50 protein-coding genes, 1 pseudogene and 1 riboswitch (1 of these 52 running past the window's edge) are annotated in these 56,482 nt (G+C 65.8%); of the genes and pseudogenes, 28 read left to right on the top strand and 23 right to left on the bottom strand.

Annotated elements, in window-relative coordinates; all coding sequences use genetic code 11:
- Positions 1–241 precede the first annotated feature (241 nt).
- The 4 genes from ABIE56_RS18085 (at position 242) to ABIE56_RS18070 (ending at position 3,124) form a co-directional block, all read left to right on the top strand.
- The gene (locus ABIE56_RS18085; protein ID WP_429245188.1) at positions 242–721 is read left to right on the top strand and encodes a hypothetical protein; all 480 of its coding nucleotides are present in this window, start codon (positions 242–244) and stop codon (positions 719–721) included.
- Positions 722–875: 154 nt separating this feature from the next.
- Positions 876–1,343, top strand: a complete 468-nt coding sequence (locus tag ABIE56_RS18080) for a nuclear transport factor 2 family protein (protein WP_429245187.1) — start codon at positions 876–878, stop codon at positions 1,341–1,343.
- Between the two features lie 18 nt (positions 1,344–1,361).
- The gene (locus ABIE56_RS18075) at positions 1,362–2,417 is read left to right on the top strand and encodes a sensor histidine kinase (protein ID WP_429245186.1); all 1,056 of its coding nucleotides are present in this window, start codon (positions 1,362–1,364) and stop codon (positions 2,415–2,417) included.
- The gene (locus ABIE56_RS18070) at positions 2,414–3,124 is read left to right on the top strand and encodes a LytR/AlgR family response regulator transcription factor (RefSeq protein WP_429245185.1); all 711 of its coding nucleotides are present in this window, start codon (positions 2,414–2,416) and stop codon (positions 3,122–3,124) included. Before ABIE56_RS18075 ends, ABIE56_RS18070 begins: the two co-directional genes overlap by 4 nt.
- Here the strand turns inward: ABIE56_RS18070 and ABIE56_RS18065 are convergent.
- The 4 genes from ABIE56_RS18065 to ABIE56_RS18050 are packed head-to-tail and all read right to left on the bottom strand — an operon-like array spanning position 3,096 to position 12,125.
- A complete protein-coding gene (locus tag ABIE56_RS18065; protein WP_429245184.1) occupies positions 3,096–4,535 on the bottom strand; it encodes an efflux transporter outer membrane subunit in 1,440 nt (479 codons plus the stop codon). The two genes, ABIE56_RS18070 and ABIE56_RS18065, sit on opposite strands and share 29 nt — an antisense overlap.
- The gene (locus ABIE56_RS18060) at positions 4,532–7,795 is read right to left on the bottom strand and encodes an efflux RND transporter permease subunit (RefSeq protein WP_429245183.1); all 3,264 of its coding nucleotides are present in this window, start codon (positions 7,793–7,795) and stop codon (positions 4,532–4,534) included. The genes ABIE56_RS18065 and ABIE56_RS18060 overlap by 4 nt, the downstream gene beginning before the upstream one ends.
- The gene (locus ABIE56_RS18055) at positions 7,792–10,902 is read right to left on the bottom strand and encodes an MdtB/MuxB family multidrug efflux RND transporter permease subunit (RefSeq protein WP_429245182.1); all 3,111 of its coding nucleotides are present in this window, start codon (positions 10,900–10,902) and stop codon (positions 7,792–7,794) included. The genes ABIE56_RS18060 and ABIE56_RS18055 overlap by 4 nt, the downstream gene beginning before the upstream one ends.
- Positions 10,899–12,125 (bottom strand): MdtA/MuxA family multidrug efflux RND transporter periplasmic adaptor subunit, encoded by a 1,227-nt coding sequence (locus ABIE56_RS18050; protein WP_429245181.1) that lies wholly within the window; start codon positions 12,123–12,125, stop codon positions 10,899–10,901. Before ABIE56_RS18050 ends, ABIE56_RS18055 begins: the two co-directional genes overlap by 4 nt.
- Positions 12,126–12,305: 180 nt before the next feature.
- Here ABIE56_RS18050 and ABIE56_RS18045 point away from each other — a divergent pair, with 180 nt between their 5' ends.
- A complete protein-coding gene (locus ABIE56_RS18045) occupies positions 12,306–13,034 on the top strand; it encodes a response regulator transcription factor (RefSeq protein WP_429245180.1) in 729 nt (242 codons plus the stop codon).
- On the top strand, positions 13,031–14,350 hold the full coding sequence (locus tag ABIE56_RS18040) for an ATP-binding protein (protein ID WP_429245179.1): 1,320 nt from the start codon (positions 13,031–13,033) through the stop codon (positions 14,348–14,350). Before ABIE56_RS18045 ends, ABIE56_RS18040 begins: the two co-directional genes overlap by 4 nt.
- 26 nt (positions 14,351–14,376) lie before the next feature.
- On the opposite strand, the gene ABIE56_RS18035 is transcribed toward ABIE56_RS18040, so the two are convergent.
- Positions 14,377–16,119 (bottom strand): diguanylate cyclase, encoded by a 1,743-nt coding sequence (locus ABIE56_RS18035; RefSeq protein WP_429245178.1) that lies wholly within the window; start codon positions 16,117–16,119, stop codon positions 14,377–14,379.
- Between the two features lie 258 nt (positions 16,120–16,377).
- On the opposite strand from ABIE56_RS18035, the pseudogene ABIE56_RS18030 reads away from it, so the two are divergent.
- From ABIE56_RS18030 to ABIE56_RS17975, 12 genes and pseudogenes are all read left to right on the top strand, one after another.
- Positions 16,378–17,472, top strand: a pseudogene (locus tag ABIE56_RS18030) (acyltransferase family protein); the annotation flags it as partial.
- Positions 17,469–17,701: riboswitch (cobalamin riboswitch) on the top strand. Its footprint overlaps the pseudogene before it by 4 nt.
- Positions 17,702–17,821: 120 nt before the next feature.
- Complete coding sequence (gene btuB, locus ABIE56_RS18025; protein ID WP_429245177.1) at positions 17,822–19,702, top strand: TonB-dependent vitamin B12 receptor; 1,881 nt, start codon at positions 17,822–17,824, stop codon at positions 19,700–19,702.
- Positions 19,703–19,723: 21 nt separating this feature from the next.
- Entirely contained in the window at positions 19,724–20,305 is a 582-nt protein-coding gene (locus tag ABIE56_RS18020; protein ID WP_429245176.1) for a hypothetical protein, read from the top strand.
- Complete coding sequence (cobO, locus tag ABIE56_RS18015; protein ID WP_429245175.1) at positions 20,302–20,931, top strand: cob(I)yrinic acid a,c-diamide adenosyltransferase; 630 nt, start codon at positions 20,302–20,304, stop codon at positions 20,929–20,931. The genes ABIE56_RS18020 and cobO overlap by 4 nt, the downstream gene beginning before the upstream one ends.
- Positions 20,928–22,262, top strand: coding sequence for a cobyrinate a,c-diamide synthase (locus ABIE56_RS18010; RefSeq protein WP_429245174.1), 1,335 nt, complete (start codon positions 20,928–20,930; stop codon positions 22,260–22,262). Before cobO ends, ABIE56_RS18010 begins: the two co-directional genes overlap by 4 nt.
- On the top strand, positions 22,259–23,167 hold the full coding sequence (gene cbiB, locus ABIE56_RS18005) for an adenosylcobinamide-phosphate synthase CbiB (RefSeq protein WP_429245173.1): 909 nt from the start codon (positions 22,259–22,261) through the stop codon (positions 23,165–23,167). The genes ABIE56_RS18010 and cbiB overlap by 4 nt, the downstream gene beginning before the upstream one ends.
- Positions 23,160–24,140, top strand: a complete 981-nt coding sequence (gene cobD, locus ABIE56_RS18000; RefSeq protein WP_429245172.1) for a threonine-phosphate decarboxylase CobD — start codon at positions 23,160–23,162, stop codon at positions 24,138–24,140. The genes cbiB and cobD overlap by 8 nt, the downstream gene beginning before the upstream one ends.
- On the top strand, positions 24,137–25,594 hold the full coding sequence (locus ABIE56_RS17995) for a cobyric acid synthase (RefSeq protein WP_429245171.1): 1,458 nt from the start codon (positions 24,137–24,139) through the stop codon (positions 25,592–25,594). Before cobD ends, ABIE56_RS17995 begins: the two co-directional genes overlap by 4 nt.
- Complete coding sequence (gene cobU, locus ABIE56_RS17990; RefSeq protein ID WP_429245170.1) at positions 25,591–26,112, top strand: bifunctional adenosylcobinamide kinase/adenosylcobinamide-phosphate guanylyltransferase; 522 nt, start codon at positions 25,591–25,593, stop codon at positions 26,110–26,112. Before ABIE56_RS17995 ends, cobU begins: the two co-directional genes overlap by 4 nt.
- The gene (gene cobT, locus ABIE56_RS17985) at positions 26,109–27,152 is read left to right on the top strand and encodes a nicotinate-nucleotide--dimethylbenzimidazole phosphoribosyltransferase (RefSeq protein ID WP_429245169.1); all 1,044 of its coding nucleotides are present in this window, start codon (positions 26,109–26,111) and stop codon (positions 27,150–27,152) included. Before cobU ends, cobT begins: the two co-directional genes overlap by 4 nt.
- A complete protein-coding gene (locus tag ABIE56_RS17980; RefSeq protein ID WP_429245168.1) occupies positions 27,149–27,688 on the top strand; it encodes a histidine phosphatase family protein in 540 nt (179 codons plus the stop codon). Before cobT ends, ABIE56_RS17980 begins: the two co-directional genes overlap by 4 nt.
- Positions 27,685–28,434: an adenosylcobinamide-GDP ribazoletransferase gene (locus ABIE56_RS17975; RefSeq protein ID WP_429245167.1), complete on the top strand. Its 750-nt coding sequence runs from the start codon at positions 27,685–27,687 to the stop codon at positions 28,432–28,434. The genes ABIE56_RS17980 and ABIE56_RS17975 overlap by 4 nt, the downstream gene beginning before the upstream one ends.
- 55 nt (positions 28,435–28,489) lie before the next feature.
- Here ABIE56_RS17975 and grxD read toward each other — a convergent pair whose 3' ends face one another.
- The 4 genes from grxD to ABIE56_RS17955 form a co-directional block, all read right to left on the bottom strand.
- Entirely contained in the window at positions 28,490–29,413 is a 924-nt protein-coding gene (gene grxD / locus ABIE56_RS17970) for a Grx4 family monothiol glutaredoxin (RefSeq protein WP_429245166.1), read from the bottom strand.
- Positions 29,414–29,487: 74 nt separating this feature from the next.
- A complete protein-coding gene (locus tag ABIE56_RS17965; protein WP_429245165.1) occupies positions 29,488–30,357 on the bottom strand; it encodes a UDP-2,3-diacylglucosamine diphosphatase in 870 nt (289 codons plus the stop codon).
- Positions 30,358–30,530: 173 nt separating this feature from the next.
- Entirely contained in the window at positions 30,531–31,142 is a 612-nt protein-coding gene (locus ABIE56_RS17960; protein WP_429245164.1) for an SGNH/GDSL hydrolase family protein, read from the bottom strand.
- On the bottom strand, positions 31,142–32,386 hold the full coding sequence (locus ABIE56_RS17955; RefSeq protein ID WP_429245163.1) for an aminotransferase class I/II-fold pyridoxal phosphate-dependent enzyme: 1,245 nt from the start codon (positions 32,384–32,386) through the stop codon (positions 31,142–31,144). Before ABIE56_RS17955 ends, ABIE56_RS17960 begins: the two co-directional genes overlap by 1 nt.
- A 119-nt stretch (positions 32,387–32,505) precedes the next feature.
- On the opposite strand from ABIE56_RS17955, the gene rsgA reads away from it, so the two are divergent.
- The gene (gene rsgA / locus ABIE56_RS17950; RefSeq protein ID WP_429245162.1) at positions 32,506–33,561 is read left to right on the top strand and encodes a ribosome small subunit-dependent GTPase A; all 1,056 of its coding nucleotides are present in this window, start codon (positions 32,506–32,508) and stop codon (positions 33,559–33,561) included.
- An 11-nt stretch (positions 33,562–33,572) separates the two neighbouring features.
- Here the strand turns inward: rsgA and ABIE56_RS17945 are convergent, their stop codons facing one another.
- The 4 genes from ABIE56_RS17945 to ABIE56_RS17930 are packed head-to-tail and all read right to left on the bottom strand — an operon-like array spanning position 33,573 to position 38,138.
- A complete protein-coding gene (locus tag ABIE56_RS17945; protein ID WP_429245161.1) occupies positions 33,573–34,610 on the bottom strand; it encodes a Csu type fimbrial protein in 1,038 nt (345 codons plus the stop codon).
- Positions 34,592–36,859 (bottom strand): fimbria/pilus outer membrane usher protein, encoded by a 2,268-nt coding sequence (locus ABIE56_RS17940; RefSeq protein ID WP_429245190.1) that lies wholly within the window; start codon positions 36,857–36,859, stop codon positions 34,592–34,594. The genes ABIE56_RS17945 and ABIE56_RS17940 overlap by 19 nt, the downstream gene beginning before the upstream one ends.
- A 34-nt stretch (positions 36,860–36,893) precedes the next feature.
- Entirely contained in the window at positions 36,894–37,625 is a 732-nt protein-coding gene (locus ABIE56_RS17935) for a fimbrial biogenesis chaperone (RefSeq protein WP_429245160.1), read from the bottom strand.
- 6 nt (positions 37,626–37,631) lie between these two features.
- Complete coding sequence (locus ABIE56_RS17930) at positions 37,632–38,138, bottom strand: Csu type fimbrial protein (protein ID WP_429245159.1); 507 nt, start codon at positions 38,136–38,138, stop codon at positions 37,632–37,634.
- Between the two features lie 400 nt (positions 38,139–38,538).
- On the opposite strand from ABIE56_RS17930, the gene ABIE56_RS17925 reads away from it, so the two are divergent.
- From ABIE56_RS17925 to ABIE56_RS17900, 6 genes are read left to right on the top strand one after another with little or no spacing between them, the layout of a single operon-like run.
- On the top strand, positions 38,539–39,477 hold the full coding sequence (locus tag ABIE56_RS17925) for an alpha/beta fold hydrolase (protein ID WP_429245158.1): 939 nt from the start codon (positions 38,539–38,541) through the stop codon (positions 39,475–39,477).
- Positions 39,478–39,484: 7 nt separating this feature from the next.
- Entirely contained in the window at positions 39,485–39,889 is a 405-nt protein-coding gene (locus tag ABIE56_RS17920; RefSeq protein ID WP_429245157.1) for a hypothetical protein, read from the top strand.
- On the top strand, positions 39,882–40,076 hold the full coding sequence (locus ABIE56_RS17915) for a helix-turn-helix transcriptional regulator (RefSeq protein WP_429245156.1): 195 nt from the start codon (positions 39,882–39,884) through the stop codon (positions 40,074–40,076). Before ABIE56_RS17920 ends, ABIE56_RS17915 begins: the two co-directional genes overlap by 8 nt.
- A 4-nt stretch (positions 40,077–40,080) precedes the next feature.
- Positions 40,081–41,649 carry an alpha/beta hydrolase gene (locus tag ABIE56_RS17910; protein WP_429245155.1) on the top strand — a complete coding sequence of 523 codons (1,569 nt, stop codon included), beginning with the start codon at positions 40,081–40,083 and terminating at the stop codon, positions 41,647–41,649.
- Positions 41,646–42,380: an ATP-binding cassette domain-containing protein gene (locus ABIE56_RS17905; protein WP_429245154.1), complete on the top strand. Its 735-nt coding sequence runs from the start codon at positions 41,646–41,648 to the stop codon at positions 42,378–42,380. Before ABIE56_RS17910 ends, ABIE56_RS17905 begins: the two co-directional genes overlap by 4 nt.
- On the top strand, positions 42,377–43,552 hold the full coding sequence (locus ABIE56_RS17900; RefSeq protein ID WP_429245153.1) for an ABC transporter permease: 1,176 nt from the start codon (positions 42,377–42,379) through the stop codon (positions 43,550–43,552). Before ABIE56_RS17905 ends, ABIE56_RS17900 begins: the two co-directional genes overlap by 4 nt.
- Positions 43,553–43,624: 72 nt before the next feature.
- Here the strand turns inward: ABIE56_RS17900 and ABIE56_RS17895 are convergent, their stop codons facing one another.
- A complete protein-coding gene (locus ABIE56_RS17895) occupies positions 43,625–45,739 on the bottom strand; it encodes a TonB-dependent receptor family protein (protein WP_429245152.1) in 2,115 nt (704 codons plus the stop codon).
- Between the two features lie 126 nt (positions 45,740–45,865).
- On the opposite strand from ABIE56_RS17895, the gene ABIE56_RS17890 reads away from it, so the two are divergent.
- Together ABIE56_RS17890 and ABIE56_RS17885 are read left to right on the top strand one after the other, a co-directional pair.
- Entirely contained in the window at positions 45,866–46,702 is an 837-nt protein-coding gene (locus tag ABIE56_RS17890; RefSeq protein ID WP_429245151.1) for a class I SAM-dependent methyltransferase, read from the top strand.
- Between the two features lies 1 nt (position 46,703).
- The gene (locus ABIE56_RS17885; protein WP_429245150.1) at positions 46,704–47,279 is read left to right on the top strand and encodes a pseudouridine synthase; all 576 of its coding nucleotides are present in this window, start codon (positions 46,704–46,706) and stop codon (positions 47,277–47,279) included.
- 112 nt (positions 47,280–47,391) lie between these two features.
- On the opposite strand, the gene dgoD is transcribed toward ABIE56_RS17885, so the two are convergent.
- From dgoD to ABIE56_RS17845, 8 genes are read right to left on the bottom strand one after another with little or no spacing between them, the layout of a single operon-like run.
- Positions 47,392–48,543 carry a galactonate dehydratase gene (dgoD, locus tag ABIE56_RS17880; RefSeq protein ID WP_429245149.1) on the bottom strand — a complete coding sequence of 384 codons (1,152 nt, stop codon included), beginning with the start codon at positions 48,541–48,543 and terminating at the stop codon, positions 47,392–47,394.
- Positions 48,544–48,545: 2 nt separating this feature from the next.
- Positions 48,546–49,157, bottom strand: coding sequence for a 2-dehydro-3-deoxy-6-phosphogalactonate aldolase (locus ABIE56_RS17875; protein WP_429245148.1), 612 nt, complete (start codon positions 49,155–49,157; stop codon positions 48,546–48,548).
- 4 nt (positions 49,158–49,161) lie between these two features.
- The gene (locus ABIE56_RS17870) at positions 49,162–49,968 is read right to left on the bottom strand and encodes an SDR family oxidoreductase (protein ID WP_429245147.1); all 807 of its coding nucleotides are present in this window, start codon (positions 49,966–49,968) and stop codon (positions 49,162–49,164) included.
- Entirely contained in the window at positions 49,965–50,858 is an 894-nt protein-coding gene (locus tag ABIE56_RS17865; RefSeq protein ID WP_429245146.1) for an SMP-30/gluconolactonase/LRE family protein, read from the bottom strand. The genes ABIE56_RS17870 and ABIE56_RS17865 overlap by 4 nt, the downstream gene beginning before the upstream one ends.
- Entirely contained in the window at positions 50,858–51,859 is a 1,002-nt protein-coding gene (araH, locus tag ABIE56_RS17860) for an L-arabinose ABC transporter permease AraH (RefSeq protein ID WP_283248294.1), read from the bottom strand. Before araH ends, ABIE56_RS17865 begins: the two co-directional genes overlap by 1 nt.
- A gap of 4 nt (positions 51,860–51,863) precedes the next feature.
- Positions 51,864–53,399: an L-arabinose ABC transporter ATP-binding protein AraG gene (araG, locus tag ABIE56_RS17855; protein ID WP_429245145.1), complete on the bottom strand. Its 1,536-nt coding sequence runs from the start codon at positions 53,397–53,399 to the stop codon at positions 51,864–51,866.
- Complete coding sequence (locus ABIE56_RS17850; protein ID WP_429245144.1) at positions 53,399–54,394, bottom strand: arabinose ABC transporter substrate-binding protein; 996 nt, start codon at positions 54,392–54,394, stop codon at positions 53,399–53,401. Before ABIE56_RS17850 ends, araG begins: the two co-directional genes overlap by 1 nt.
- 24 nt (positions 54,395–54,418) lie before the next feature.
- A complete protein-coding gene (locus ABIE56_RS17845; protein ID WP_429245143.1) occupies positions 54,419–55,417 on the bottom strand; it encodes a 2-dehydro-3-deoxygalactonokinase in 999 nt (332 codons plus the stop codon).
- A gap of 104 nt (positions 55,418–55,521) precedes the next feature.
- Between ABIE56_RS17845 and ABIE56_RS17840 the strand changes: the two genes are divergently transcribed.
- Positions 55,522–56,388 (top strand): LysR substrate-binding domain-containing protein, encoded by an 867-nt coding sequence (locus tag ABIE56_RS17840; protein ID WP_429245142.1) that lies wholly within the window; start codon positions 55,522–55,524, stop codon positions 56,386–56,388.
- A gap of 44 nt (positions 56,389–56,432) precedes the next feature.
- Here ABIE56_RS17840 and ABIE56_RS17835 read toward each other — a convergent pair whose 3' ends face one another.
- On the bottom strand, positions 56,433–56,482 hold the end of the coding sequence (locus tag ABIE56_RS17835) for a hypothetical protein (RefSeq protein WP_429245141.1). 430 nt of this gene lie beyond the right edge of the window; 50 of the gene's 480 nt are visible here — the last part of the coding sequence; its start codon lies off the right edge, out of view; the stop codon is at positions 56,433–56,435.

The raw sequence follows: 56,482 nt of genomic DNA, 5'->3' as shown, positions 1-56,482 counted from the left end.
CCGTGTCAACCCCCGTGACCCCGCCCGCAACCAGGGGGGTCTGAACCCCCCCCACCTGGGGGGCCGCCCCCGCCGGGGGGGCGGGGGCGCGGGGGGGGGGGGGGGGGGGGGCGCGCGCGCGCCCACCCCCGCTCCTACAAGGACATGCGCCACAACGCTACGCGACGGGCGGCGCCACACCGGCATACCCGCCCCGGCCAAATGGCTGAAATGAAGGCTCCTCAATCACGGAGCCATCACGATGCTTCGCACTACCCTCGCTGTACTGTTCCTCAGCGCGTCCGTCTCGGCCTTCGCCGCCGATGTCCCCGCCAACCGCTACGTCGATGCGACTGACTGGCCCGCTTCCGAGGCCGGCATGGATCGCTTCTTCGAAGCCGAGGCGCGCCTTAACGCCGGTTTCGCCAAGGTCTGCGGCGATACCTTCTGCGAAGGCGACTACGCCAACCTCCGCCCGCTACAACTGCGCTGCTCGGTCGACTCGACCAAGGGCACGCTGAAGCAGTGCCTGTGGTCTTTCGCCGGCAGCCACGCCAGCGTGAACCCGAAATCCGGCGCGGTGCAGGTCACCGCCAAGACCTTCAAGTGCAAGCTGCTGCTCGCGAAGGACACCCCGGTGGAATCGTTCTACGAACTGACCAAGGGCGAGGACCCGCTCCACGCCAAGCTGCCGATGACCCACGTTTCGGTCTACGACGGCCTGCCGGGCTGCCTCAACTAAACGGCGTTCTGCCCCGGTGCTCCCGGGGATGCTCCGATGGGTCCGGCCCGTTGTGAAACGCCCCGGCGCTCAGATCCAACGGCTCGCCGCCAGACCTCTGGCGGCGATGTCTTGCGGGTGGTCTTCTCGCTCCACCCCACAGGAGCCCCACCGCATGAAGACCCTGCCACTCATTGTCGCCCTCACCCTGGCTGCCAGCCCGGCCTTTGCCGCGGATACCCCGAAGGCTGATATCGAAAAGGTGGTGAGCCAGTTCCAGGGCGCGCTCAAGGCGCACGACGGCAAGACGCTCGGCTCGCTATTCATCCCCGAATCATCCTGGGTCGAGGCGCTCGGTCCCGAGGGCTTGAAGACCGTGCACGCCAAAAAGCCGGATGCCCCGCGCTACCACACGAGTACACCCGGCAAGTTCGCCGACTTCGTGAGCAACAGCAAGAACGCCCTGGAGGAGCGCTTCCACGATGTCCGGATCGAAACCGATGGCGCCGTGGGCATCGTGTACTTCGATTTCGAGTTCCTGCTCGATGGAAAGGTGCAGAACCGCGGCGCCGAGACCTGGCAGATGGTCCGCACCGATGATGGCTGGAAGATCGCGGCCATGCTTTACTCGTCGAACTTCTGAAGGGCGAGCGAGGTAGCCATGCGCGTAGATCGCAGCGTCACGCTGTCGCCGGCCATGGCGTGGGTCGCGGGCTTGCCTATCCTGGGCTGCATGATGGTGATGAGCCTCCCTGCGCTGGCCGACGAACGCGTGCTCGCGTTTCGAATGTTCTACGCGGTGGCTTACTTGTTCTGGATCGTGCCGCTGGGCTGGTTGCAACGCTGGCTGTGGCGGCGCGGTGCCGGCTGGTGGGCGATGGCGGGCGTACTCCTGCCGGTGACGTACGCCATGTCCGTCGGTAACGCGCTGCTGGCCCTGACCTTCATTGCCAGCGAGAAAATGCGGGCGCAGGCCGGTGCCGCCTGGATCTTCGGTGGCCTTGATGGGTGCTGGCTGGCGCTTATTGCCTTTTGCGGCTTCCAGGCGATCGTGCTGCACCGGGCCGCGCTGGCCCTTGAAGGCGAACGGCTTCAACGGGCCGCCCAGGCAGCGCGCGATGCGGAATTACGCGCCCTGCGTTATCAACTTCAGCCGCACTTCCTGTTCAACACACTCAATGCCATCTCGGCCCTGGTGCGCGACGACCGGCCACGCGACGCGACGCGGATGATCGCCCGGCTGGGTGACTTCCTGCGTACGACGCTGGAGGAGACGCCAGGCCACGAGCACACCGTGGCGGACGAGATTGCCCTGACAGCCGCGTATCTGGATATCGAGAAGGCGCGCCTTGGTGAACGCCTGCACATCGAGACCTATACGGCGCCAGGTACGCTCGAGGCGCGCGTGCCCTATCTGTTGCTGCAGCCGCTGGTCGAAAATGCGGTGCGCCATGGCATTGCGCCGCGCACGGTACCCGGTACGATCGCCATCCGCTTCGAAGGCGATGGCCATGAACTGCGAGTGAGCGTGGCCAACGATGCGGTCGACGTCACGGAGGGCGCGATGGGAGTTGGACTGGCGAACGTGCGTGCCCGGCTCGAAGCGCTTTATCCGGACAACCACCACATCGTCGTTGGCCCTGAGAGTGGCCGCTGGCGGGTGCGGATCACCCTCCCATGGGTGGTCGCCACAACGCTAACGGAGGCGGCGGCGTGATCCGCGTCGCCGTGGTCGATGACGAGCCGCTGGCTCGCAGCGGCGTGCTTGCGCGCCTGCGTGTCGAGCCCGATGTCACCGTGGTCGATGAATGCTCGGACGGGCACGGGCTGGCCGCATTGCGCCGCGACCGGGTCGATGTCGCCATCGTTGATGTGCAGATGCCCGGGCTCAATGGCCTCGACGGGCTTGCCGCCATTCCTCGTGACGAACGCCCGTTGGCGGTCTTGTTGACGGCGCACGACACGTTCGCCATCCGGGCGTTCGAACTCGAGGCAGTCGATTACCTGTTGAAACCCATCGATGACGAGCGCTTTGCCGAAGCGCTGGAACGCGTTCGCCGAAAGCTGGGTAGCGAAGCGCGGCCTGCGCCGGCCGAGCGCTTCGCCATCCGCATTGGCGCGCGCCTTTCCTTCGTGGAGGTGAGCGCGGTGACCTGGATCGAGGCCGATGGCGACTACGCGGCGCTGCACGCGGATGGCCAGCGCCACCTGCTGCGCGAATCGCTGCAAGAGCTGTCACGCAAGCTGGACCCCGCGCGCTTCCTGCGCGTGCATCGCTCGGCGATCGTCCGCGTGGACCAGATCGCCGAGATGTTACCTCGCCCCAACCGCGATGCCGTGCTTCGCCTGCGCGACGGCACGACGCTCAGGGCGAGCCGTACCTACATCGATGCGCTCATGGCTGCGCTGCATCGCGTGGCTTAGCGTCGGCCAGCGGCAGGTCCGAATCAGTCCAGCCGCCACCCAGTGCACGGATCAGGCTGGCGCTGGCCAGCAGGCGGTCGCGACGGACCTGCAGCGACGCCTGTGCGTTCGATAGCGCGGTGGCCTGCGCCGTCACCACCGTCGTGTAATCCACCGTACCGGCCTGGTATTCGTTGCGGGCGACGGTCTCGGCCTGCCGGGCCAGGCGTAACGCGTCATCCTGGGCAACGGCCTGGTTGCCCAGGACGCGGATCGACGAAAGCTCATCCTCTACGTCCTGGAACGCGGCGAGCACCGTCTGCCGGTAGTTGGCCACACTCTGGTCATACGAGGCGCGTGCCTCGGCCACCTGTGCCGAACGCGCGCCACCATCGATCAGCGTCTCGCTTGCCGATGCCGCCAGCGACCAGATCGCATTGCCTGCGCTGAACAGCTTGCCAAGGCCCGAGTAGCCGGCCTCGCCGGTCAGGCTTAGCGTCGGATACCACGCCGCCTGGGCGACGCCGATCAACGCGTTCTGTTGCTGCATGGTGCGTTCGGCTTCGGCGATATCGGGACGGCGCTGGAGCAGGGTGGATGGCACGATGCCGGGCACCTCCGGCAGGGTGATCTCCAGTGGCCGCACGGCGATGGAGACATCCGACGGCGGCTTGCCGACCAGCAACGCGATGGCGTGCTCGTACTGCGCGCGCAACTGCCCGGTGGCGATGGCCGAAGCACGCGCCGTGGCCAGTTGCGTCTGTGCCGTGATCACGTCAGCACGCGATACAGTGCCCGCCGTGTACTGGTTCTGGGTAATCTTGAGGCTGCGCTCGTAGGCCTTCGTGGTTTCATCGAGCAACTGCGCCAGGGAGTCCTGGTAGCGCAGTTCCATGTAATCGGTGACCAGCTCGGCCTGGGCGGAAAGCGTGAGATCAGCGAGCTCCGCGGCGCTCGCCTGCGCCGCCGCCTTATCGCTCTCCACCTGCCGGCGCACCTTGCCCCACAGGTCGGGTTCCCATGAGCCGCTCAGCTCGACCGAGCGCGATGAGCGCGTGCTCGTGGAACCGGTCGTGCTGCTGGATCGCTGCCGGGTCGCCGTCGGGGCCAGCGCCACGGTCGGTGAATAGCCGGATCGCGCTTCGGCGACCACCGCCGTCGCCTGGCGATACGCGGCCTCATAGGCCTTGAGGTTCTGGTTGTTCACGGCCACCTGGGCCACAAGGTCGTCCAGGTCCTTGTCGCCGTATGCGGACCACCAGGCGCCGCGGGATACCCCGTCGCCTGGTTGCGCTGCCTGCCAGCCCTGCGGGGCCTCCTTGAAGGCAACCGGCGTGGGCGCCGAAGGGCGCACGTAGTCGGGCCCCACGGCGCAGGCCGCCAGGGCCGCAGTGGCTGCGGCAAGGGAGAAGGTGCGGATAAAAGTGTTCATGCGGTAGTTTCCGGCAGGGCCGTGCCCGGGAAAACCCGGTGCCAGAAGCCCTTGGAGCGGTGGCGGGCGCGGTCGATATACAGGTAGATGACGGGCGTGGTGTACAGGGTGAGCAATTGGCTCACCACCAGGCCGCCGATGATCGAGATGCCCAGCGGCCGGCGCAGTTCCGCGCCCATGCCATGGTCGAGCACCAGCGGCAGGGCGCCGAGCAACGCGGCGCAGGTGGTCATCAGGATGGGGCGAAAGCGCAGCAGGCAGGCCTTCTCGATCGCTTCCAGGGGAGCGAGGCCTTCGTTGCGTTCGGCATCCAGGGCGAAGTCCACCATCATGATGGCGTTCTTCTTCACGATACCGATCAGCAGGAACACACCAATGAGTGCGATCACGCTGAACTCCGTGTTGGTCAGCAGCAGCGCAAGCACGGCGCCGACGCCGGCCGATGGCAGTGTGGAGAGGATCGTGAGCGGGTGGACGTAGCTTTCGTACAGCACGCCGAGCACCGCATAGACCGCAAGCAACGCCGCGCCGATGAGCAACGGCATGGTGGCGATAATCGATTGCGAACGTCCCGCGGTGCCACTGAACGAGCCGTGGATGGAGACGGGCATGCGGATATCCTGCGTCGCCTTCTCGATCGCCGCGGTCGCATCTTCCAGGTTCGCGCCGGGCGCCAGGTTGAACGATAGCGTCGCGGCGACCGCCTGTCCCTGGTGGTTCACCTGCACTGGGGTCTTCGCGTCGGTGAGCCGGGCAAACGCAGTCAGCGGCACCATGGTGCTGGCACCGGTGCTCACGGCCGCCCCGCTGGATGTGCCGCCGCTGGTTGAGATGCTATTCGTGGCAGCGTTGGTCACCGATGCGCTCGTGGTGGTCGTGCGCGTCGCGGAGCTCACCGTATTGGACGTGGCGTTGGTGGACGACGTACCGCTGGCAGCCTCGCCCGAACTGCTGATGTACACGCCGCGCACCGATGACGGATCCTGCAGGTACTTTGGGGCCAGCTCCATCACCACGTGGTACTGGTTCTGCGCCTTGTAGATGGTGGATACCGTGCGCTCACCGAACGCGTCGTAGAGGGTGGCATCGATGATGTCGGGGGTAAGGCCAAGGCGTGCGATGGTCGGGCGGTCCAGCTCCAGCCTGGTTTCCAGGCCGCCGGTCTGCTGGTCGGAGCTGACATCCACCAGGAGTTTGTTCTTCTTGAGCTCATCAAGCAGCTTCTGCGACCAGGTGCGCAGTAGCGTGCTGTCATCGGACTGCAGGGTGTACTGGAACTGCGCGAAGCTCTGCCGGCCACCGATGGAAAGGTCCTGCATCGGGAACATCATCAGCGTGGCGCCCGGAATCTTCGCCAGCTTGGGCCGCAGGCGCGCCATCACCTCGAACGCCGAGGCATTGCGCTCGTCCAGCGGCTTGAGCGTCACGTTGACGTTGGCCGTGCTGGTGCCACGGCCGCCGGTGAAGCCCAGCACGTTCTGCACCGCAGGATCGGCCTGGACAATCGCCTGGGCCTGCATGAGCTTCTTGCGCATGGCCTGGAACGACGTGCTCTCGTCCGCGCGGATGCCACCCATCATCACGCCGGTATCCTGCTGCGGGAACAGGGTCTTCGGCACCACGATGAACATGGCCACCGAGGCGGCGATGGTGAGGAAGAAGGTCATCAGCACCGGGAACGGGTGCGCGAGTGCGCGGTGCAGGGTACGCCGGTAGAGCTCGAATACCTTGTCGATGGCACCGCCTACCCAGCGCGAAACGCGGCCGGGCTCGCGATGCGGGCGATCGCGCAGCATCAGCGAGCAGAGCATGGGCGTTGTGGTCAGCGCCAGCACCAGCGAAAGGCCGATCGCCACCGTCAGCACCATGGCAAACTCGCGGAAAAGACGGCCCACGATATCGCCCAGAAGCACGATCGGCAGGAACACCGCGACCAGCGACAGGCTCATCGACAACACCGTGAAGCCGACCTCGCTGGCACCCTTCAGCGCCGCCTGGACGCGGGGCATGCCGGCCTCGCGGTGCCGGGTGATGTTCTCCAGCACGACGATCGCATCATCCACCACGAAGCCCGTGGCGATGGTGAGTGCCATGAGCGAGAGGTTATCCAGTGTGTAACCGCACAGGCGCATGATGCCGAACGTGCCGAGGATGGAGACCGGCACGGCCACGGCGGGAATGATGGTGGAGCGCCAGTCGCGCAGGAACGCGAGCACCACCAGCACGACGAGCACCACGGCGACGATCAGGGTCAGCTCGGTGTGCGACAGCGAAGCACGAATGGTGCTGCTGCGGTCGCTGGATATGGCGAGCTTGGTCCCCTGCGGAAGCGCCGCTTCAAGCTGCGGAAGCACTGCGCGGATATGGTCCACGGTATCGACGATGTTGCCGCCGGGCTGCTTGAAGATAAACAGCAGGATGCCGTGCTCGCCGTTGACGAGGCCTTCGTTGCGCAGGCTCTCCACGGAGTCATCCACATCGGCGACATCGGACAGGTGCACCGGCCGGCCATCGCGCCACGCAATCACCAGGTCGCGGTAATCCTTCGCTTCCGTTGCCTGGTCGTTGGCGTAGAGCTGGTAGCGCAGCGTGCCATCATTCACCACGCCTTTGGCGCTGTTGGCGTTGGCTGCGGAGAGGGCCGCACGCACGTCCTCGAGCCCAAGCCCGTACTTGAACACCTTGCCGGGGTTGAGTTCCACGCGCACGGCTGGCAGCGAGCCGCCGTTGAGGTCCACGTTGCCAACGCCCTGCACCTGCAGCAGCCGTTGCTGCAGGATGTTCGAGGCCTGGTCGTACAACTGCCCCGCCGTCAGGTTCTTCGACGTCATGGACAGGATCATGATCGGCGCATCGGCCGGATTGAATTTGCGGTAGGTTGGGTTGGAGCGCAGCGAGGCCGGCAGGTCGGCGCGCGCACCGTTGATCGCGGCTTCCACATCCCGTGCGGCGCCTTCAATATCGCGATCCAGCCCGAACTGCATGATGATGCTCGACGTACCCGTGCTGCTGGTTGAGGTCATCTCGGTCACGTCAGCGATCTGGCCCAGCCGGCGCTCCAGCGGCGCGGCCACGGTCGCTGCCATGGTTTCCGCGCTTGCACCGGCCATCTGGGCCTGCACGCGGATGGTCGGGTAATCGACGTTCGGCAGCGGCGCGACCGGCAGGAAACGGAACGCGATGGCGCCGGCGACCGCGATGGCCGCAGTCAGTAGCAGCGTGCCAACCGGGCGGCGGATGAAGGGGACGCTGAGGTTCATGCGCCACCCTCGGCTGGATCGAGCACGTAGCCGCGCTCACGCAGCTTGCGCGCACCCAGGTCCAGGGCCAGGTACACCGCCGGCGTGGTGAACAGCGTAAGCAGCTGGCTCACCAGCAGGCCGCCGATCATGGCCACGCCCAGCGGGTGGCGCAGCTCGGAGCCGCTGCCGGTGCCCAGGGCGAGCGGCACGGCGGAAATCAGCGCCGCCATGGTGGTCATCAGGATGGGGCGCAGGCGCAGCAGGCAGGCTTTATGGATCGCCTCGCGCGGCGGCAAGCCTTCTTCACGCTCGGCGCTGAGCGCGAAGTCGATCATCATGATCGCGTTCTTCTTCACGATGCCGATCAACAGCACCAGGCCGATGATGCCGATGATATCCAGGCCCGAGCCGGTCACTTCCATGGCCAGCAGGGCGCCGATGCCCGCGGAGGGCAGGGTGGAGAGGATGGTGAGCGGGTGAATGAAGCTCTCGTAGAGCACGCCCAGTACCACGTACATCACCAGCACGGCCGCCAGCACCAGCCATAGCTCGTTGGCCAGCGACGACTGGAACGCGTCGAGCGCACCCTGGAAGTTCAGGCCGAAGCTATCTGGCAACGCGATCGCCTTCTGCGCATCGCGCACGGCATCCGCCGCGCTGCCCAGCGAGGCACCGGGGGCCAGGTTGAACGAGATGGTGGTGGCCGGGAACTGGGCGAGGTGGCCGACCTGGATCGGCTTGTGATCGACCACGACCTTGGCGATGGCCGAGAGCGGCACCTGGCCGGTGTCCGACGTCGACGAGGGCAGGTAGATTGAATCCAGCGTCTTCAGCCCGCGGTTGCCGGCCGGGTCCATCTGCAGGATCACACGCATCTGGCTCGACTGGGTGAACACGGTGCTGACGATGCGCTGGCCGAAGTTGTCGTAAAGCGCGTTATCGATGGTCGCCAGCGTGATACCGAAACGTGCGGCGCTGGCACGGTCCACCTGCACGGTGGCCGCGAGGCCGTTGTCCTTCAGGTCGGCGGTCACATCGGTGAGCACGTCGGATTTGCGCAGTTCGGCCAGCAGTTTTGGGGTCCAGGTGGAGAGTTCGGACTGGGTCGGGTTGGACAGGATGAACTGGTACTGCGTGGCGCTCACCTGGGTATCCACGGTGAGGTCCTGCACCGGCTGCATGTACAGGGTGATGCCGGTGACATCACGGGTCTCGTCCTGCAGGCGGCGGATCACGTCGTCGATCGGTGCACTGCGCTCGTCCTTCGGCTTCAGGTTGATCTGGAAGCGGCCGGAGTTCAGCGTGGCGTTGGTGCCATCCACGCCAATGAACGACGAGAGGCTGACGACGTCGGGATCCTTCAGCACGGCCTCGGCCAGCGCGACCTGACGCTTGCGCATGTCGGCATACGAAATGGACTGGTCAGCCTGGGTGATGCCCTGGATGACACCCGTATCCTGGCTGGGGAAGAAGCCCTTGGGTACCACCAGGTAGAGCATGGCCGTGATCAGCACCGAGCCAATCGCCACGCCAAGGGTGACCCACATGTGGTCCAGCGCGATGGTAAGCAGGCGGTCGTAGCCATGGACGATGCGATCGAACCAGCTTGTCTTCTCTGGCGCCGCTTCGACAGCCTGCGGCGCCGGGTGGTGGCGGAGCAGGCGCGCGCAAAGCATCGGCACCAGGGTGAGCGAGACCACGGCGGAGATCACGATGGTGACCGCCAGGGTCACGGCGAACTCGAAGAACAACCGGCCGATCACATCGCTCATGAAGAACAGCGGGATCAGCACGGCCAGCAACGAGATGGTCAGCGAGATGATCGTGAAGCCGATCTCGCCGGCGCCCTTCAGCGCCGCTTCCATGGGGCGCATGCCCTGTTCGATATAGCGGCTGATGTTCTCGATCACCACGATGGCATCGTCGACGACGAAGCCCGTGGCAATGGTGAGTGCCATCAGGGAGAGGTTATCCAGGCTGAAACCCCACAGGTACATCGCGGCGAACGTACCCACGAGCGAGAGCGGGACGGAAAGGCTGGGAATGATCGTGGCGCGTACGTTGCGCAGGAACAGGAAGATCACCATGACGACCAGGCCTACGGCCAGCGCCAGCTCGAACTCCACATCCTCGACCGAGGCGCGAATGGTGTTGGTGCGGTCGGTGAGCACGGCCACGTGCACGGACGATGGCAAGCTGGCTTCCCACTGCGGCAGGGAGGCCTTGATCGCATCGACCACCTTGATCACATTGGCGCCGGACTGGCGCTGCACATTGAGGATGATGGCCGGCGTGGTGTTCATCCACGCGCCCAACTCCTCGTTCTCGGCACCCTGCACCACGGTGGCGACATCGCGCAGGTGCACCGGGCGGCCATTCTTGTATGCGATCACGGTGTCCAGGTAGTCGTTCGGGTCCTGGATCTGGTCGTTCGCATCGATGGTGTAGGCGCGCGAGGGACCGTCCACCGATCCCTTCGGCGTATTGACGTTGATGTTGTCCAGCGTGGTGCGCAGGTCATCGATATTCAGCCCATAGGCGGACATGGCACGAATGTTGGCCTGCACGCGGATCGCGGGCTTGTTGCCGCCGCTCAGCGTGACCAGGCCCACGCCGGCCATCTGCGAGATCTTCTGGGCGATACGCTGGTCTGTGAGCGTCTGTACCTGCGTGAGCGGCATGGTGGGCGACGTGATCGCCAGGGTCATGATCGGCGCATCGGCCGGGTTTACCTTGGCGTACACCGGCGGGGCGGGCAGGTCGGAGGGCAGCAGGTTGCTCGCGGCATTGATCGCCGCCTGTACCTCCTGTTCGGCCAGGTCCAGCGATACATCCATGTCGAACTGCAGCGTGACCACCGAGGCGCCCGACGATGAGTTCGATGACATCTGCTTCAGGCCAGCCATCGTGCCGAGCTGGGTTTCCAGCGGCGCGGTGACGGCCGAGGTCATCACATCCGGGCTGGCGCCGGGGTAGAAGGTCTGTACCTGGATGGTGGCGTATTCCACCGAGGGCAGCGCCGACAGGGGCAGGAAGCGGTACGCGACGATGCCGACGACCAGCAGTGCCGCCATCAGCAGCGTGGTCGCTACCGGGCGGAGGATAAAGAGGCGGGACGGATTCATGGGGCGGCCGTGGCGTTGGCCTTTTCGTGGGCCTTGCCTGCACCCTTGCCACTGCCTGCCGCTTGTCCGCTGCCCGGCACGGTCACCTTGGCGCCGTCGCTCAGGTGGTCCGCGCCGTCGACGACCACGGTATCGCCCGCGGCCAGGCCAGCGGTCACCGCGACCTGCCCGTTGGCCGATGGGCCCAGCGTAACCTTGCGCAGCGCCACCGTGTGGTCATCCTTCAACTGGTAGACGAACGTGCCGGGGGAACCGGTCTGTACCGCCGTGCTGGGGATCGTCACCACGTTATGCAGCGTGCGGACGAGCAGGGTGGCGTTGACGAACTGGTTGGGGAACAGCGCGCCCTTGGGGTTGGCGAACATGGCGCGCAGCTTCACGGTGCCCGTGGAGGTATCGACCTGGTTATCGATGGTGTCGAGCGTGCCGCTGGAAAGCTGGCTCGTGAACGTACGATCCCACGCGGTCACCGTGCGCGCGTTGCCGTCATCGCTCGGTGTCAGGACCTGGGAGAGATCATCTTCGGGCAGCGTGAACACAACCGAGATGGGATCGGTCTGGGTCACCACGGCTACGCCATCCGTATCGGACGAGGTGACGTAGTTGCCCACGTCCACCTGGCGCAGGCCCACCCGGCCGTCGATCGGCGAGACAATGCGCGCATAGGTGAGGTTGAGCTTCTCACTATCCACCTGGGCCTGGTCGGTGCGGACCGTGCCTTCGTACTGGTGCACCGTGGCCAGCGCGGTATCCACGGTCTGTTTCGAGGTCGAATCCTGCGCGGCGAGCTGCTGGTAGCGCTTGTAGTCGAGCCGGGCGTTCTCCAGCAGGGCCTGGTCGCGTTGCAGCTGGCCCTGGTACTGCGCCAGTGCCACCTCGTAGGGCCGCGGATCGACCTGGGCAAGCACGTCACCCTTCTTCACCACCTGGCCCTCCTTGAACGGGATATCCGTGAGGTAGCCGTTGATCTGCGACTTCACCGTCGCGGTAGCGAGCGAGGTGACCGTGCCCAGCGAATTCAGGGTGACCGGGATATCGCCTACGCGTGCCTTCGCCACGCCCACGGACGTGCTGGCCTGGCGCATGCCCTTGGGCCCAGCGGCGGCGCCCAGCACGCGCCACACAATGATCACGGCGACGATGGCGACGACCAGCAGCAGCCAGGGCCATAGGCGGCGAGGGCGGCGGGCGGGGGCGGCGGGCGGTACGGCAGGCGTGGGCATGGCGGGGCATCAGGACGGGGACGATGCCGGCAAGGTGCGCCCCATGCGCTCGTGCGTCAATGTAACTTGTTGATATTGATGCTAAAAGACACACTGTGTCAGTTTCGACATGTGGCCGGGTAACGGTAGTCTCGCGAGTGCTCTTATCGCAGAATGGCCCGAACCTTCGCTGGACATGACGTGCAAGCAGCTCACCTACTCCTCGTGGAAGACGACGCCGAGATCCGTGGCACGCTGGCGGAATTCCTGCGCGGCAAGGGCTACGTGGTCGATGAGGCCGAAAGCGGCGAGCAGGCCATGGCCCACCTGGAGAGCCCGGGTATCGATCTGGTGCTGCTCGATGTGATGCTGCCAGGCATCGATGGCCTGGAGGTCTGCCGGCGCATCCGTGCGAAGGGTGGCCCGCGCATCATCATGTTGACCGCGTTGGGCGAAGCCACCGACAAGGTAGTCGGCCTTGAGATCGGCGCGGATGATTACGTCACCAAACCCTTCGACCTGCGCGAGCTGCTCGCTCGTGTGCGCGCGATGCTGCGGCGTTCCCCTGGCGATGTTCCCGGTGGCAGCGCACCCACGGCCGACCATGGCGATGTCGTCCTTCGCTTCGCCGGCTTTTCCTTCTTCCCGTACCGCCGGTTTGTCCGCTCGGCCGCCGGTGTGCGTATCCTGCTCACCGGGACGGAAACCGACTTGCTGCTGGCGCTGTGCAAGCATCCGCGCCAGGTGTTGTCACGCGATGAACTGATCGCACTGACCCGCGGCGAGGCGTTTCCGATTTCGGCCCGCTCGGTGGACCTATTGGTGAGCCGGCTGCGCCGTAAGCTCGCCACCAACGACCCGCTGGATAACCCCATTCGCACGGTGCGCGCCGACGGCTACGTGCTGCACGCCGATGTGGCGCAGGCATGATGCGCCGCTTCTTCTCCACCACGATCGGCCAGATCCTTGCGATCGTGGCGAGCGCATCGGCGGCGACGTTCTGCCTGTTCCTTTTGCTGCTCATGCTGCTGTACCCGCATGTGCCACCAGCACCGCCATGGCCGTGGCAAGCCGCGTACCGCGTGGAAGCACTGGTGGATACGTTGCGCGATGTACCCGCGCGCGATTACCCCGCGATCCTTGCCGCGCCGCATGCACCGCTCACCGAGGCGCGCCTGCTGGTGGCGCCGCCGGTGTGCGATGAACTGAGCAACGAAACGCGGGAACTGGAGGCGGTGCTCAACGAAGGCCTTTCGCCGGGCATGGGGCCTGCGACCGTGCGCGTATGCAGCGGTGCACCAGAGCAGACCGCCACGCAGGTACTCGTGCGCATGGGCGAACAGACCCTGGCCATGCGTACGCATAGCGCATCGCCACGGCAGCCGCACCTGACGTTCCCGTTCGTCGGGGCCATGTTGTTCCTGTGCGTGGGTGTCGCGGCGCTGTCCACATGGGCGGTATGGCGGGTCATCCGCCCCTTGCGCCGGCTTTCCGATAGCGCGGATGCGTTCGGTCGCGACATGGCCGTGGAGCCGCTGGCCGAAGAAGGCCCGCTCGAAATCCAGCGTGCGGCAACGGCCTTCAACCGCATGCAGGAGCGCGTGACCCGGGCATTGAACGACCGGACGCGCATGCTCGCCGCCGTGAGCCATGACTTGCGGACGCCGCTGACCCGCATGCAGCTGGTATTGCAGACCGCTGAGCCGGGCCCGCTGCACGGGCGGCTGCTCCGCGATGTCGGGCACATGCGCGTGATGGTCGACTCGGCGTTGGCGTACCTTCGCGATGCCTCCGAGGCGGAGCCGCGGGAGCCGGTCGATGTCGCCGCGCTGCTACAGGCGCTTTGCGATGACTACGCGGATGGCGGCGCGGACGTAGCGTATGAAGGCATGGACGAGGCGGTTGCCTCGTGCCGCCCGAACGCGGTACAGCGCGCCATGGCCAACCTGCTCGACAATGCCGTGCAGTACGGCACGGCGGTGCGCGCGACTGCCGAAGCGGAGGGCGGGTTTATCCGTATCGCCATCAGCAACGATGGCGCCGTGATTCCGGTCGATCGGCTCGACGACATCACCGAACCCTTTGTGCGGCTCGATACCGCACGCAACGATCGCCCGGGCAGCGTGGGCCTGGGTCTTTCCATCGTGCGCGATATCGTCGCCGATCACGGCGGCACGCTGGACATCGCCAACCGGCCGGGAGGCGACGGTGTTGTCGTTACCGTAAGGCTACCCCGGCTCGTGTAGGAACGCGCCCCCGCACGGGTGGGTGATTAGCTCGCTACCACCACACAGTCGCGCCCCGCGGCCTTCGCCGCATACATCGCTTCATCCGCTTTCATCAGCAGGCGGTCCAGGTCGTAGCCGAAGCTTGCCGTACTGGCGACGCCAAAGCTTGCCGTGGCACGCACGATGGTGCGGTGTTCGCCGGAGGGCTCGCCGATCGCCACGCGCATGCGTTCCGCACGTTCGCGTGCCTGTTCCACGGTGGCGTTGCGCAGCAGCACGGCGAATTCCTCGCCGCCAAGGCGACCGAATACGTCGCTCTCGTCCAGGCAATCCCGGCACTCGGCCGCCACGCGAAGCAGCACCCAGTCGCCCTCCGCATGGCCGTAGGTATCGTTGATCTGCTTGAAATGATCCAGGTCGAACAGTACGAGTGCGATCGGTTCTGCGCTGCGCGATCCGTCGACGAGCGCCGTGGTGCACTGGTCGACGAAATGCTGGCGATTGCTGATGCCCGTAAGGCTGTCGTGACGGGCCATGCGCATGAACCGGCGCTGCGACCGGCGGGTGCGGATTAGCCAGAGGATGATCCCGCCGGTGACCGTGAGTGACAACAGGAAATAAAGACGGCTGGTCTCCGCATCGCGCTTGTCCGCCTCGCGTTGCAGATGCAGGATCTGGTTCTGCTTATCGAGTGTGTCCGCCTCGGTGCGGCTGGCGGCGACCTCCTGCTTGACCATCTGGTAGGCCAGCGCACGGGCGCCGACATCGTCGAGGTGCGCTTTGTCCGCTTCCGCGTGCCGTTCAAGCCACAGGGTGGCTGACCGCCAGTCGCCGCGCTTCTTCGCGACAAGGTAGGCCGTCTCCGTCGCCGATACGTACGGATCCGAGAACTCGCCCGCAATGGAGGAGCGAATGGCGGCCAGGGCGTAGCGATCGGCCAGGGCGACATTGCCGGCCTGCCACTGCGCACGCGCCAGTAGCGATTCGTACTGCGACACCTGCATCGGCTGTGCATCGTGGCGCACCGAGTCGTAGTAATGATCGAGCAGGGCGACGGCGGTGAGGGGGTGGCCGCGCTGGATGGCGCTATCGGCGATATCGGCGCGCAGCTCATTCGCCGCGATCATCTCGCCGGCGTGCTGGCATTCGGCTACCCATTGAGTGAACCGCGCATCGTCGCCATCGATACGGCCGCCGCGGTAGAGCGCATGGACGTAGATGGCGTTGCTCTTGCAGATGCTCGATGGCGTGTCGGCAATATCAATGGCGCGTGATGCGTAATCGCGCGCCAGGTCGTACTGGCCGGCCATGATGAGCAGTTGCGCCGCCTCGGCCAGCGCCTGGTAACGGGCGTGCGTGTCCTCTACACCTGGTAGTGCGGCCACCATGGCATCCAGGCGGACGAAGGCATCCTGGTAGTGGCGGCCGACGCCGAGGATATTGACCAGTGTCGCCGTGGCGCGCAGGCGCAGGACCCCGTCGGGCGCCCCATCCGCAATGCGCTCGAGCGCGGGCGTGGCGTGCGCGTGGTCACCTGCGTACGCGAGTTGCCATGCCTCCAGGTAGGCCAGGTGCATTTGGGCAGCCGCTGGCATCTGCTGCCGCGAGGGCGCAAGGCGTAGCAGCGTGGCCACGAATGCCGGGTGGTCGGAGGTCTTGGTGGCGTCGGCCACCGTGAGTGTCGCTTCGGGGTTTTCGCCAGCGCGCAGCTGAGCGCGTCCGTCACCGGCGTACAACGCCAGCGTGGCAAGGGCGACCGCCGGTAGCCACCGGCGGAAATAACGCAACGACACGTCCGTGCGAGGGCGCGCGCTTAACAGCGCGCGCCGCAAGGCACGGAAGACATGATCCCGATTGGCATGGCATCCCCACATTAGCGCCGGCAAGCCCCCCGGTCTGCCTGGCGCAAACGATCATAGCGTGCTGCCCACGGCCCGGCGTGATGACCCACCGGCCTGGCGCACCGCCCCCAAAACGCCACGGATCGGCCCGAAGGCCGCCGCATGCGCTCCCCACTCTCGCAGCACGCCCCACGGACTGACCCCATGACACGCCTGCCCGGACTGGACACCCTGCGCGCCATCGCCATCGTGTGGGTGATGCTGTTCCACAGCTACCTTATCGGCGGCCTGGGCGAAAACTTTGGCGTCCTCGAGCGTTCCGGCTGGATGGGGGTAGACCTGTTCTTCGTGCTCAGCGGTTACCTGATCGGTTCGCAGGCGTTTATCGCCCTGCGTGATACGGGACGGCTGGACATGCAGGCGTTCTATGCACGGCGCGCTTTTCGCATCCTGCCTGCGTATGCCGTGGTGCTGGGCCTGTACCTCGCGTGGCCGCTGTGGCGTGAAACCCCGCTGATGCAACCTGCATGGCAGTTCGCCACCTTCACGTTCAACCTTTTCTTCGACGCGCCGCAGCGATATGCCTTCTCCCATGTGTGGTCGCTGTGCGTGGAGGAGCACTTCTACCTGGTGTTTCCGCTGCTGGCGATCGTCCTGGCCGGCCGGCTGACGGCGACGCGCTTCATCCTCCTCTGCGCAGCGGTGGTGGTGGGTGGCATCGCGCTGCGTGCGTGGCTCTGGCAGGTGCACCTGGGGCCGCTCGACCTCGCCGGCGACCCCATCGGGCCGATGTACCTGCGTTACCTGTACTACCCCACGTATTCACGCCTCGATGGCCTGCTTGCGGGCGTGGCCGTGGCGGCATGCGCGGTGTTTCGCCCGACATGGCTTGCCTGGGGGCAGCGCCGGGGTGCGGCGCTGCTGGGCGCATCGGCCCTGCTGCTCACCGGCTGCATCGCGTTCTTCGACGGCAGCCGGCTCGGCTTCTGGCAGAACGCAGTCGGCTACCCGCTCGTGGCCCTTGCGATGGCCGGCTTCGTCGGGATGGCAACGGGCAGTACGTGGCTGGCCCGGTGGCGCATCCCTGGCGCGGGTTGGCTGGCGCGTGCCTCGTACAGCCTGTACCTCAGCCATAAGGGCGCCTTCATGCTCACCGTGGCCCTGCTGGACGGGCGGCTGGACGGCCATCCGGCGTGGCGCTTCATCGCCTTCGCCCTGGTGGTGCTCGCCGTGGGCGCAACCCTGCACTACGGCGTGGAACGGCCATGTTTGCGTTGGCGCGAGCGCCGTTCCGCTACACTACGCGGACCCAGGGTGATCCAAGGCGCCAGCGCCGCGGATTGAAACGGGAATCCGGTGACCCGCAGGCCGCGTGCCTGCGCCATTCCGGAGCTGCCCCCGCAACGGTAGGCGAGTTGAAGGGGCTGGCAGAAGCCACTGTGCCGTTCGCGGCATGGGAAGGCGCCAGCCCTTGCAGGTAACCCCTGCGCTCGCGAGCCCGGAGACCGGCCCACGTGGTATCACCGGACAGGCGGAGGGCCCTGGTCGCGGGTGGCCCGACTCCGTTCGCCGTCGCTTGCACCTTGCCCACGTCCGTCCCTCGCATCCAATACCGCGCGGGTAGGCGCGGTCTGCAGGGAACTACAACGTGTCGCTCCATTCGTCCCGCCTCGCCCTGGCCATCGCTCTTGCGATGACCGCTCCCGTCGTCGCCCACGCCGACGACGCACCCTCCACCGACCTGGACAAGGTCGTCGTCACCGCCAGCCGCACCGAGCAGACCCTGAACCAGGTGCTCTCGGCATCCACGGTGATCGATCGCGCCGATATCGAACGCCTGCAGCCGCGCTCGCTTGCCGATCTGCTGCGCACCACGCCGGGCGTATCCATCGCCAACAACGGCGGCCCGGGCAAGGCCACGTCGGTATTCATGCGTGGCACCGAATCCGACCACGTGCTGGTGCTCGTCGATGGCGTGAAGATCGGTTCGGCGACCTCCGGTACCGCCGCATTCCAGGACATCCCGGTCGACCAGATCGAGCGGATCGAGATCGTGCGCGGCCCGTACTCGAGCCTGTATGGCTCCGATGCGCTGGGCGGCGTGATCCAGATCTTTACCCGCCACCCGCAGGGCGCGTTCGTGCCGAACCTTTCCGTGGGCGTGGGCAGTTGGTCGACATTGCGCGGATCGGCCGGCTTCGCGGGCCGCGGCGCGAATGGCTGGTATTCGGTGGAAGCCAGCCACGACCAGACCCATGGCATCAACGCGTGCCGCGGCAAGCCCAGCCCGGGCGGTGGCGGTTGCTACACCTACGAGCCGGATGATGATGGTTACCGCAACAATGCGCTCTCGTTGAAGGGCGGCTGGCGCTTTGACGAGCAGTGGGATGCCGATGCCAGCGCCACCCGCAGCGAAGGCCACAACTATTACGACGGCACCAGCAGCAACTACGCCGAATCGGCGACGCAGACCGTGGGCGGCCGTCTTCGCTACCGTCCGGCGCAGGACGCACTGGTGACGCTGAACGTCGGTCGCAGCCTCGATCTGTCGACGGACTACGAGAACGGCGTCTACGCCGATACGTTCAATACGCACCGTGACCTGGCCTCGCTGCAGGCGGACCTGGGCAAGGTCGGTGGCGCCTGGGGCCTCACGACACTGGGTTTCGACTGGCAGCGCGATCGCGTGGTCGGCAGCACGGATTACTTCGTGGATGCACGCCGTAACCACGCGCTGTTCGCCCAGTGGCAGCAGGAATTCGGCGACAACTCCATCCAGGGTAGCGTGCGCCGCGACGAGAACAGCCAGTTCGGTGGCAAGACCACGGGCAGCCTGCAGTACGGCTACGCGTTGACGAAGGATCTTCGCGTGACCGCGAGCTACGGCACCGCATTCAAGGCGCCGACCTTCAACGACCTGTACTACCCCGACTACGGCAACCCGGACCTGAAGCCGGAAACCTCGCGTAACTGGGAACTGGGCCTGCGCGGCACGCCGGGTTGGGGCAACTGGTCGGTGAATGCGTTCCAGAACCGCATCGATCACCTGATCGTGTTCGATTCGAGCCTGACCGGCCCACTGTTCCCGTACGGCGGCGCCAACAACATCGATCGTTCGCGCATTCGTGGCGTGGAACTGGCGGCCGATACCAGGCTCGGAGACTGGCGCCTGGGCGGCAATGCTACGTGGCTCTCGCCGGAAGACGACAGCGACGATGCCACCCATGGGAACCTGTTGCCACGCCGCGCGCGCCGCACCGCCAATGTCGACCTGGATCGCAGCTTCGGCGCCTTCAGCGTCGGTGCCAGCGTTTTCGCTTCGGGCTACCGCTATGACGATACGGCCAACCTGCATCGCCTGGGTGGCTACGCACTGACCGACCTGCGCATGGCCTATGCGATCGATACCGCATGGAACGTGGAGCTGTCGGCGAAGAACATTTTCGACCGCCATTACGAGACCGCGCGTTATTTCAACCAGCCCGGCCGCAACTGGATGCTGACGTTCCGTTACCAGCCGCGTTCCTGATCCGTCCCGGAGGAAACCACGATGAAGCCGCTTTCCCGTCCTGCGTTCGCCGCCCTCGCCGCGCTCTTCGCGCTGGTGATGATCGGCACCCGTTTCCATCATTTTGGTGACATGCTGCATCTGCCTGATGCATCCATGGCGTTGTTTTTCCTGGGTGGCATCTACCTGCGCAAGCACCTGGCCTTCATCGGCTTCGTGGTGCTGGCCGTACTGGTGGACTGGTATTCGGTGAGCTACGCGGGCGTGAGCGACTTCTGCATTACCGTGGCGTACTCCTTCCTGCCGCTCGCGTACGCCGTGCTCTGGTACGGCGGCCGCCTGATCGCGCCGCGCTTTGATGGTTCACTGCGTTCGCATGGCCTGGTGTTCCTCGGGATCGTGGTATGCGCCACGCTGAGCTACGCCGTGTCCAATGGTGCGTTTTACTGGCTGGGCGGTCGTTACACGAAACCGCACATGACGGAATACGTCGCGCGCTTCATGCAGTGGGGCCCCTTGTTCGTTCGCGCCGCCGCGCTGTACGTGCTGGCCGCCCAGGTCCTCCACGCCGTGATCGCACATTTCCTGCCGAAGGAGGGCGGCCGCGGCGCGGCCCACGCATGACGGATAAACCCGAATGGCGCGACATGGATGAAGCGTCGCGCTACCGGGACCGGGCCCAGCGGAAAAAGGAACTGGTGGACCGGCGCATCGCACGGGCCACCATCGATCGTGGTGTGCTCGTCGTGAACACGGGCAATGGCAAAGGCAAGAGCTCGTCAGGCTTCGGCATGCTGGCGCGCTCGCTAGGCCACGGCTTCCGCTGCGGTGTCGTACAGTTCATCAAGGGCAGCTTCTCCACTGGCGAGGAGGCCTTCTTCCGCAGGTTCGAAGGCGATGAACTGGATTACCACGTGATGGGCGAAGGCTATACCTGGGAGACCCAGGATCGGGAGCGCGATATCACCGCCGCCATGGCGGCGTGGGGTATCGCCGAGCGCATGCTTGGCGATGACACGTACGACTACGTGTTGCTCGATGAGCTGAATATCGCCCTGGTGAAGGGTTACATTCCGCTGGACCGCGTTGTGGCAACGCTTCTGGCCAGGCCGGAGCGGCAGCATGTGGCAATCACCGGGCGTGGCGCGCCGGATGATCTCGTGGCTATTGCCGACACCGTGACCGAGATGCGCGTCGTGAAACACGCGTTCCAGGCCGGGATCAAGGCACAGAAGGGTATCGAACTGTGACCCGTTACTGCCCTGCCTTGCTGGTTTCCGCGCCCGCATCCGGGCAGGGCAAGACGAGCGTCACCGCGGCCCTTGCCCGTGCCCATGCTCGCGTTGGCCGGCGCGTCCGTGTGTTCAAGACCGGGCCCGATTTCCTCGATCCGATGATCCTGGCGCGTGCGAGTGGCGCACCGGTTTACCAGCTGGATACGTGGATGGGCGGCGAGGACGACGTGCGCGCGCGCCTGTACGACGCGGCTGGCGAGGCCGATCTCATCCTCGTCGAGGGGGTGATGGGCCTGTTCGATGGTTCGCCATCCAGCGCCGACCTTGCTGCGCGCTTCGGTCTGCCCGTGCTGGCAGTGATCGATGGCTCCGCCATGGCGCAGACCTTCGGCGCGCTCGCACACGGCCTGGCGACGTACCGCGATGACGTGACTGTGCAGGGCGTCCTCGCCAACCGCGTAGGCAGCGACTACCATGCCAGACTCCTGCGCGAGAGCTTGCCGGCTTCCATCGCATGGTACGGCACCCTCCCACGCGACACCGTCCCCTGTAGGAGCGCGCTTGCGCGCGATCCGGCCCGCGAGAGACCCATATCGCTACCCGAACGCCACCTCGGCCTTGTCGCCGCCGATGAACTGAGTGATCTCGATGAGCGCCTCGACGCCCTGGCCGATGCCATCGCCGAGCGTTCCGCGCTTGAACTGCCGCCGCCCGTGCCGTTCGAGCCTGCCGCGTTCGCATCCCCAGGCATCTCGCTTGCGGGCGTGCGCATCGCCGTGGCGCACGACGCCGCGTTTGCCTTTGTGTATCCGGCGAATCTCGATGTGCTGCGCCGCGCCGGTGCAGAGGTCATCGTCTTTTCGCCTCTCGCCGGCGATGCGCTGCCGATGTGCGATGCCGTGTGGTTGCCGGGCGGCTACCCCGAACTGCATCTTGCCGCGCTAGCGGCGCGTGACGATCTGCGTGGAGCCTTGCACGCCCATGTGGATGCAGGGCGGCCGTTGCTCGCGGAATGCGGCGGCCTGCTCTACGCGCTGGATAGCCTCACTGATCGCGACGGGCAAACGGCGTCCCTCGCCGGGCTGCTGGGCGGCCATGCCGCGATGCAGCCGCGTATGGCGGCACTCGGCATGCAGGCCGTTTCGCTGCCCGAGGGTGACCTGCGCGGCCATTCGTTCCATTACGCTCGCGCTACGATCGCGGCGGAACCCATCGCGATGGCGACGAATCCGAACGGCGGCCCGACAGCAGAAGCCGTCTATCGTCGCGGACGTATGACCGCAAGCTTCGTGCACTTCTACTTCCCGTCCAACCCGGACGCCGCGGCGCGCCTGTTCCTGCCGTGAGCACGGCGCTTGCCCTGTGGCTTGGTGTGGGCCTGGATGCATTGCTTGGCGAGCCGAAGCGCTGGCATCCGCTGGTGGCCTATGGCCGCTTCGCTGGCATGCTCGAACGGCACCTGCACGCGGACACACGCATAGCCGGCGCGGTTGCCTGGTGCGTTGCCGTGCTCGTGCCCCTCGCCGGACTGGTGATGATGCGTCGGGTCGCTCCCGCGTGGCTTGCGTTCGTGCTGGATGTGGTGCTGCTTTATGCCGCGATAGGGCGGCGCAGCCTGGGCGAACATGCGCGCCCCATTGCCGATGCGCTTGAAAGCGGCGACCTGGCGGCGGCGCGCGCCGCCGTGGGGTGGATGGTGAGCCGCGATACCACCGTGCTTGATGCATCGCAGGTCGCCGGTGCCGCAACGGAATCCGTGCTCGAGAATGGCCACGACGCGGTGTTCGGCGCGCTGTTCTGGTTCGCCTTGCTTGGTGGGCCGGGCGCGCTGCTGTTCCGCCTGGCCAACACGCTCGATGCCATGTGGGGTTATCGCACGCCGCGGTTCCTTCACTTCGGGTGGGCTGCGGCGCGGGCTGACGATCTGTTGGGCTTCGTACCCGCGCGCCTGACCGCGCTGACGTACGCGGTGGTGGGACATGTCGATGGGGCCCTGCGTTGCTGGCGCACGCAGGCGCCTCACTGGAAGAGCCCCAATGCGGGACCGGTGATGGCGGCGGGAGCAGGCGCACTTCACGTCGCGTTGGGTGGGCCCGCCCCGTACCACGGCCAGTGGCAGGACCGACCCGTGCTGGGCGAGGGTGATAAGCCGGGTGCAGCGAGCATCCGCGCCGCGCTTCGCCTCGTGGACCGCGGCGTTGTTGTTTGGCTTTTCATTGCGTTACTGGTTGGGATTGCTACGTATGCTTGAACACGGCGGACGTCTCGCACGCGCGGCAGCGCACTACGGCATCCCGCGCGACCGCTGGCTGGATCTCTCCACGGGCGTAAGCCCGCACGCGTGGCCCGTGCCCGCCATACCCGCTGAAGCGTGGCATCGCCTGCCGGAAGACGAGGATGATCTGCTCGACGCGGCGCGCGCGTACTACGGCTGCGAGCACCTGCTCCCGGTCGCGGGTACGCAGGCGGCGATACAGGCGTTGCCACGGTTGCGGCCTAGGTCACGGGTTGGAGTGCTCGCGCCCGGTTACGCGGAGCATGCACATGCCTGGCGGGAGGCGGGGCATGACGTCACGTTGCTGCCGATGGAGGCACTGGTCGCGCGCGCGGGCGAGTTTGATGTGGTGGTTTTTATCTCGCCGAATAATCCGACGGGGGAGCGGGTGCCGGGTGCGTTCTTGCAGCACCGATCGCGCGCCCGCGCGCTCGAGCAGAAACCTGACTGGGTGGTCGTGGATGAGGCGTTTGGTGATACGCGGGCGGACGCATTCCTGCAACCACGTGACGGCATGATCCTCCTGCGTTCCGTTGGGAAGTTTTTCGGGATGGCGGGAGCACGTGCCGGGTTTGTAGCCGCGTGGCCCGGGCTGCTCGATGCCCTGCGCGAACAACTGGGTCCCTGGGCGTTGAGTGGGCCCACACGCTATGCCGTGGCCCGCGCCCTTTGCGATACCGCATGGCAGGACGCGATGCGCCGCAGGCTGAAGCAGGAGAGCACATGGCTCGGATCCACGCTCGAACGTGCGGGGCTGAAGCCCGCCGGGGGTACCGATCTGTTCCAGTATTGCCCCCATCCGGATGCCGCTGGCCTGTTCGAGGCGCTAGCCCGCCGTGGTGTGCTTGTACGTCTGTTCAACGAGCCTTCCGCACTGCGTTTCGGCCTGCCGCCCGACGACGTGTCGCATGGGCACCTTGCCAGCGTCCTCGCGGAGATTCTTCCATGACGGCTCGGGTGCTCATGGTGCAGGGCTGTACCTCCGATGCGGGCAAGAGCACGGTGGTGGCGGCGCTATGCCGGTGGCTGTACCGGCGCGGCGTGCGGGTCGCACCGTTCAAACCGCAGAACATGGCACTCAACGCTGCCGTCACGGTGGATGGCGGTGAGATCGGCCGGGCGCAAGCGGTACAGGCGCAGGCGGCCGGTGTGCCGCCGCACACCGATTTCAATCCGGTGCTGCTCAAGCCGAACAGCGACACGGGTGCCCAGGTCATCGTGCACGGCCACCCGGTGGGCAATATGGATGCCGTGGGATACCACGCTTATAAGCGGGTGGCCATGGGCGCCGTGCTGGCGTCGCACGAACGGCTCGCGGCGGCCTTTGAGGCGATCGTGGTGGAAGGGGCGGGCAGCCCCGCCGAGGTAAACCTCCGTGAGCGCGATATCGCCAACATGGGCTATGCCGAGGCGGTGGATTGCCCGGTCATCCTCGTGGCGGATATCGACAGGGGCGGCGTGTTCGCTCACCTGGTCGGCACCCTCGCCGTGCTGTCACCGCGCGAGCGTGAGCGCGTGGTTGGCTTCGTGATCAACCGGTTCCGTGGCGATCTGGCATTACTGCAACCGGGCCTGGACTGGCTGGAGCGCGAGACCGGTAAGCCTGTGCTTGGCGTGTTGCCTTACCTGCATGGCCTTGTGCTGGAGGCCGAAGATGCGCTCCCCCGTTCGCGCGCTATCCGTGATAACGCCCGTTTGCGCGTGGCCGTTCCCGCCCTCCCGCGTATCAGCAACCACAATGATTTCGATGCACTGCGCGCGCATCCCGACGTGGATTGCGTTTTCGTCGGTCCCGGCGATGCGTTCCCGCCGTGCGACCTGGTGGTGCTGCCGGGCTCGAAGTCGACGCGTGCCGACCTTGCGTGGCTTCGTGAGCGCGGGTGGGACAAGGCGATCTTTCGCCACGTCCGTTACGGCGGGAAGGTTATCGGCATCTGTGGCGGCTTCCAGATGCTTGGGCGTGCGGTGCACGATCCCGACGGTATCGAAGGCACGGCCGGATCCAGCGCAGGCCTTGGCCTGCTCGACATGGAAACCACCATGGGTACGCACAAGCACCTGCACCGGGTCGAAGGCACGCTCGCCGCCAGCGGTGCACGCGTAAGCGGTTACGAAATTCATTGCGGCACGTCTTCCGGTCCCGCGCTGGAAACACCGATGACGTTAATCGGCAAACATGATGGCGCCGTGTCTGCGGATGGCCTGGTCATGGGAACCTACCTGCACGGTGTGTTCGATCACCCGGATGCGCTGGCTGCATTACTGCGCCATGCGGGCCTGGACGATGCGGCGCCGCTCGATATCCATGCGTTACGTGATGCGTCGATCGACCGGATTGCCGACGCGCTTGATACACACATGGATACCCGCCGCCTCGCGGCATGGTTTGGATTGGATCGATGAAGACGCTGATTCTTGGGGGCGCGCGTTCGGGCAAGAGCGCGCTGGCCGAGCGGCTTGCACGCGAAAGCGCGAAAGAAGTGACATACATCGCCACGGCACAGGCGCTCGATGGCGAAATGGCAGGGCGCATCGCTCACCATCGCGCGCGCAGGCCGACGGCATGGGCTTGCATCGAGGAGCCGCTGGCGCTCGGCGCGGTCCTTCGCGCACATGCTTCAACCGGGCGCCTGCTGCTTGTCGACTGCCTGACCCTGTGGCTGTCGAATGCGCTTGGTACTAATGACGGCGCCCACTTCGACCGGGAGCACGCCGCGCTGCTTGCCGCGGTCAACGATGTCCCGCATGACATCGTTTTTGTCAGCAACGAGGTCGGCCTTGGCATTACGCCCATGGGCGAACTCACGCGCCGCTTCGTGGATGAAGCTGGGCGCCTGCATCAATCCCTTGCCGCTGCCTGCGAACGCGTGGTGTTCGTGGCCGCGGGGCTCCCCCTCGTGATGAAAGGAACGTTGCCATGAAACGCTGGATGACCGTGCCCTGCCGCGTCCCCGATCACGCGGCCGCCGCCGCGGCGGCCGAACGGCAGGACACCCTGACCAAGCCCCCGGGGTCGCTGGGGAGGCTCGAAGCGCTGGCGATCCAGCTGGCTTCGTTGCAATCGCGTAAGCGGCCGCGCGTGGATCGCGTGCATATCGCCGTGTTCGCTGGCGACCATGGGGTGGCGGCGGAAGGTGTTTCCGCATTCCCGCAGGCGGTTACCGGCGAGATGGTGCGCAACTTTGCCAACGGTGGCGCCGCCATCGCCGTTCTCGCGCGTGAGCTGGGCGCAACGCTCGAAGTGGTGAACCTGGGTACGGTCAACGATCCGGGCGAGATCGAAGGCGTGCGCAGGGAGATCATCGCGCCATCCACGGCCAACCTGCGCCACGTACCAGCCATGACCGATGACGAACTCGACGCGGCGCTGGATGCCGGGGTTCGCAGCGTCGCGCGCGCCGCGGCTGCGAGTACCGAGCTCTATATCGGCGGCGACATGGGGATTGGCAACACGACCGCAGCCAGCGCGCTTGCGTGCGCGCTGCTGGGCGAGAAGCCAGAAGCACTCGCAGGCCAAGGTACCGGCCTCGACAAGCAGGGCGTTGCGCGCAAGACCACCGTGATTGCCGATGCCCTGCGTGTTCATGGCGCCATCGAATCACCGCGCGAGATGCTACGCCACTTCGGCGGCTTCGAGATCGCGGCCCTGGCCGGCGCATTTGTCGCGGCGGCGCAGTGCGGCATTCCGGTGCTCGTCGATGGCTTTATCGCGAGCACGGCCGCGCTCGCCGCGGTGGCGCTACGCCCGGATGCACGCCCGTGGCTGATCTTCGCGCACCGCTCGCATGAGCGTGGCCACGGTCGCGTGCTGGATGCACTGCAGGCCTCGCCGCTGCTCGACCTGCACATGCGCCTTGGCGAAGCCAGCGGCGCTGCCGTGGCGGTGCCGCTGCTGCGCATGGCGTGCACGCTGCACGGTTCCATGGCCACCTTCGCGGAGGCTGGGGTATCCGAAGCATGAGCATCGAGCTGCTGCGCCACGGCGATACCGGCCAGCGTAGCTACCGTGGGCAACTGGATGATCCGCTGACTGAGCTCGGTTGGGCTCAGTTGCGTGCAGCTGTCGAAGGCCTGGCATGGGATCGCATCGTGTCGTCATCGATGGCGCGCTGCGCGCGCTTCGCCGAAGAGCTGGCCAGTGCGCGCGGCGTGCCATTGCGCCTCGATGCGCGCTTTGCGGAGTATCACTTCGGGGAGTGGCAGGGTGTGCCCATCGAGACCCTGGCGGAAGAGCAGGGCGACGCACTCGGCCGCTTCTGGGCGAATCCGGTGGCGCACCCGCCGCCCGGCGCGGAGACCTTCGAGGCCTTCCACGCGCGCCTTGCTGCGGCGATGGACGACGTATGCCGGGACGCCAGTGGCGCCCGTGTGCTGGTCGTGACCCACGGCGGTGCCATTCGGCTGTTGCGCTGCGTGGCCGAGCGTCGCGCCTTCGGCGACATGGCCAGCCTTGATGTGCCGCACGCCTCACTTCACCCCGTAGCCTGGGGCAGGTGATGCGCGCGGCCGTTATCGCTTTTGCGTTTCTCACGCGCCTGCCGATGCCCAAAGTGGCGTGGGACGTGCAGGCGCAGGCGGCCTCGCTGAAGTGGTATCCGTTAGTCGGTGCAGTGCTTGGCCTGATCTTCGTGATGGCCGCCTGGTGCCTGCAGCATGTGCCCGCGATCCCTGCTGCTGCGGTGATGCTTACGCTTTGGGTCGTGGTAACTGGCGCGCTACACCTGGATGGCCTGGCGGATAGCGCCGACGCATGGATAGGCGGCATGGGCGATCGTGAACGCACGCTGGCGATCATGAAGGACCCCCGCTGCGGCCCCGCCGGCGTGATGTCCCTGATCGTGGTCAGCCTCGTCAAGTTCGCAGCGCTAACCGCTGTTGTAGGAGCGGGCTTGCCCGCGATCGGCGCTGGCGGTCCCCTCCCTTGGGCTCTGCTCCTGCCGCCATTACTCGCGCGCGGCGCGCTGGTCGCCCTGTTCCTCACCACGCCCTACGTACGCAATAACGGCCTGGGTGCGCCCCTGCGTGGCGCGCCGGCGTTCGGCTGCCAGATAGCCGTGCTGCTGACTATCCTCAGCACCTTCGCCTTTGGCTACGCCGGCGCCAAAGCCTTCATCGCCGCGCTGCTGGTCGGTTTCCTCTGGCGCCGTGCCTGCATGAAGCGCCTCAGCGGCTTCACCGGCGATACTGCCGGTGCCATGGTCGAACTCATCGAAGCCGCCACCCTCATCGCCCTGCTTTTGTAGGAGGCAAAAAAAAGCGCCCTCATGGGGCGCTTTTTTCTGTGCCGCCAGGCTGAGATCAGTACCGCGGAACGGTCGGGTCGACTTCGCGGGACCACGCGTCCATGCCGCCATCCACGCTGAAGATCTGGGTGAAACCATGGGCGGCCATGCGCTCGGCGGCGCCGCGGCTGGAGATGCCGTGGTGGCAGATGAAGGCGATGGCGGTGTCCTTCGGCAGGGCGGCCAGGGCTTCGTAGCCCTCGTCTTCCAGGATGCGGGCACCCGCCAGCGGCGCGGCCATGGCGCGGCCGTGTGCCGGGCGCACATCGACCAGGATGAGGTCGCCGGCGGCCAGGCGGTCCTTCAGTTCGTGCACGGACATGCCATGGACTTCGGTCGCACCCGGGAACTTCAGGCTGAGGCCTTCGCCCTGCACTGTGCTGACCCAATCGATGATGATGCCCTTGGCACGCTGGGCGCTGCCCGGGTCGAAGTGGACCTCGATACCGTTGGCCACGGTGATGATGTCGTGGTCGCCGCCCGGCGCGAGCTGGAAGCCGGCGCTGTGGTCCGGGCCGATCTCCAGGTGCAGGGCCATGCCCTGGGCGTTGGCCATGCCGCCACGGATGGCTTCGGCGGCCTTGTCGGTGATGGTGATTTCCGGCGGGGTGCGGTCCGGCGCGCTGGCGCCGAACAGGGTGTACAGCTCACCGCTGGTGTACATCTGGCGGATGATATCCGAGCCGCCGACCAGCTCACCCTTCACGTACAGCTGCGGAATGGTGGGCCACTGGCCGTATTCCTTGATGCCCTCACGGATTTCCGGGTCTTCCAGCACGTTCACGGTGTGGTACTGCTCGACCACGTCGTTCAGCGTGTTGGTGGCGGCGGCGGAAAAGCCGCACATCGGCTGCTGGCGCGTACCCTTCATGAACAGCACGACCTCGTGCTGGGCGAGAAGGGCTTCGATGCGCTCGCGGGTGGGGGTATCAAGAGCCATGGAGGGGTTCACCGCAAAGGGAAAGGGGGCCATTTTACCGGCATCCCTCGCACATGGGCGCTATCAAAACGAAATCAACCCGCCAGCGAGGGTTCCATGGTCAAAGTGGAGAGATCCGTCCGGCAATCGGCCAGTGGAGCGAACGTCAGCACGGCTGCCGGCGAGGGCAGCACCGTCTCACGGCTGGCGCGACCGAGCGGTGTATAGCGCTCGGTCCAGTGCACCAGCTCCATCGCGCCGGTGAAATCCTCAACCAGGGCGGTGCAGTGTTCTACCCAGTCGCCATCGTTCAGGTACAGGATCCCGTTGATCGGCCGCATGTGCCCGAAATGGATGTGCCCGCAGATGTGCCCATCGAGGCCGCGCTCCGCCGCATCCGTGGCCACCCGCTGCTCGTAGCCGCGGATATATGCCATGGCCAGGCCGACATGCGACTTGATGATGATTGAGAGCGGCACGTAGGGCAGCTCCATCCGGCGGCGCACCGCGTGCATGCGCCGGTTGGCCCAGCAGATCACGCGGTGCATGGTATCGCCGAGCACCGTGAGCCAGCGCTTGCCGATGTGTTCCGGATCGAACTCATCGCCGTGGCTCACCCGGTAGCGGCGCCCATCGGCACCTTCATGCAGGGCATCCAGCTCGACGCGGATACCCGCGATGGTGGAGCCGGCCAGGCCCCGCATCTGGTAATCGTGGTTGCCGGGGATGTAAATCACCTCCACCCCGCGCGCCGCCATCGCGATCAGTTCGGCGATAACGGCGCTGTGGTCGGGGTGCCACCAGTGCCGTTTCGCCAGGGCTTCCAGGTCGACGATGTCGCCGACGAGGTAAAGCCGCTCGCAATCGACGCTGCGGAGGAAGTCGAGGAGATAGGCGGCCTTGCAGTCGGGCGTGCCCAGGTGCACGTCGGAGATGAAGGCGCTGCGACAGGTGAGCTTGGCCATGGCGGCAGATTCCGGGAGTGTCCCGGGACGCCAGTGTCGGGACACGCTGTAACCAATGCGTGGCGCGCGTGTTGCAGGAAAATGTCGGTCAGGCCACTTTCTGTCGGAGCGCGCTTGCGCGCGATGGGTGCTTGCGCAGGCGCTGAATCGCGCGCAAGCGCGCTCCTACAGGGTCACCTTGCTATCGATAGTTCGCGCAGGGCCGTGCGCGCTTCCGGCAGGATGGCGTCGGCCCAACGTGCATATTCCCGGGCCGAGGGGTGCAACCCGTCGTCGACGACTTCGCCAGCGTGCTCGCGGGACATACCGGTCACGTCGACCCAGCGCGCAAACGCGCGGTGCGCTTCGTCACGCGCGATCGCGTTGAAAGCATCGATCTCGTGGGCGATGGCAGCGCGGTCGCGGCCTTCGGCGAACGGCGTGACGCCCCAGTCGGGAATGGAAACGACGACGACGCGCCGGGCATCGCCCGCCAGCGCGATCGCCCGTTCGAGCAGCGCCAGCAACTGTTCCCTGTATTCCCCCTGCGACCGGCCGCGGTACTGGTTGTTCACGCCGATCAACAGCGTGACCAGGCCGTATCGCGGCGCAAGATCGGTAGCGTCCATGGCCGCCGAAAGCTCATCGGTCGTCCAGCCGGTGGTCGCGATAATGCGCGGTGCCTGCACCTCGATATGCGCTGCGCGCAGGCGCGCCACGAGCTGTACTGGCCAGCGGCCATCCTCAGCAACGCCCTCACCGATCGTGTACGAATCGCCGAGGGCGAGGAACGTAGCTGCCGGCATCAGGCTACAGCGCTGGCAAGCGGCTTATCCTCGGCCGCCATGCGGGCCAATACCCGGTCCATCCGCGTGAATACCTCGGCCAGCTGTGCCGGTTCCGGCAGCAGCGTGAGGCGCAGGTGGCGGCTGGCGGGCAGGTTGAAGCTGGTGCCCGGTACCACCAGGACCTCTTCCTCTTCGAGCAGGCGTAGCGCGAAGGCGGTGTCGTCAAAGTGCGCGATGGCATCGGCGCGTACCCACGGGAACGCGTAGATCGCGCCACCGGGGCTGACGACATCAAGGTACGGGCTGGCAGCCACGTTCTCCAGGACGATGCGGCGCGCCTCGTGGAGCCGGCCGCCGGGCGTGGTCAGTTCACCGATGGTGGGTTTATCGAGCAGCGCCGGGCGCACGGCCCATTGCGCCGTGACGTTGGCGCACAGGCGCAGCGCGGCCAGCAACTGCAGGGCATCGCGATACTCGGCAATGCGCGCCTTGTTGCCCGAAAGGCTCATCCAGCCCACGCGGTAGCCGCAGGCGCGGTGCACCTTGGACAGGCCGCCGAAGCTCACGCACGGGTGATCACCGGCGACGGCGGCCAGCGGCTGGAACGGCGTGCCGTCGTAGAGGATCTCGTCGTAGATTTCGTCGCATAGCAACAGCAGGTTATGCCGGCGTGCGACCTCAACGATGCGTTCGAGCAGCGCCTTGGGGTAGACGGCGCCGGTCGGGTTATTGGGATTGATCAGCACCAGCGCGCGCGTGCGCGGCCCCACCAGTGCATCGATTTCATCCGGATCGGGCAGGTGGCCGTTCTCGGCCAGGCAGCGGTAGTAGCGCGGGCTGCCATCGTTGAGGATGGTGGCGGCACTCCACAGCGGGTAATCCGGGCTGGGCAGCAGCACTTCATCGCCGGGCTGGAGCAAGGCGCGCAGCGAGATATCGATGAGCTCGCTGACCCCGTTGCCGATGAACACGTGCTCCACATCGATGCCCTGGGCGCCGCGGGCGAGCTGCTGGGCCACGATGGCCTCGCGGGCTTCTTCCAGCCCCTGCTCGTGGCCGTAGGCCTCGCTCTCGCCGAGGTGGCCGGCGATGGCCTGGCGCAGGTGGGGCGGGGTGGTGAATCCGTAACGGCCTGGGTTGCCGATGTTGAGCTTGATGATCGGCCGGCCGGCCGCTTCCATGTCGCGTGCGCGCCGGGTCAGGGCACCGCGGATTTCGTAGCGCACCTCCGCGAGGTGCGCGCTGGGCTTGATCGAAGACACTTTCTGGTACTTCCGTTGCGGCCCGCCAGGCCCGTCCTGGCGATCGTCACCTGATCCTAACAGCGTCTGGATGGCCTCGCGAGGCGGAATTCGGGCCGGGAGCGGGCATAATCGCGGGCATGACCGACCCTTCGGACCTGGCGCGCCTGCGCCATATCGGCTGGCGCGACGATGCCCTGCCCGACGATCCACGCCGCCTTGCGCGCGTCGTGGCACAGCATCGTGCCGGCTACGAAGTGCACGATGGCAGCGCTGCGTTCAACGCGCAGCCAGCCGGGCAGTTCCTCAAGCGCGGCCTCGACCCGGCCTTGCGCCCGGCCGTGGGCGACTTCGTGCTGCTCTCACGCGCCACCCATCCGGTGATCGAGGCCATCCTGCCGCGCCGCTCCACGCTTACCCGCGCGGCGGCAGGCGAGCGCTACGAGCGCCAGGTGATCGCCGCCAACATCGATTACGTGATCGTCCTCACCGGCCTGGATGGCGACTTCAACCCGTCGCGCATCGAACGGTACCTGACCCTGGTGGAAGGTTCGGGAGCGAAGCCGGTGGTGTTGTTGAGCAAAGCCGATACGGGTGTGGATGTCGTGGCGGCGGTGACCGGGCTGCGTGCCCGCCTGCCCGCCGATGCCGCGGTGCATGCGATCAATGGCAAGGATCCCGCGACGGTCGAGCTGCTGGCCCCCTACCTGGGGCCAGGCATGAGCGTCGTGCTCGTCGGTTCATCCGGCGCGGGGAAATCCACGTTGACCAACACGCTGCTTGGCGAAGAACGGATGGCCACCGGCGCCGTGCGCAACCACGATAGCCGCGGCCGCCACACGACCACGCACCGCGCGCTCCTGAGCCTGCCTTCGGGCGGGTGCCTGATCGACACGCCAGGCATGCGCGAGCTGAAGCTCACCGGTGAAGAGAACCTGGATCTGTTCGCAGATATCGAGGCGCTGGTGGCGCAATGCCGGTTCACCAACTGCACGCATGGCAAGGAACCCGGGTGCGCGATCCAGGCGGCGCTGGCCTCGGGCGAGCTTTCGCCACAACGCTGGCGCAACTTCCTCAAGCTGCATGAAGAGCGCGAGGAGCAGGCCGCAACCATGGAAGCGCGCCTGCGCCGCAAGTCCGGCCCCAAGCCGGGCGGCAAGCCGCGTCGTGGTGGCTGGTCACACGACGAGGACTGACCGGCGCGCTGTCAGTACGTGATGGTGACCTTGATGATGTCGCTGTACGAACCTGCGACCGCTGCGGGTTGCGTCGGCACGCGGCCGTAGACGGTGAGGGTCTGTTCCGATCCGCTGCCGCTCGCGGTGGCCGTATCGGTATTGACCGTGTTGCCCCAGCGCTGCGTACGCCCTGTATCGCGATAGAGCTCGTAGGTGACGAAGGTCCCCGTACCTGACGCCATCCGTCTTATCGAGGTGCTGCCCGCGTTCTGGCCATTATCCAGGCCCACCTGGTACGCCGCGCGATTCGTGCACGTCGCGCGGATCAACGACGTCTGGTCCGTGTTCGTGCGCAACAGGCCGGACACCGAACCGAAGTTCAGATCGGTAGCCGTGCCGACGGTGCATTTGGCGGCGACCGATGCGGTGACATTGGTCGACGGGCCGGCGACGGTAGCGGCCGCCGCCGTGCCACCCGCCGTGCAACTGGCCGGGTACGTGCCCAGTGAAAGCAGTGCTTCGTTGTAACTGTAGGTGAGCGCGGTACCCGAGGTGCCACCGGCGATCGTACCCGTATAGGGCCCGGGCGAAAGCGTGGATTGCCCTGCGGTGACCCTGCCGTACGCCGTGAGCGTGCCGGTAATCGCGCTGCCGTTGTTGAGTAGCGGTACCTGCGCCGTGACAAAGAAGGGTGCGTAGGTGACGTTGTTCACCACGCCCCAGATCGCCGTGCGGGTCGGGTCCTTGTACACGTTGTACTGCATGCGGTCGCCGAGCGGATCGACCATGGTGCGTGGCGCGAGGTTGCCCAGCGTATCCTGGCCAAGGCTGACGCACATGTTGATGTAGCTGCCGTAGAGGATACCCAGGAAGCCGGAGTACGTGCAGCTGTAGCCGATGGTAGCGGTCGTATCGACCGTGCCCGCCGTGGGGTCGACCGCGCCGAAGGCGAAATTGGTGACGCTGGTGATACTGCACGTGGTGGTGGCCTGCGCGCGCGGCGCGGCGAACGGCGCCGCACAGGCCAACAGGATGAGTGCAAGCCACTTCACGGCGAAGGCCTGCATGCCAACGGCCCCAGCTGCGGCAGGTCGCGCGCATGTTCCGGGTAGATGAGCTCCGTGGTGCAACGCGTGCCGTCGGGTTTGGTCACCATAAGCATCGTGCTGCCCTTGAGGTTATCGAGATAGGCCTGCCCATCGTAGCCGACGATCGCGGGTTCGCCGCTGCCGGTATCCACCATGGATCCCAGGGCCAGTGGCGCGCCCTCGGTGTCAGTGAGGATGGCCAGCGCGGCGCGCACCCGCTTCACCGGGAAGCGCACGACGACACCCGAACGATCGGCCGGTGCAACGACACTGTCGACGCGTTGCACGCGCTCATCAGCGGGCAGATCGATTGGATCGATCGCGAGGCGGTTGTCCTGCCACGCGTTGAGCCGCGATACCAGCAGAAGGCCGTTGCTATCGGTCACGCCCGTGCGGCGGTTCTCCAGCAACACCGGGATATCCGGCGCGCCTTCGGTGGAAACCAGCGCAAAGGCGTCGTCGATGCGACGTGCGGTAAAGACATGCCCGCCCATGAGCACGAGCGCTCCATTGGCATCCGCGTAGGTGTAGGACGATGGACCGATCGTGCTTACCCCCATGGTGAGCTGGCCATGATTGCCCAGCCAGCCAACTTCACCCAGCCCGCCGGCGGCATCACCGCTTCGGCCCTGCGCGTGCCAGCCAAAGCCCCCATCACCATCGATGGGATGGTTCGCATCGAGGGTGCCGAAGGTATCGCTACGGTCACGCTGCGCCGAGGCCGTGTAGGTCGTGCGTTCGTCCAGGGCCCAGGTGATGCCCAGGAAGAAACTGCGGTCCGCGTGCTCATCCAGGTTCTGGTTCAGGCTCGCATTGACCGAGATACCACGCGAAAGGTTGCGCAGCACGAACAGGCCGGCATATCGCGAAGCGGCCTCGCCCGGATTACGCAGGCGCACGTAGTTCGCGCCAAAGCTGGATTCGCGCACATTGAAACCGATCAGGGCACGGTCACTGTCGCGCGGCGGTGGCGCACCGTAGCTTGAGGCGACATCGCGATAGCGCGCGTTGCTGCGCAGCGTATCGAACGAGAAGTTCATGTAGCGCCCGCTCCACGAGAACCCTGCGCCGTACTGGGCACCACCCCCGCGCGATGCGGCGTACGAGGCATTCACAACGCCGGCACCGAAGGCGTTCCACACGGTGCCAAAGCCCGCGACGCTGCGGCCCGCGCCGGCTTCCGCGTGCGACTCCAGGGTGAGCTGGTCGGTGACGCCGCGGCGCCAGGTCGCGCTGCCGATGGGATCGTTGCCGTAGTCGAACGAGTTGATGCCATACGCTTCGCGCACGGTGCCCAGTTCCACCGACCAGTCGTTCAGGCCTGCGCGCAGGAGCTGCCGGGCGGCATAGAAAGGGAAGGTAACCGTGCTGGTGCGGCCGAGCGCATCGGTCAGCACGACCTGGGCCTGTCCCGATTGATCGACACCGGGAACGGCCGTGAGCTGGAACGGGCCCGCAGGCACCTTGCCGGTGTACTGGCGGATGCCATCGACGTACAGCTCGACGGACGACGGCGCCGTGGCCTCGCCAAAGAACTGCGGGAGTGGCGTCGTGACCCGATAGGGCTGCAGGGCGAAATCCGTACCGATCGCGATGCCGCCAATACGTGTCGCGCGGCTCCATGAGGTGTACCCCGTGAACGTATCGCCCACCGTGAGGACCGTGGAGCGGTCGGGAAACGACAGGCGCCACTGGGTATCCAGGCGCACGGTGCTGCCATGCCAGCTTTCATCGGCGTCCTGGTACTTGCGGCTGAGTGAGGTGTTGCTGAGCACGCCCATGTTCTCGCTGAAAGCGCGCAGTTCAGCCAGCCCGCTCACGTTGCCCAGGCCATCGCCGTGCGCCGCGTAGATGTCGTAGTTCAGAAGCAAGCCCGTGCCGCTGGTGGCCTTGGTCGCCGACCGCTCGGGCTGGTTCAGCACGCGCCTTGGCAACGCCAGTCTGCCGTTGGGCACATCGATGGTGACGCGCTGCTGCGCCACATCGTAGGTGTAGCGCAGGCCCTGGATATCGAGCAGGCACTGCATGTCCTGGCCCGGCGGCAAGACGAAGCCCAGGCCACGCAGGTCGGCCGCCTTCGCACATAGGGCTTCGCCCCGGCGATTGAAGTGCATCAGGCGCTCGGTGGGCGTGCCGTTGAGTACCACCTCAAGGTAGAGGTCTTCGCCATCCACGCCCGCCCGTGGATCCACGGTAGGTGGTGGTATGGCATCGGTGGGGTGATCCATCGCGTGCACGGTGGCGACCTTGAGCGCGAGGACGCTAGCGGCTGCCCGCGTCCACGACCAGAGTCGACTCGCTCGCCTCACCATTGATCCTCGCGCGTAATGCGCCAGCCTGGCGCGCTTCCGATGGCAGGGGCCAGCTCATGGTGCTGCCGGGCAATGCGTAGCCCACCAGGCCGGGGAGAAGAGAGGTGTTCTTGCCAGTACCCCCGTGTTGACTTACATCGGCGATCTGGGCGTGGCCCGTCCCGGCGTTATGTACGCGAAGCATCGCGCCGTCCGGGGTGGTTTCCACGCTCGCCTGCAGGGTTGCGCTCACGGTGGGATCGCCCGAGGGCGCAAGGAACACGGGCACCGAATAACGCAGGACGAATTTCAGGCCGGTCTTGTCCGCACCGCCTACTGGCAACTCGTCCACGATGACGCGGTAGGCCGTCTCGCTGCCATCGGTGGGTGGTGGCACCTGCCGGATGACACGCACCAGCTGGCGGTCGCCCGGCGCGATCGTGACCATGGGCGGGCTGACGACCAGATCCTTCGAAGCCTCAAGCACATCCTTGCCGTTCACCTGGGTCCAGCGGAACACGCGTACCTGCGCGTGCAGGGTGTCGGTCCCCGTGTTGGTGAGCCACATCGCCTGCGCCTGTTCCGAGGCGGCGAGGTGCAAGCCGATAGGCGAAACCTGCAGGCCGCTCGCGAACGCCGGCACCAGGCCGCCCATCGCGAATGCAGCGATGAGCAGGATGAGGCGTAGGGCTCGTGAGCGCACCGTGGATCAGTACGTGATCGTCGCGGTGATCACATCGGCGTAGCTGCCGGCCGGGAAGTTCGTGGAAGGCACGCGGCCGTACACCGGCAAGGTCTGCACGCTGCCACTGCCCGTGCCGGCAAGGACGTTGCCGCTGCCGCCGGTCGTGCTGCCCCACACATCGGCAGCGCTGCGCGACGCAGCACGGTACAGCTGGTAGGGCACCAGCGAGGTGCCGTTGCTCATCTTCCGTGAATTCACGTCGGTGCCGTTCTGGCCGTTATCCAGTGCGATGGTGTAGGGCGCGCTGGGCGTGCAATTCACGTTGAGCGCGCCCTGGTTATCCACATTGGTCGCGGTGGAGGGCTGCGAACCGAAGTTCACATCGGTCGGCGCCGTGGTGCTGATATCGCACGCGGCCGTGATGGTGATGCGTACATTGAACGTGGTGGTGGCGGTGGCGGCCTGGGCACTGCCCGCGGTGAAAGCGAGCGTGGCGGCGGCTGCGATAGCGAGACTGCGGATCGTGATCATGGGGGGCTCTCCAGGCGTCCACCGCGAAGGTGTGTCGGCGCGACGTACTTCCGTCACGTGCAAGGTTCGGGACTACGCCCGCCGTGGGAAGTGAATTTCACCCTCTGCTGCCGGATTGGCCTACAGGTGCCGAATGCGCATAGGAAAGTGACAAGGTTGCTTGACTTTCCGGTGCGCGAATCCGGCAAAATATCCTGTCGCGACAGATATCTACGAATGCTTGATGCGATGCGGGATGACGCGGTGCGTCGCGTTGCGCCCGGGCGCGTCGGGATCCCGTCAGGGGGTGACGTGTGTCACAAAACGCGGGTGTCAAGCATCCTTGACATGGGGGTTGGGCAGGGGCAGGATGATGTCAAGCGTGCTTGACACGCTCCACGCCAACGAAAGGGGTTCGAACATGTCGTACCGCATCGTCTTACGCGCCGCCGCCCTGCTTATGGCCGCCGCTGCCGCCTCCACCCTGCACGCTGCCACGCCGGGCGCCACGCCTGCCCCCAGCGCCCTGCACGCCACCACGGTAGGCACCCTCAGCGTGGAGCGCCATGGCACCGCCGGGCGCCCGGTCATCCTGATTCCCGGCCTGGCCGGCGGCCCCTGGGTCTGGACGGATACCATCGCCGACCTTGACAAGAGCCACGTGGTTTACGCGGTCACCCTGGCCGGCTTCAACGGTACGACGGCCCCGTCCGCTGACGGCAACTGGATGGACCGCGCCGATGCCTCGCTCGCCGAGTTCATCCAGAAGAACCACCTGGATAAGCCCATCCTGGTTGGGCACAGCCTGGGCGGCACCCTGGCCCTGCGCTTCGCCGGCCGCCATCCGGACCTGACCGGTGGCGTGGTGGCGGTCGATGGCCTGCCCATCTTCCCCGGCATGGAGCGGGTCAGCCCGGAACAACGCGCGGCCATCGCGGCTCAGCTGAAGGCGAAGACCGAGGGCGCGACACCCGATGAGTTCAAGGCGCAGCAGCTCGCCTATATGCAAACGGTCGGCACGCTGGACCCGAAAACCGCCGAACGCGTTGCACCATTGAATGCACGCAGTGACCAGAAAGCCGTGGCGCGCTACATGGCCGAAGACGCGGGTGCGGATTACCGGCCCGAACTGAAGGCGGCGAAGGCGCCGATCCTGGAGATCACCGCGTACTCGGAAAAGGATGCGCAGATGGGGCCGATGAAGATCACTCAGGAACAGAAGGTGGCGTACTACAGCGCGCTGCTGGCCGATGCGCCGAACGCCAGGGTGATCGCCCTCGCGCCGTCGCGCCACTATGTCATGCTCGACCAGCCCGCTGCCTTCGGCAAGGCGCTCAACGATTTCATCGAGGCCCACTGATATGGCGATGCGTGCCGTCCACAAGCGCTACCTGCGCGAGTTCTTCCCGGCCATGGCAGGTTACGTCGTACTGCTTCTCGCGTCGGTCTCGTGGTTGAAGACGCTGGACGGCACGCTGGCGCGCACCGTCGTTACGCTCCTCCCGGTGATACCCATCGCCTTCGTGATCCGCGCGATGATCCGCGTCATCCGCGACCAGGACGAGCTCGAGCGGCGTATCGATCTGGAGGCCATCGCGATCGCCGGTGCACTGGGTGGATTTGGCTTCTTCTCGTACGGTCTTCTATTGAGCGCCAAGGTGCTGGCGGCACCCGAGCCCGCCGCCGTGGCCATCTGGGTGTTCCCGATCCTCATGGGCCTCTTCGGCATCACCAAGTGCGGCATCCGCCTTTACTACCGCACCCATGAATAACCGCGTCCGCGAACTGCGCACTGACCTTGGCTGGTCCCAGGCCGACCTGGGCGAGCGCCTGGATGTGTCGCGCCAGACGGTAAACGCCATCGAGACCGGCAAGTACGATCCGAGCTTGCCGCTGGCATTCAAGATCGCCCGGCTGTTCTCGCTGCCTATTGAATCCATCTTCACGCCGGAGGCATGAAGGCATGAAACGCGCTCCCCGCACCGCCGTCGTTGTCGCGATACTCGTGGCTGCATTCGCCGGCCGGCAAGTAATCCACCACAGCCATGCCGATGCGGCACCTGACCCAAAACCTGCTGCCGCGACCGATGTGGCGCCCGCCGTCCCGCGTGAGTGGAAACTCGGTTCACTGGTGTTCCACCCATGCGAGTTGCCACAGCCGCATTCGGGCCTGTCTACCGCGGCGTGGTGCGCGCCGTTCCAGGTGCCCGAAGATCGTGAGCACCCCGACGGACGCAAGCTGACCATGCGCCTGGCCATGGTGCGTAGTAGCGCGCAGGTGCCCGCCGATGATCCAGTAGTGTTTCTCGCCGGCGGTCCCGGCCAGGCCGCGACCGAAACTTACTCCAGCATCGCACCCGCCATGGGCCTGGTGCTGGCACATCGCAACGTGCTGCTGTTGGACCAGCGTGGCACGGGTGGCTCGCATCCACTGAGCTGCCGGGAAGGGGACGACCACGACGTGCCGGGTGGTTCCGAAGAAAGCCGCGGCGTGGATGTGGCGGCGGTGCGCAAGGAAACACAACATTGCCTCGATGCGCTCTCCGCCCAGGCCGATGTGCGCTTCTACACCACCACCGATGCCGTCGCCGACCTGGAAGATCTGCGCCGGGCCTTGGGTTCGCCGAAGTTCAACGTGCTGGGCGTGTCGTACGGCACGCGCGTGGCACAGCAATACGCCATGCGCCACCCGGATGCCGTACGCACGCTGACGCTGGACGGCGTCGCACCCAACGCGCTGGTTCTTGGCGAGGATTTTGCGGTGAACCTCGATGCGGCGCTCAAGGCCCAGTTCGCCCGTTGCGCGAATGACGAAGCCTGCCGTGCACGCTTCGCCGATCCGTACCAGACGCTGTACCAGTTGCGTGACGCGCTGCGCGCCAATCCGCACAAGGTGAGCTTCCGCGATCCGCAGACCTACGCCAGCACGCAGCGCACGTTGAGTGAGTACGTACTCGCCACCGTGGTGCGCATGTTCGCCTACTCGCCTGAGACGGCGGCCTTGCTGCCACTATCGATCGACGCCGCAGCACGTGGCGATGTTGGCCCCTTGCTTGGCCAGGCCAAGCTGCTCACGGGCGACCTGGGCGATACGATGGATGGCGGCATGCAGTATTCCGTGATCTGTTCCGAGGACGCCGACCTGCTGACCTCCCGCCCGCAGGACAAGGACACTATCCTGGGCGACAACATGATCGAAGCGTTCCGCGCCGCCTGTTCGGTATGGCCGCACGGCAAGCGCCCGGCGGATTTTCACCAGCCGTTGCGGGGGCCGGTGCCCACGCTGCTCATGTCGGGCGAGTTCGATCCGGTCACGCCGCCGCGCTATGGCGATGAGGTACTGAAGGGCTTGCCGAACGGCCGCCACTTCGTGCTGAAGGGACAGGGCCACAATGTCGTGGCGCGTGGCTGCATGCCGCGCCTGCTGGATCAGTTCATCGACAAGGCCGATGCGAAGGGCCTGGATGGCAAGTGCCTGGAGCGCCTGTCACCGGCTCCTGTGTTCGTGGGTTTTAATGGAGCCACGCCATGATCGAAGTAAAGGATCTGCGCAAGACCTTCGGCGACGTGCATGCCGTCAGCGGCGTGAGCTTCACGGCGCGCGATGGCGAGATCACGGGATTGCTCGGGCCCAATGGCGCGGGCAAGACCACGACACTGCGGATGCTCTATACGCTGATGAAGCCCGATGCCGGCCAGGTCCTGGTCGATGGCATCGATGCCGCGGTCGACCCGATCGCGGTTCGCCGAAGCCTGGGCGTGCTCCCCGATGCGCGCGGGCTGTACAAACGGCTTACGGCGGCTGAGAACATCACTTATTTCGGCCGCCTGCAGGGGATGCAGGAAAACGATATCGCGCGCCGTCGCGAGGCGCTGATCGATGCACTGGAAATGCGCGACATCGCTGCGCGGCGAACCGAGGGGTTCTCGCAAGGCCAGCGCGTGAAAACCGCCATTGCCCGCGCACTGGTGCACGACCCGCGCAATGTACTGCTCGATGAGCCGACCAATGGCCTCGACGTGATGGCCACCCGCGCCATGCGCCGCTTCATGCACCAGCTGAAGGACGAAGGACGTTGCGTGCTGTTCTCCAGCCACATCATGCAGGAGGTAGCTGCCTTGTGCGATCGCATCGTCGTCATCGCCCACGGCCGCGTGGTTGCGGATGAAGCGCCGGCGGCGTTGCTCGAGCAGACCGGCCAGACCAGCCTCGAGGAAGCCTTCGTGACGATCATTGGTACCGACGAGGGCCTGGCCGCATGAATGCCTTCACTGCCGTCTACTGGAAGGAAGTGCGCGAGAACCTGCGCGACCGGCGTACCTTGATCAATGCGTTGATCACGGGCCCGCTGCTGGGGCCGGTGCTGTTCATCATGCTGATGAACGTCATGGTGAATCGTGAGCTGGCGCGAGCGGACCAGCCGATCCACGTTCCCGTGATTGGCGCGGAACTAGCCCCGAACTTCATGAACGCGCTGAAAGGCGCGGGTATCGATGCGGATCCCGCCGTAGCCGATCCCGAGCGCGCCGTACATGACATGCGGGCCGATGTGGTGATTCGCATCGCCCCCGATTTCGTCAAAGCATGGGAAAAAGGGCAGTCCGTGCAGGTGGAGCTGGTTTACGACTCCTCCCGTCGTGATGCCAATACGGCGGTCGCCCGCGTGCGCAGCGTGGTCGAGAGTTATGCACGGCGCGAGGGTGCCATGCGCCTCATTGCACGCGGGCTCTCGCCATCCACGGCGTGGCCGGTGAGCGTGGCCGAGCGCGACCAGGCAACGTCCCAGTCGCGCTCCGCGTTGATGTTCTCGTTCCTGCCGTACTTCTTCGTACTCACCGTGTTCATGGGCGGTATGTACCTGGCGATCGACCTCACGGCAGGCGAGCGCGAGCGGCAGTCACTGGAGCCGCTGTTCGTGAACCCGGTGGCGCGCTGGAAGATCCTGGCGGGCAAGCTGGCGGCAATCTGTACGTTCTCCGTGATCAGCCTGTTGCTTAGCGTGTCCGCCTTTGCCACGGCGCCATGGTTCATTCCCACGGAGAAGCTGGGCATCGCACTCGACCTCGGTTTGCACTTCGGTGCGCAGGTGGTGCTGCTGATGCTGCCGCTGATCGTGCTGTTGGCGGCGCTGCAATCGCTGGTATCGGCCTTCGCCAAGAGCTACCGCGAGGCGCAGACGTACCTGTCGATCCTGATGATCATCCCGATCTTGCCCAGCGCGTTGCTGTCGGTGATCCCGATCAAGCCGGAGCCGTGGATGTACGCGGTGCCGCTGCTGGGCCAGAACCTGGGTATCGTGCAGTTGCTGCGTGGCGATGGCATCACCGGGCAGGAGCTGGCGCTGTGCCTGGCAGGCGGTTTCGCCGCGGCCGCATTGGCGGTGTGGGCTACTGCCCTGATGTATCGCTCCGAGCGCCTTGCCATCTCCGCATAAGAGCATCGCGCGCAAGCGCGCTCCTACAGGGCAACCGTAAGCCTGTCGGAGCGTGCTTGCACGCGATCGGGCTCACCGCCAGCGCACATCCACGCCCACCAGGAACGTCCGTCCTGGCGCCGGTTCGAAATACCGCCCGTTGCCATCGTTGACGATCACCGAGCCGATCACATGCCGGTCGGCCAGGTTATCCACGCGGGCGAACGTGTTCACGCGCCAAGGGCCGTTATCGAAGATATAACCACCTGACAGACCGAACAGAACGTACCCGGGGGCCACCGCCGTGCCCAGGTCGTTGGCCGAGGTGGAGCCCATCGCGTTCATATCGATGCCCGCCTGCACGCCGGTTTCCCTTCCGTACTTCAGTGCCGCATAACCCATGGACCGCGGTACGCCGGGAATGCGGGTGCCAGCCGCCACCGGGGTATCGGGCGCGGCGCAACCCGCCGAAACGCAGGTGAGGAACGGCGTGCGGAAGCTGGCTTGCAGGTGCGTATACGACGCCAGCAGGTGCAGGTCCTGTGCGAGCTCGCCATCGAAGGAGGCTTCGATGCCCTGGCGGCGTGAGCGGGCAATGTTCTGGTAGGTAGTGCGGCCGCCAACGTTGGTGGCGACGGCAAGCTCGTTATCACTGTCGGCCCGGAAAACGGCAAGCCCGGCGGTGATCGCGTCCGTGGGCCGTAGCTTCAGGCCGACTTCCATGTTCTCCGATTTCGACGGCTTCAGGTCAAAGGCGAGGCCCGCGCCACCATCCGCGCGGTAGCCAATCTCGGAGAATGTCGGCGTTTCGAAACCGCGGCCCCAGTTCGCGTACACGTGCGCCCAGCCGGCCGCACGCCACAGCACGCCGAACACCGGCGTCGTCGCGCTGTACTTCTCGCTACCGCTATCGTCGGGGTTGCCGGGCACGATGTAGCGGTCGGTGGAGCTGAAGTGCACATCGTTGTGGCGTACTCCGCCCATCAGCGTCCAGGCATCGGCGACGCGCCACGTGGCCTGCGCGTACTGGTCGAAATCGAACACGCGGTCGATCTCGTCGCGGCGCAGGGCGCCACGCACACCGAGCGTCGTGCCGACGAAGTTGTTGTAGCCCTCGCGATGCTGGTGCTGGTTGTCGTAAGCGACACCCGCGGCGAATTCGAACGGCCGGCCAAGGACCTCGTTGCGCCACGTCCAGCGCGCGTCGCCACCGCCGTACGCGTTGCCCAGGTCCACCACGCCGCCTGAATTGCCAGGCTGCGCCGTTTGGGTGGCGACGGGAATGGAAAGGTACTGCGTGACCGTCCGTTGCCCGTAATAGGTCATCACGCGCAGGCTGTTTGAATCGTCGATGCGCTGGTCGTAGATCAGGCCCGCCTGTTGTTGGTCGGCTGATTTACGCGTGTTGTACGTATCGGCCACGCTGGCCACCTGGCGCGGATCGGCATGGAATTGCGCCTTGGTCAGGCCCAGTGGATCCTGCGCGCCGGGAATATCCACCGCGTTCAACACCAGGGTCAGCTTGCGGTCGTCGTCGATCTTCCAGCCCAGCTTGGCGTTGCCGGATTCGCGCCGCGCCGCGCTGTGGTCGCGGTAGCCGCTGGTGCGGAAGTGGCTGAGATCGATGTTGTAGTCGACCGGACCTTCCACGCCGCGTGCATTCACCGAAGCGCGGAACACCCCGTTGCTGCCACCTGCCACGCCGAAGCGCAGCTCCGGTGGTTCCGTGCCATCGGCGGTGAACAGCTGGATGACGCCGCCTGAGGCATTGCCATAAAGCGCCGAGAACGGGCCGCGCAGCACTTCCACGCGTTCTGCCGAATCGAGGTTGAAGTGGGTGACCTGGCCCTGGCCATCGGGCATTGTCGCCGGGATGCCATCGGTGTACAGGCGGATGCCGCGGATGCCGAACGTGGAGCGGGCACCGAAGCCGCGAATCGAGATCTGCGTGTCCTGTGCGTAGTTCTGCCGGTCGCGCGCGGTGACGCCGGGAATCGATTGCAGGCGCTCGGAGAGGTTCACATCGAGCGTGCCGTCGGGTGGCGTGCGCACCGAATCGACCGCCGCTGGGATGTCGTAGGGTGACTGGGCGCTGCGCGTGGCGGTGACCACCACGGGTGCGAGCGGCTGGGCGTCCTGTGCGCTGGCCGAACCGGCCAGTACGAGAAGGATGGCACCCGCGAGGCGGCGGGGCGGGGGGACGGGCATGGGGATCTTCCCTGTGGGAAACGCCGATGATGCTCGGTCATTCGTGAGGGCTACCGCAAGGCACGCGTCGTCGCAGGCAGGCCCGTGCTAGCCTTCCGGCCCTGTCCCCCAACGGTGGTAGCCCTCATGAAGAAGCTCATCCTCGCAGGTCTCGTCGGTCTCGCCCTTCCGGCTGCCGCCATGGCATTCGATGCCGACCAGCCGGCCCAGGCGACCCCGCCGGCCAGCGCCGGCCAGGCTTCCGCGGCGCAGCTCGACCAGGCGATCGCGGGCAAGTGGCGCGATCCGAAGAACACGGCGCGCGATGCGTACCGCCACCCCAAGGAAACGCTGACCTTCTTCGGCATCCGCCCGGATATGACCGTGATCGAGATCTGGCCTTCGGGTGGCTGGTTCACCGAGATCCTGGCGCCGTACCTCAATGCCCACGGCCACTACATCGCCGCGGTGCCGCCCGGTTCGAAGAGCCGCACGGCGCTGGAGAACAAGTTCAAGTTCGCCCCGCAGCAGTACTCGAACGCGAAGTTCGTTGAGTTTGACAACAAGCAGCCGACCCTAGGCCCGGATGGTTCGGCAGATATGGTGCTCACCTTCCGCAACGTGCATAACTGGGCGGCCGATGGCAGCGCCGAGGCCATGTTCAAGTCGTTCTACAAGGTGCTGAAGCCGGGTGGCGTGCTCGGCGTGGAAGACCACCGCGCGGACAAGGGCAAGACCCTGGACCAGGTGGTGAACAGCGGCTACCTGCCGACCGATTACGTGATCAAGCTCGCTACCGATGCCGGCTTCAAGCTGGATGGCCAGAGCGAAGTGAACGCGAACCCGAAGGACAACCACGACCACCCGAAGGGTGTGTGGACGTTGCCGCCGACCTACGACATGGGCGCGACCGACAAGGCCAAATGGCAGGCGATCGGTGAATCCGACCGCATGACCCTGCGTTTCGTGAAGCCCGCGCAGTAACGTGCTGGTTGCCCTGAACAAACCTTTCGGGGTGCTGTGCCAGTTCACCGACGAAGCCGGCCGGCGCACGCTGGCCGACTTCGTGACGCAGAAGGGCGTCTACGCCGCCGGGCGGCTGGACCACGATAGCGAAGGGCTGTTGTTGCTGACCGATGACGGGAAGCTACAGCACCGCCTGGCCGATCCGAAGCACAAGCAGCCGAAGACGTACGTGGTGATGGTGGAGGGCACGCCCACCGAGGAAGCCCTCGACAGGCTCCGCCGCGGTGTCTTGCTGAACGACGGGCCGACGTTGCCGGCAGGGGCGGAGCTCATCGACGAGCCCGAATGGCTGTGGCCGCGCGACCCGCCCGTGCGCTTTCGCAAGACGGTGCCCGATGCCTGGTTGCGTATCACGCTGCGTGAAGGGCGGAACCGGCAGGTGCGGCGCATGACGGCCGCCGTGGGCTTGCCGACGCTCCGCCTCATTCGGGAGGCTATCGGCGACTACCGGCTGGATGGGCTAGGTTTGGGTCAGACGCGCGTTCTTGATAGCGATGGCACGCAGACGCGCCCTTATAAGGGCAGTCGGTCATAGCTGCGGCGAGGCGAGTACGGATCGCGTGCAAGCACGCTCCTACAGAAGCCTGCGTCGGCATGGTGTAGGAGCGCGCTTGCGCGCGATCAGCCAACGAAGCGGCGACGCCGTATCACCACTCCGCGACTGACCCATCCGGGTGCCGCCACAGCGGATTGCGCCAGTCCTGCACGTCGCGGCTGCGCTCGATCACCAGCTCTTCGTTCACATCGATACCGAGGCCCGGGCCGGTGAACGGCTGGGCATAGCCGCCGTCGTCCAGCTTCAGCGCCTCCTTGTTGCGCACGTAATCCAGTACTTCGCCACCCTTGTTGTAGTGGATGCCCATGCTCTGTTCCTGCAGCGTGGCGTTCCAGCTGACGAAATCCACGTGCAGGCACGCGGCCAGGGCGATCGGGCCGAGCGGGCAGTGCGGTGCGAGGGCGACATCGTAGGCTTCGGCCATGGCCGCGATCTTGAAGCACTCGGTGATGCCACCGGCATGCGAAAGATCCGGCTGGATGATCGAGATGCCACCGCGTTCCAGTACCGTCTTGAACTCGTAGCGCGAATACATGCGCTCGCCGGCGGCGATGGGAATGGACGTCTGCGCGGCGATGCGCGGGTAGTGCTCGGCCTGTTCGGCCAGCACCGGTTCCTCGATGAACAGCGGGCGGAACGGCTCCAGTTCCTTCACCAGCACCTTGGCCATCGGGGCGGAGACACGGCCGTGGAAATCCAGGCCGAACTCGATGGTGTTGCCGAACGCTTCGCGAATCTCCGCGACCTTGGCCACGGCCGCATCCACCTGCTTGCTCGAGGCGATGATCGACATCTCCTCGCAGCCATTCATCTTGAAGGTATCGAAGCCGTGGGCGAGGCGCTCCTTCATCTGCGCGATAATATCCGCCGGGCGATCGCCACCGACCCAGCAATAGGTCTTCATGCGATCGCGGACGCGGCCGCCGAGCAGTTCGTACACCGGGGCGTTGAGCACCTTGCCCTTGATATCCCACAGCGCCTGGTCGATACCGGCCATGGCGCTCATGAACACCGCGCCGCCGCGATAGAAGCCGCCGCGGTACATGGCCTGCCAGATATCGTTGATGTGAGCCGGATCCTTGCCGATGACGAACTCGGAGAGCTCATGCACTGCTGCCTCGACCGTGCGTGCGCGCCCTTCGACGACCGGTTCGCCCCAGCCGACAACGCCCTCGTCCGTTTCCATTTTCAGGAACATCCATCGGGGCGGAACGCGGTACGTAGTGATCTTGGTTACTTTCATGCTTAGACCGAACGGTAGGCTTTCACAAAGGCTTCGGCGCGTTCGCGCGTGCGCGACACCGGCTGGCCCGGCTTGTACAGATCGCTGCCAAGCCCGGCGCCGATGCAACCTGCGTCGAGGAACTGAGCCAGATTGTCAGGTGTTACGCCGCCCACCGCCAGTAGCGGGACGTCGGGGGGCAGCACCGCCCGGATCGCCTTGACGTAGGCAGGCCCGTACACGTTGGCCGGGAACAGCTTCAGCGACTGGGCACCGGCCCGCAGGGCCTCAAATGCCTCGCTTGGGGTGGTGAAGCCGATCGAGGTGTACATGTCCCGCTCGCGGCCGCGGCGGATTACCTCAGGATAGGTGTTCGGTGTGACCAGCAGGTGGCCACCCAGGTCGGCCACACGATCGACGTCTTCCGGCGTGAGCACCGTGCCAGCCCCGACCAGGGCGCGATCCCCGGCCGTCTGGGCGGCCATGGGGATACTGCGGTGCCAGTCGGGGGAATTAAGGGGCACCTCGATGGCATCGAAGCCGGATTCGATCAGCGCCTCAACATGGGCGACGATATCGTCCGGGGTGATGCCCCGGAGAATGGCGATAAGTGGAAGCGCGGTAGGCCAGGCCATGGGGTTACTCGTGGTAGAGCTGCGAACGGCCGCCATCGATGCGGATGTCGGCGGCGTTGATGTAGCGGGCTTCATCCGAGGCGAGGAAGAGTGCCGTGTAGGCGATTTCCTCGGGCGTGCCGATGCGCTTGTTCGGCAGGATCTCGGTCTGCTTGCGGCGCTCCGCTTCCGGATCGGCCGCGGCAGCGAAGCCGGCCTCGGCGATGGCCGTGAGCACCAGGCCCGGCGAGATCGAGTTCACCCGGATGTTCTTTGCGGCGTACTCGATACCCAGCGCCTTGGTCAGGCCGATCAGGCCGTGCTTGGCGACGGGGTACGGGAAGCAGTGCGGGATGATCTTGTGGCCGTGCACGGAAGCAATGTTCACGATGCTGCCGCGGCCCAGCGACAGCATGCCGGGTAGCACGGCCCTGGCGCAGTTCCACGCGCCCTTCAGGTCCACCTCAAAGCAACGCGTCCACTCCTCGTCGCTCAGCGAAAGCGGATCATTGAACACGTTGATGCCCGCGTTGTTCACCAATACGTCGGCGGCACCAAAGCGCTCGTTGGCCGCATCGACCATGCGCTGGATCGCGCCCGGATCGGTCACATCGGCCTGGAACAGCATGGCCTTGTCGGTGTTGAGCTCATCGAGGGTCTTGCGTGCCTGGGCGTTGTCTTCCAGCACATTCAGCACCACCGAGGCGCCGTGCGCGGCAAACAGCTTCGCGGTGGCTGCGCCAATGCCCTGGGTGGCACCGGTCACGATAGCGACCTTGCCGGCCAGGCGGGGGAGTGGGGTGGTACGCGGATCAGGTGTCACGGTGCTCATGCAGCTACCTCATCTCCATAGCGGGCTTCGGGGAGGCCGTGACCACGCGGTGGCGTGCCGATGAAGATGGCGCCGTTGCGCGGCTCCTCCTTCACCAATGCCTCATCCATGTATTTGAACGCGGAGGTGATCACCATGCGATCCAGCGCGGGGCCGGCAAACGTGACGCAACTGGGCTGGCGGGCAGGAAGCTCAATGGTGGTATCGATGCGGCCATCGGGCGCATAACGCACCACGCGCGATGCGCCCCACTCGGCATTCCACAGGAAACCCTCGGCATCGATCGTCGAGCCATCCGGTTCCATGCCCTTGCGCAGCTCGGTGAACACCCGGATGCGGTCGACTTCGCCACTGGCCGCATCGTAATCGCAGGCCATGATCTGCGCGGTGGGCGAATCGGTGAAGTACATCGTTTCACCATCGGGGCTGAAGCAGATGCTGTTGGTGATGGCGGCCTTCGGCAGTGCGAGGCGGTGCAGTTTGCCTTCGCGCGTGTAGCGCCAGAACGAAGCGACCTTCTCAGGCCCGCGCTCGTTCAAGGTGCCAAACACCAGGTTGCCACCTCGGTCGCAACGCCCGTCGTTGGCGCGCGTGCCCGCGATCTCGGGCTCGATATCTTCCAGCACGGTCAGCGCGCCATCGCGCGTGTCGTAGCGTGCCACCTGCTTTTCCATCGCAAGCAGCAGCACGCCTTTCTGATGAGTGAGTGCGAAGCAGCACACCCGTGCCGGCAGCTTTTCTTCGGTGACCCGGCCGGTGGCCGGGTCGTAAGCGAATAATTGCGAGGTGGCGATATCGGTCCAGCGGACGACGTTGGCCAGGTCATCCCAGATCACGCCCTCGGCGTGGGCCTGGCGGTGTTCGGAAAGCGGTTTGAACGAATCGGTCATCAGCGCGATTGCCTGCGGTTCTTAAGCTGATCCACGAGCACGGCGATAAGCAGGATCGCGCCGCGCACGAGGTACTGGTAGAAGGCGTCGATGTTCATGAGGCTCATGGCATTTTGCACAGTGCCCATGATGAGAACGCCAACGAGCACCCCGCTGATCGTCGCACGGCCACCCATGAGCGAGACGCCACCCAGTACGCAGGCCGAGATGACGTTGAGTTCGAAACCTTCGCCCGCGTTGGGCTGGCCGCTGGTCATGCGGCTGGCCAGGATGATGCCGGCCAGTGCCGCGACCACGCCCTGGATGAGGAAGATGGCGATGCGGACGCGATCCACGGCCACGCCAGCCAGGCGCGCCGCATCCGGGTTGCCGCCGATCGCCAGGGTGTTGCGCCCATAAATCGTCTTGTTTAGCAGCACGCCGAACACCACGAAGCAGGCCAGGGTGATCCACACCGGCACGGGCAGGCCGAACAGTTCCAGCGCGCCCAGGGTGAAGAAGGCTTCGCTGGTAACGCCCACAGCCTGGCCCTGCGAGGTGATGAAGGCCAGGCCGCGCACGATCTCCATGGTGGCCAGGGTGGTGATCAGCGCATTGATCTTGAGCTTGGCGATGACCACGCCGTTCACGGCGCCGATCAGCGCACCTGCGACCAGGCTGGCACCGATGCCAAGCACCACGCTTCCCGTGGCGTTGGAAACGATGGCGCACATGACGCCGGCGAAGGCGACGGTGGAGCCCACGGAAAGGTCGAAATCGCGCGAGGCCAGGCAAAACATCATGGTGCAGGCCACCATGCCGATCTGCGATACGGAGAGGGCCAGGCCCACCACGTTGTCCCAGCTGAAGAAGTACTGCACCGTGAGGCTGAGCACCGCGAACAACGCGATGAAGATCAGGATCAGGCTGTAATCGTCCACGATCTGCCAGAGCAGGGCGCGGCGGCGGTCAGCCTGCGTCTCGCGGGCAGCCCCGATGGCGGCGGCGTTCGTCTCGGTCATGGCTTCAAGCATTCCTCATGGGGGTGGCGCTGGCGCCTTCGGGCAGCGCGGCGGCGAGGACGTTTTCCTCGTTCGCTTCGCCACGGTTGAACTGGGCGGTGATACGCCCACGGCACATGGCAATGACGCGGTCTGATACGCCGAGCACCTCAGGCAGCTCGCTCGAGATCATCACCACGGCCACGCCACGCCCGGCCAGCTCGTACAGCACGTTATAGATTTCGTTCTTGGCACCCACGTCGATGCCGCGCGTGGGTTCATCCACGATCAGCACGCGCAGGTCTTTCTCGGCCAGCCAGCGCGACAGCACGGCTTTCTGCTGGTTGCCGCCCGAAAGCAGGCGGATCTCCTGGCGGCGGTGGGGGGTGCGGATGCGCAAGCGCTCGATAAATGTATCGGCGGTGCGTGCTTCGTAACGGTCGTTGACGAACAGGCCAGCGGTGAGGTGATTGCGCCGCGCACTGATATTGATGTTCTCGGCGACCGAGCGGACACCGATGATGCCTTCTTCCTTGCGGTCCTCCGGGCAGAACACCAGGCCGTTGCGGATGGCGTCGCGAATGTGCGAGCCCTTCACCGGGTGCCCATCGACGCTGACCTCACCGGACAGGCGCCGATCCGCGCCATACACCACGCGCATGATTTCAGAGCGCCCTGCACCGACGAGGCCGAAGAAGCCGACGATTTCGCCCGCCTTTACTTCAAAGTCCACCGGCTGTGGGACGGCGCGGCCGGTGACGCCCTTGACGGCAAGGCGCACCGCGCCATGCTCGCGCGGCTTGTAGCCGAAGATATCGCCGATATCGCGGCCGACCATGCGCTGCACCAGCGTTTCGCGGGTCACGCCTTCCAGCGTGTCGAAATCGGCCACCTTGCGGCCGTCGCGGAAGATGGTGGCGGCATCGCACAGCTCGAAGATCTCATCGAGGCGGTGCGAGATGTAGATCATGGCCTTGCCCTGCGCCCGCAGGTCGTTCACCAGGCGGAAGAGCACTTCGGTTTCACGGTGCGACAGCGAACTGGTGGGTTCGTCGAGTGCAAGGATCTTGGCATCGCGCAGGATCGCCTTGACGATCTCGACCATTTGCCGCTGGCCGATCGAAAGCGACTTCAGGCGGGCACGCGGATCGAGATCGACACCCAGGGCGTTGAGTTTTTCACGTGTCCAGGCCAGCGCCTTGCGCCGGTCCACCATGCCGAAGCGGGTGGGCAGGCGGCCCAGCAGCAGGTTCTCCATGACGGAGAGCTCAGGCACGTACTGGAGTTCCTGGTGAATCACGGCGACGCCGGCGGCGATCGCATCGGCGGCGCTGCGAAATTGCATGGCCTGGCCATCGATCGCCACCTCGCCCTCGTCGGGGATGTACTCCCCGCCGAGGATCTTCATCATGGTGGACTTGCCTGCGCCATTCTCGCCGAGCAGGCCATGCACGCTGCCGGCGCGCACGCTGAAGCCCACGTCGCCGAGCGCGCGCACGCCCGGGAAGGTCTTCCCGATATGGCGGAATTCCAGGCGCGGCGCGATCGTCGTCGTGCTCATCAGAGGCCCATTTCCTTGCGCACTTCAGCGGCATTGGCCTTGGTGATCAGGCGGCCGGTCGTAAGGGTGAGCGGCGGCGGGGCCTTGTCGTTCTTGATCCACTCGTACATGTCGATCGAGGTTTCATAGCCGTGGCGCTTGGGGCTGATCAGCACGCTGCCGAAAAAGCCGGTGGCTTCCGCCTTGGCGAACTCGTTGAGCGCCGACTTGCTGCCGCCGATGCCGACGCCAATCATGTTCTCGGCGCGGAAACCACGGCCTTCGGCGGCGCGCACGGCGCCGAGCACGGCTTCGTCATTCAGGCCGAACGCGATCCAGTGCTTGTACTTGGGGTTCTGGGTGATCGCGATGTTCGCGGCATTAAACGCATTCTCGGTATCGGTCTTGGCTTCCGGCGCGTTCACGACGTTGGCCTTCGGGAAGCCTGCGGCCGTCAGCGCGGTGATCGCGCCATCGGTGCGATCCTTCGCGGTCGGCAGCTGATCGTAAGAGATGCGCAGGGCGCCGGTCTCTTCCGGTTTCCAGCCACGCTTCTTCATTTCATCAGCGATGGCCTGGCCGACCTGCTCCCCGATCTTGCTGGCCGAGATGCCCATGTGCGGCACCGATTCGATCGGCTTGCCGGAGCCATCGATCAGGCGATCATCCACCGTCATCAGCTTGAGCTTGTTGATCTTGGCCTTGGCGACGATGGATGGGCCGAGCTTCACATCGGGCGTACAGATGACGAAGCCCTGGGCGTGCTGCGCTTTCAGGTTATCGATGGCGGTAAGGACCTGGCCGCCGTCCGGTGCACCGATCTTTACCAGCGTGAAGCCCTTTTCCTTTGCGGCCTGCTCGGCGTACTTCCACTCATCCTGGAACCAGGGTTCTTCCGGCTGCTTCACCACGAAGCCGATCTTCACGGGCTCGTCGGCGGCAAAGGCCGACGTGCCGGCCGTCATGGCCAGGGCTAGCGCAAGGGCTTTAACGCCCAGGGCGATCTTGATCTTCATGCGTTCCCTCCAATGTGTCGCGGGTTAGTCGAGCAGACCGCGCCGGCGGGCGATGGCGATCGCGCCGTGTCCGGCCAGGTCGCTCTGCTCGTCGTCGCCCAGCACCGTGACGGTGCCGGAAAAGAAATCGTCGCCTTCCACGAGGCGGGCAATGGCTTCACGCAGGATCGGCTTGCCGCTGATGACGAACCGCGTGCCCGGGCTCATCCGGATCGCGCTCGAGTTCTTCAGGGTGAGCAAGTCCGAACCGAGCACGGCGCCGAGCAGGAAGTTGGCGCGCGCATTGGCGTCGTATACGGCGAACTGGTCCAGGATGCGCACGCTGAAGCAGGCGCGGCCCAGGCCGATACGCTTGGCCGATGCAGCACCCGCAAGCAGCATTTCCGGATCGATTCGCTTGGCGAAGCCGTCTTTCAGCGAGCCAGCGAGAATGGTGTCGTGCGAGATGACGTGCAGGAGCTCGCCGGCCAGCGTGGTCACGCAACCGTCGATGCGCTGCTTCGCATCGATGCTGACGAATTTGGAGTGTGAGCCGGGCAGCACGATGACGGTGGGCTCGTGCAGGCTCAGCCGCTCCACCAGCGCGAAGGATTCCGTCTCCTCGCCGCGCATCATGTCCATGGCCTCGCAGTTATGCAGGCCAATGTGCTCCACCGCGTTGCGAACGCCGGGCACGAACCATATGGGCTGGTGCCAGACGGTCTCCACGAGGGACTCGCGCATGGCCTTGGCCAGGTCATCGATGCCCGCCGCAGCCGGAACGTGCGGAATTTCGCAGAGGCCGACGTTGGAGGTGATCATGCCGGAGGCAAGCACGCGGCCGATTTCGCCCTTGTCGAGCTGCGCATCAGCCAGGGCGGCATTGATCGTGTCGCGCAGGCCTTCTTCCAGCTTTTTCGTATTACCCGTGATCGCGGTATCACGTACACCCACCTGTGTCGCCGCCTGGCCAATGGCCTGGCCGTCGCGCCACGCGGTGACGCGTGTGTTGGTGGTACCGGTGTCGATGGTGAGGGTGTTCATCGAAGATCCGTTCTCAAGGCCACCGGATTCTTGGCGTCACCTGCCGGGACAGGCAAACTAGAATTTCTTCGGGCTTTCCCCAAAATTTTCTTGATGACTTCGCAATGAAGCGCTCGCTCCCCCTCAACGCCGTGCGTGTGTTCGAGCTTGCGGCGCAGCATTTGAGCTTCACCAAGGCTGGCGAGGAACTCTCGTTGACGGCCGCGGCGGTCAGTGCCCAAGTCAAATTGCTGGAGTCTTACCTTGGCACGGCGTTGTTTGTGCGGAGCAACAATAAGCTCACACTGACGGCGGCTGGCGAGAACTACTTCCCGCGCATCCGCGACGTTTTTCGTGCACTGCAGCACGCCACGGACCAGGTGATGGGGCAGCGAAGTGCCTCACTCAGGGTGGCTGTACCCGCTACCTTCGGTACGAAATGGTTGGTGCCAAGGCTGTTTCGCTTCTTCACGAAGCACCCGGATATCGCTGTTGAGGTGGTGACCGACGGCGGCGATGCGGGCTGGGATCTCTCGATCGACGACCGGATTGGCGAGGGCATGGACCTGCTGGTGACCACGGGCTACACCCCCGTCTGTGCTCCCCGCGTTGCCGAGGGCATCAGCGAACCGGCCGACCTGTTCCAGCACCTCCTGCTGCACGAACGCCCGGGCCGCCGTGCCGTAGCCATCGCCAGCTGGGACCAGTGGTTCGAAGAGGCAGGCGTGGAACCGGGCGCCATTTCCCGCGAGATGGGTTTCGGCGACGGCACGATGATGCTGCAGGCCGCGATTGAGGGGCAGGGCGTGGCGTTGGCGCAGGATCTGCTGGTGGCGTATGACCTGGCTGCTGGGCGGCTAGCGGCGCCCGTGTCCCGCGACGTTCCGCTGCGTCACAGCTACTATCTCGCCATTTCACGCGAGGCGGCCTCCCGGGAGGAAACGGCCGTATTCCGGGATTGGCTCGTGGCCGAACTCGGCAGCCAGGGTTGAGACGCGGCGTACCAAAAAGAGCCAGGTTCGCGGACGTAGCGTTTTCATCGCCTCAATTCCTTCCACGCCGCCATCGGGTCATCGAGCGCATTCC

It is taken from the genome of Luteibacter sp. 621 (genome assembly GCF_050435445.1).
Classification (GTDB): domain Bacteria; phylum Pseudomonadota; class Gammaproteobacteria; order Xanthomonadales; family Rhodanobacteraceae; genus Luteibacter.
This window is presented reverse-complemented; position numbering and strand designations above follow the sequence as displayed.

Bases quoted from the DNA above. Each gene is read 5' to 3' on its own strand.
- ABIE56_RS18085 (WP_429245188.1), top strand. From the start codon at position 242: ATGCTTCGCACTACCCTCGCTGTACTGTTCCTCAGCGCGTCCGTCTCG.
- ABIE56_RS18080 (WP_429245187.1), top strand. From the start codon at position 876: ATGAAGACCCTGCCACTCATTGTCGCCCTCACCCTGGCTGCCAGCCCG.
- ABIE56_RS18075 (WP_429245186.1), top strand. From the start codon at position 1,362: ATGCGCGTAGATCGCAGCGTCACGCTGTCGCCGGCCATGGCGTGGGTC.
- ABIE56_RS18065 (WP_429245184.1), bottom strand. From the start codon at position 4,535: ATGAACACTTTTATCCGCACCTTCTCCCTTGCCGCAGCCACTGCGGCC.
- ABIE56_RS18060 (WP_429245183.1), bottom strand. From the start codon at position 7,795: ATGAACCTCAGCGTCCCCTTCATCCGCCGCCCGGTTGGCACGCTGCTA.
- ABIE56_RS18055 (WP_429245182.1), bottom strand. From the start codon at position 10,902: ATGAATCCGTCCCGCCTCTTTATCCTCCGCCCGGTAGCGACCACGCTG.
- ABIE56_RS18050 (WP_429245181.1), bottom strand. From the start codon at position 12,125: ATGCCCACGCCTGCCGTACCGCCCGCCGCCCCCGCCCGCCGCCCTCGC.
- ABIE56_RS18040 (WP_429245179.1), top strand. From the start codon at position 13,031: ATGATGCGCCGCTTCTTCTCCACCACGATCGGCCAGATCCTTGCGATC.
- ABIE56_RS18020 (WP_429245176.1), top strand. From the start codon at position 19,724: ATGAAGCCGCTTTCCCGTCCTGCGTTCGCCGCCCTCGCCGCGCTCTTC.
- cobO (WP_429245175.1), top strand. From the start codon at position 20,302: ATGACGGATAAACCCGAATGGCGCGACATGGATGAAGCGTCGCGCTAC.
- cobD (WP_429245172.1), top strand. From the start codon at position 23,160: ATGCTTGAACACGGCGGACGTCTCGCACGCGCGGCAGCGCACTACGGC.
- ABIE56_RS17995 (WP_429245171.1), top strand. From the start codon at position 24,137: ATGACGGCTCGGGTGCTCATGGTGCAGGGCTGTACCTCCGATGCGGGC.
- cobU (WP_429245170.1), top strand. From the start codon at position 25,591: ATGAAGACGCTGATTCTTGGGGGCGCGCGTTCGGGCAAGAGCGCGCTG.
- cobT (WP_429245169.1), top strand. From the start codon at position 26,109: ATGAAACGCTGGATGACCGTGCCCTGCCGCGTCCCCGATCACGCGGCC.
- ABIE56_RS17980 (WP_429245168.1), top strand. From the start codon at position 27,149: ATGAGCATCGAGCTGCTGCGCCACGGCGATACCGGCCAGCGTAGCTAC.
- grxD (WP_429245166.1), bottom strand. From the start codon at position 29,413: ATGGCTCTTGATACCCCCACCCGCGAGCGCATCGAAGCCCTTCTCGCC.
- ABIE56_RS17965 (WP_429245165.1), bottom strand. From the start codon at position 30,357: ATGGCCAAGCTCACCTGTCGCAGCGCCTTCATCTCCGACGTGCACCTG.
- ABIE56_RS17960 (WP_429245164.1), bottom strand. From the start codon at position 31,142: ATGCCGGCAGCTACGTTCCTCGCCCTCGGCGATTCGTACACGATCGGT.
- rsgA (WP_429245162.1), top strand. From the start codon at position 32,506: ATGACCGACCCTTCGGACCTGGCGCGCCTGCGCCATATCGGCTGGCGC.
- ABIE56_RS17945 (WP_429245161.1), bottom strand. From the start codon at position 34,610: ATGCAGGCCTTCGCCGTGAAGTGGCTTGCACTCATCCTGTTGGCCTGT.
- ABIE56_RS17940 (WP_429245190.1), bottom strand. From the start codon at position 36,859: ATGGATCACCCCACCGATGCCATACCACCACCTACCGTGGATCCACGG.
- ABIE56_RS17930 (WP_429245159.1), bottom strand. From the start codon at position 38,138: ATGATCACGATCCGCAGTCTCGCTATCGCAGCCGCCGCCACGCTCGCT.
- ABIE56_RS17925 (WP_429245158.1), top strand. From the start codon at position 38,539: ATGTCGTACCGCATCGTCTTACGCGCCGCCGCCCTGCTTATGGCCGCC.
- ABIE56_RS17920 (WP_429245157.1), top strand. From the start codon at position 39,485: ATGCGTGCCGTCCACAAGCGCTACCTGCGCGAGTTCTTCCCGGCCATG.
- ABIE56_RS17915 (WP_429245156.1), top strand. From the start codon at position 39,882: ATGAATAACCGCGTCCGCGAACTGCGCACTGACCTTGGCTGGTCCCAG.
- ABIE56_RS17910 (WP_429245155.1), top strand. From the start codon at position 40,081: ATGAAACGCGCTCCCCGCACCGCCGTCGTTGTCGCGATACTCGTGGCT.
- ABIE56_RS17905 (WP_429245154.1), top strand. From the start codon at position 41,646: ATGATCGAAGTAAAGGATCTGCGCAAGACCTTCGGCGACGTGCATGCC.
- ABIE56_RS17900 (WP_429245153.1), top strand. From the start codon at position 42,377: ATGAATGCCTTCACTGCCGTCTACTGGAAGGAAGTGCGCGAGAACCTG.
- ABIE56_RS17895 (WP_429245152.1), bottom strand. From the start codon at position 45,739: ATGCCCGTCCCCCCGCCCCGCCGCCTCGCGGGTGCCATCCTTCTCGTA.
- ABIE56_RS17890 (WP_429245151.1), top strand. From the start codon at position 45,866: ATGAAGAAGCTCATCCTCGCAGGTCTCGTCGGTCTCGCCCTTCCGGCT.
- dgoD (WP_429245149.1), bottom strand. From the start codon at position 48,543: ATGAAAGTAACCAAGATCACTACGTACCGCGTTCCGCCCCGATGGATG.
- ABIE56_RS17875 (WP_429245148.1), bottom strand. From the start codon at position 49,157: ATGGCCTGGCCTACCGCGCTTCCACTTATCGCCATTCTCCGGGGCATC.
- ABIE56_RS17870 (WP_429245147.1), bottom strand. From the start codon at position 49,968: ATGAGCACCGTGACACCTGATCCGCGTACCACCCCACTCCCCCGCCTG.
- ABIE56_RS17865 (WP_429245146.1), bottom strand. From the start codon at position 50,858: ATGACCGATTCGTTCAAACCGCTTTCCGAACACCGCCAGGCCCACGCC.
- araH (WP_283248294.1), bottom strand. From the start codon at position 51,859: ATGACCGAGACGAACGCCGCCGCCATCGGGGCTGCCCGCGAGACGCAG.
- araG (WP_429245145.1), bottom strand. From the start codon at position 53,399: ATGAGCACGACGACGATCGCGCCGCGCCTGGAATTCCGCCATATCGGG.
- ABIE56_RS17850 (WP_429245144.1), bottom strand. From the start codon at position 54,394: ATGAAGATCAAGATCGCCCTGGGCGTTAAAGCCCTTGCGCTAGCCCTG.
- ABIE56_RS17845 (WP_429245143.1), bottom strand. From the start codon at position 55,417: ATGAACACCCTCACCATCGACACCGGTACCACCAACACACGCGTCACC.
- ABIE56_RS17840 (WP_429245142.1), top strand. From the start codon at position 55,522: ATGAAGCGCTCGCTCCCCCTCAACGCCGTGCGTGTGTTCGAGCTTGCG.